Here is a 57,671-nt window from a genome sequence, read left to right on the forward strand (position 1 = left end):
TGAAATCGCTCAACACATTTTGGAACAGGCTCTCAGGCCGCTTTAGGTGACATTATTATAATGGACATGGCCTATAAGCTGACAACCGAGGTAACACCGGGCAGCAGGCTAACGATGTTGCTGCCGCGATCCCTTGTCCAGCGTAGCGGCCTGATCGGCAATATTCATGGCCTTGTTCTAAAATCAGAAGACCCCCTGACAGAGTTTTTGATCAACTGCACACAAAGTTTCATGAAGGTATCGCCGCACCTGAACCCCGTTCAGATTGAGGGTATACAGAATTCAATTGTCGATATGTTCGCATTGAGCCTAAATGGTAAGCAGTTCAATGCGGCTGAATCAGCAACAATGAACATTATAACCAAACAGCGAATATTGGATTATATTGACAGTAATATCGAAAATCTTTCGCTCTCCACTAGCAGTATCCAAAAACACTTCAGAATATCGCGCTCTCATCTTTATCGCATTTTTGCTGAGAACGAAGGCATTGCGACCGTTATCAGAAACAAACGGCTCGCACTTGCTTTCAGGCGTTTAAGAGCGGCGAACGGCAAGCGAATTCATCTCGCCGAACTGGCCTATCGGTCCGGGTTCAGCGACTATAGTTCGTTCTCGAAGCTATTTCAGGAAAAATATGGTGAAAAGCCAACAGACACGCGCAGTCGGATAAAGCAGAGCACATATGATGACATCGTCTATGATGGACAGCTCATAACCCATTTTAGGCGTTTGCGCGAAATCCATTATGGCAACGAGGATGATAGTCCTTTAAAAACAACGCTCTGATTGCAATCGCCGATTGGCACAATAGTCCCTTGATATATTAGCATGTATAGTGTGCAATCACCGCATTTGCTAGGATCAAGCAACGGGGAGATAGTGCGGGATGGCGGATAAATTGCATTCTATGCTTTCACGCATTCATCCGGCGATCCAACACAATATCCGGCCACTTGTTGGATCCACCCCAGCCTTCATTCTTTTCTTTTCATTTACCGATGCAAAATCCCGTGCACAAACCTTCACCACATCAGCTTCCAGTTTTGAAGACTGCTGGATTACCGGCACCACAAAACTTCTCCAAATCATCGAGCAATCGCAGATGCATGTTAAATGGTTACGGGTCGACTGGGTGGAAGCAGTTTCAGAAGTCCACAAGCCAGAACTGAATGCTCACCTCAGCCAAGTGAAACGCAACTATTTTCGCTATGGAATTTCACTTGATACAAATTTTCAGAGCGCGTTTCTGGAAACCGAGATCAATGGCAACGCAATGCTTTATGGCGGCCCGTCGATCGACCATGCGACCATCAACAAGGCGAACTTTGATCGTTATAAAAAGAGAAACAGAGACTTAGAAAGTGTTTCGATTTCAAGCATAGAAAACCTCTACATCTTTTCTACGCAGGCAATATTTACGTCCAATGATAAAGACACCGTTCATCTCATTCCGGGTGCAGGCCCAAACACAGGAAGACGCGCACTCCAATTGTTGGAACTGCCAGACATTGATGGACTGATCGAACGCGGTAGCCGCTTTCTTGCATCACAGATCGATGCAGAAGGACGTTTCATCTATGGTTGGCATCCCTGTTTTGATCGGAAAATCAATGCCTACAACACGTTGCGTCACGCCAGTACGCTCTATGCCATGATTGAATCCTGGGAAGTTACCCAAGAGGAAAATCTTAAAGCTGCAATCGACAGAGGGCTTTTTTATCTCACCGACACACTCATCAAATTTATCGTCAAAGATAATGTCGAACTTGCTGTACTTACGGAAAAAAACGGCGAGATTAAACTCGGCGGCAATGCCGTCTGTTTGCTGGCGCTCGTCAAATATAGCGAGTTAACGGGAACTGATCGCTATTTGCCGCTTCTGGAAAGCCTGGCTCTTGCCATTCTGCATATGCAAGACACTGAAACGGGCAAGTTCAACCATGTGCTGAACTATCCATCGCTCGACGTCAAAGAGCCGTTTCGCATTATCTATTATGACGGTGAAGCTGCGTTTGGATTGATGCGGCTTTATTCTCTGACAGGCGATTGTCGCTGGCTTAATGCAGTAGAAAATGCATTCCGATATTTCATCAAATCCGATCACTGGAAGGCACACGACCACTGGCTTTCCTATGCCGTAAACGAACTTACGCGCTATCGTCCCGAACGGAAATATTATGAGTTCGGCATCAAAAACTTCGCAGATTATCTGGATTTCGTCGCCAACCGCATCACCACCTTTCCGACGTTGCTGGAATTGATGATGGCAGCGCGGGAGATGATTGAGCGCATTCAATCAGACAAAACATTTGCCCCGCTGCTCAAATCTGTCGATCTCAAGAAATTCTATTTTGCGCTCGAACGACGTGCGCACCATTTACTCAACGGCCATTTCTGGCCAGAACTCGCGATGTTTTACGAAAACCCCGAAAGAATTAACGGAAGCTTCTTCATCCGACATCATGCATTTCGCATACGGATCGACGATGTCGAACATTACCTTTCAGGATTTGCAGCCTATCGCAAATATCGCATCGAATTAGAGCCTTCACCAGCAAAAGCATAACTGGCTAGAGCCATAAGTGTTGCTCATATCTCATATGCATAATACGCAACATATTTTCCTTATTAAATAGGATTTAGACCAGCTTTTGATCTGATTCAGTCAAATCCGCGCTTTATTAGTTAACTTTTATAAACGCATCTGAACCCGAAAAAAGCTCCACACTTTTCGGGATACGCTCCCATAATCAAGCTATCTTTCTTAGAAATTATGAATACAAAATATACTGGAACGGGCTAATTTATTTCTTATCGAATCCATCGGGGCGGAGGGGCAACGTGAAGACTAATCTTACAACTATGCTGACACTGGCAGCTGGCACATGTCTGTCGACGGTCGGCTTTATGACATCAGCACAAGCTATAGATTACTATGACATCAAAGATGCGGCTGGAAATCCGTTCATGCAGGTGCGGGTTTTTAACGTCGGCGATGGCCCTTATTCTGACGAGGACGAGTCCACTTGGAATTTGTCGCAACCAGAAACGCAACAGGTCCTGTCTGCGGTGCAATATTGGGCCGAAATGATTAGCGTGGTACCAGGGAATAATCCGGCCATCATCAATCTCGGAACTTACGATGATCCGGGGGCGTCTGCCCTCAGCCCGGTTTCCGTTCAGAAACCAGGTTCAGGTACGCTGGTTGAAGCCGCGATAACCAATACCGAAGTGGGGCCGTTACAATTTGGTGCGCATGGTTTCATCAATGTCGGCAAGATGAACTGGGCGCCTGCGCCATTCATCGCTTCGCAATTACCGCTGACGCCGCAAGTCGACATGACCAGTGTTCTTATTCATGAAGTGGCCCATGCTTTGGGTGTCAGTTCAGAAACAAGAGAATACCAGACTAACAACCAAATCTATCTTGCATTTCCATCGGTCCTCGATAACTGGTCGACCCATTTGCGCGACGATAATGGTAAAGCCGCTGCGCCTGACCAGATCGTTTATTGCGATGTTTGTTCTTTACCGGGCCAGGACGAAGATATTTTTGATGTGCGTCAGGATCGCGCTTATTTCACCGGAGATTACGTCTCTGAGGTGCTGGCAGGTGCAATGCCCGGCATTCCCGTACGCACAGGCAACGATATTGCTGGACTGGATACACCGGTATTCTCGCATATTGAGCTTAAAAACAGCCTGATGAGCCATCAGAACTATCGAAATTATACCAATCTGATGGAGGCCGAAGTCGCTTCCCTTCAGGATCTTGGTTATACGATAGACAGGCGGAATTTTTTCGGCTTCTCCATTTATGGAGATAATCAGACGCTGATCAATGATAATCCGTTCACTGCCCGCAATGCGAACGGAACTGGCTATATTGCCAATCGTTACAATATGTCCACGCTTGGGCTTGGCCTGCATGTTTATGGCAGCGACAACACTGTCATTCAGCGTGCCGATATTCTCACCGCAGGCGCTGGCGGAGGCGGCATTCGTGTCGATGGAGCCAGCAATGATTTGACCATCCTGCCCGGAACCCGTGTTTATGCCAATGGCGCTTATGCGCGTGGCGTTATGTTCAGCTATGGCAAGGATCATAGCTTCACACAGCGCGGCGATGTCGAAGCGCTAGGCGAACGTGGTATCGCTGCAAGTTTTGATTTCGGTCATAATTCGCTGGGCGATGATACAGAATATCGTGGATCGTATTTTGTCACATCCGACAGTCAGCTGGAAACTGATGCTCCTGAGTATTATCAGTCAGCCCTTGCCGAAGTGAGCGGACCGCTGGTTGCTTCCTTCGATCTCACAGGTCGCGTGGCAGGCAGTTACGCCGCCATTTATATGTCTGACAATGCCTATGTCGGCGCAGTCAATGTCATGGACGGCGCTGTGGTTTCCGGCGACATCATTTCCAATTACAATCAGGTCGATGCGGAAGGTAACCAGCGTCTGACAGCACTGAACTTCGGCCTGAAAGCGGATGCCGATGGCCTTTCAACCGGTGAAGCGGATGCGGGCTTTTCCATAGCCTATGATGGCGATATGACCGGCATCAACAATTTAGCTCTGACGCTTGCCGGTGGCACCACGCAATTAACGGGCAATCACGAACTCTACAATGTCGATATTGCGCAGGGTTCAACACTGACAGGCAAGGGCAGCTATCTGCTCAACGGTCAGGGCGCATTTACCAACAGTGGCACACTCGCTCCCTCAGCAGTTGGACAGGCGATTACGATTAATGGTTCCTACGTCCAGTCTGCTTCCGGAGAATTGCAGCTCGCATTCAGTGATAAAAGTGAAATCAGCAGCCTCATCGTTCAGGGCAATGCGGAGATTGACGGGACTCTGACATTCGCGCCTGATCGTGGCTGGTATCAGAATGGTTTCAGCATCACCTCTGACCGGTGGCTTGATACGGACACGACCACAGGTGCTTTTGCCAATGTTGCAACCACACTTGCTTCACCAACACTCACCGCAACGGCTTCTGACAATGGCGACAACAGCTATACGGTTTCACTAAACCGCGCGGCTGATGCCTACGCGCAATATGGCGATACCGCAAACAGCAAGGCAATTGGTGCAGCTTTTGACCAACTCTCTGGCGATGCCGGATCTGGCCTACAATCGCTTATTACTGCGTTGGACTTCTCAGAAGCGGATGGCTCGACAATTCGTTACGCCTTGCCGCAACTCACCGGCGAAGCCTATGCATCCACATCTGGCGCGCTGATCAATATGAGTGGCGCAACACGCTCGGCGGCCAATAACCGCTTGCAGCAGGCTTTTGGTGGTAAACCCAACGCACCGGTTGCTGTGATGGCATTTGGCCCGGATGAAAAGACAGGCACAAAGCAGCATTCCGGCATTGATCTGGTGGCACCAGCATCCACTGACGATCTGGCGCGATATGCGGCTTGGGCTTCGGCTTTTGGCAGTTGGACAAACCAGTCTGGCAATGGCAATGCGGCAGGCAGCAAATCATCGCTTGGCGGATTCGTCAGCGGCATTGATGCGGCCATCTATGACAACTGGCGTTTGGGCGTCATGGCTGGCTATAGCCGTTCAACATTCAAGTCGGCGGAGCGCGCTTCGTCAGGCTCCAGCGATAACTATACTCTGGGCGCTTATACCGGCACCGAGTGGACCGCCCCACAGGCCACTATCGCCTTACGTTCAGGCCTTGCCTACACATGGCATAATCTGGAGATGAACCGTTCCGTTGCCTTCCCCGGCTTTTCCGATAATCTGTTGGCAGATTACAATGCTGGTAGTTTCCAGATTTTTGGCGAACTTGGTTATAAGGTCAGCGTCGCGCCGCGCTCAATGATTGAGCCTTATGCGAACCTTGCTTATGTTCATCTGCACACCGATGGCTTTATCGAAAAAGGCGTCAATGGTGCAGCGCTGACTGTTCAGTCCGATAATATGGATACCACGCTTTCCACGCTTGGCATGCGGGCATCGACAGGATTTGAACTTGGCAGTGTGCCAACAACCGCGCGGGTCGATCTTGGCTGGCGTCACGCGTTTGGCGATGTCACTCCGACATCAACGGCAAGCTTTGCAGCAGGATCTTCGCTGTTCACAGCGACCGGCAATGCAATCGGAAAGGATACGGCACTTATCGAAGCCGGATTTGATTTCGAGTTGAGCAAGCAGGCCGCCATCGGGGTTTCCTATCAGGGCCAGTTCGGTTCCGGTCTTACCCAGAATGGCATCAACGCAGATCTGCGTGTGAAATTTTAAGCTGGTTAAATATGAAAGTAACAGGGCGGCTTTGCACAAGCCGCCCTGTCATTCATTTCAGATAATGGATATGCGGTCGAGCGCTGTGAGGCGATAATTCCACCCGCGCATCAACGCAAAACACGTCTTTCAAGACACGCTCATTGATAACATCTTCCGGTGTGCCGGAGGCCACAATCTTGCCTGCCTGCATGACAAGCAGCTCATCGCAGAACATGGCCGCATGGTTGAGATCATGAAGCGCGATAATGCTGGTGATAGGCAGGCCTGAAACAAGCCGCAGCAGGCTCATCTGATGCTGAATATCGAGATGATTGGTCGGTTCATCAAGGATCAGCTCTTTAGGCGTCTGTGCAAGTGCTCTTGCAATATGCGCTCGCTGCTTCTCACCACCCGACAGGCTTTGCCAGCTTTCATTGCGTTTGCCTGTCATGCTGGTGCGCTCGACAGCATCCTCGACGGCTGCATCATCCTCACTCGCCCAGCCGGAAAACATCGATCTGTGTGGAAATCGACCAAGTTTGATAACGTCTATGACCTTAAGATTGGCATTGGTCGTGGCATGTTGTTCGACAAAGGCCACGCGTTGAGCAACGGCACGCCGCGCTATCGCTGTAATATCCGTGTTATCCAGCAGAACGCGCCCGGAATTTGGCCGCTTCAACCCTGCAATCAGGCGCAGAAGCGACGTTTTGCCGGAGCCATTTGGTCCGAGAAGGCCCAGCATTTTCCCGGATTTCGCTTCAAACGAAACATCATCCAGAATGGTCTTCTTACCAATTTTCCAGGTTAGATTTTCTACCTTGATCGTCATGACGCGCGCTGAAACCGATAAAGAATGATGGAAAAGACCGGCACGCCAACCAGCGCGGTTACAACGCCAATGGGCAAGACCTGGTGCGGTATGAGTGCGCGCGAAGCAATGTCGGCCAAAACCATGAAAATCGCGCCAATAATTGCGCAGGCTGGCAGCAATCTAATATGCAGCGGGCCTACAATAAAGCGTGCCGCATGCGGGACAACCAATCCGACAAACCCGATAGAACCGACCATACTGACGATTGTAGCTGTCATCATTGCAGTCAGCGCAAAAAGCACAATACGCGCACGACCGACATTGACGCCCAGCGAAGAGGCCGCTTCATCACCAAAGGCAAAGGCGTCGAGAACATGCGCATAAAGCAGGCATGCCAGAAGGCCGAAGGTAATAATGATTGAAACCAGCATAAATTCAGGCCAGCGAACGCCACCAAAGCTGCCGAGCAGCCAGAACATCACATCGCGCGCCTGCTGCGCATTTCCCGATGTGGTGACAATGTAAGAGGTCGTGGCGTTGAAAAGCTGAGATGCTGCAACGCCCGCAAGAATTGTTCGGTCTGCACCGCCCCGTGTGCCGTTTGACAGAAGGGCAACAAAGAAGAAAGCTCCGAAAGCACCAACAAAAGCGCCCGCAGACAACGACACCGCGCCCGCGCCAATCCCCAAAATGACAACAACAACCGCACCGGTAGAGGCACCCGCCGAAATGCCAAGCACATAGGGCTCCGCCAAGGGATTGCGCAACAACGATTGCATAATTGCGCCCGAGAGGGCGAGGCCCGCACCGCAAAAAGCCGCCACGAGCGCACGGCTGAGGCGATAATCCCAGATCACCGTCTCATGAATGCGGTTCAGCTCTACGCTCGTCCATCCCAGACGATTGGTTATTGCAGCCAATGTGGTCGATAACGGGATGGGCAAATCGCCAATCCCGACACTAATACCAACGACTGTTCCAATCGCTGCAAGGGAGGCCAACAGCAAAAGACTGAAAGCCCCCCAATGCCTCAGAGCTGAGAGCTTCAGAGATTGGCTTGCGACATTCACTTTAGAATACCAAGTTCTTTCAACTGGGTTGCAACCTGCTCGGCACCATAGATCGTGCGAATGGTCGGGTTCATTGCCTGACCATCCATAACAACGATAGCTTTGTTCTTCACAGCAGGTATCTGGCTGACAGCCGGGTCGCTGTTGAGAAACGCAATCTTGGCTTCTGGCTTATCAAGTTCCCAGCGGTTGCGATCAAGATTGGCAACAACAATAACATCAGGATTGGATGCAATGATACTTTCCCAGCCAAGTGTCGGCCATTCGGCTTCCGCCTTGATCGCGTTTTCACCGCCAAGGACGTCGGCTATATATGTCGAGGCTCCATTTCCGCCGCCCAGATACGCATCAGCGGATGGTGACTGGCTGGAGAACCAGAAGACATAGGAGAGCGTTTTATCACCAGCGGATACGCTCGCGCGCAATGCCGCTTCACGCGCCTTGAAATCAGAAATCAGTGCCTGACCGCGATCCGCAACGTCAAAAATCTGCGAAAGCTCATCGATTTCCTTGTAAAGAAGATCCATGTTCCAAAGCTTGTCACGGCTGCCATATTCGTCCTTGACCTGCTCGGTGCTCAGGCATGTGCTTGGCGAGAGATAGGTTGGAATTTCAAGCTTATCGAAATCTTCGCGCTTGGCGACCTTACTGCTCGGTCCAATGAGGCTCGGCAATGCAGCAGCTACGAAATCAGGGTTTTCCGCGAGGATCGATTCAAAAGTCGGAAATTCGACGGTCAGAAGCTTGACCTTGGAATTGGCAGTTTCCAACTGCGGCAGAACTTTACTCGGCCAGAACGCCGTTCCGGCCATCTTATCTTCAAGGCCCAGAAGCAGCATGATTTCTGCGCTGTTCTGTCCAAGACCGACCGCACGTTCCGGCGCCTTCTTAATCGTGATCTTCGCGCCGCAATTATCAATAGTCAGCGGATATTGTGTAGCCGCAGCACCAGCCGGGCTCATTTGGAAAGCCAGAACAGCGGCAAGGCCGGAGGCGGACAGGAAAGACTTCAATGATCGCACGGAGAAACCTCTGGGTTAAGCGCTGGGGGCCATTAGAAATGGCCTGATATAATTTGCTACCCTATAATCCCTATGCCTGGTTAAAAACAAGATCGTGCAAGTCATATTTTAAATGCGGTTGTAACCATACTCATATTGTTTGAAGGGTGAGACCTTTTTTTGAGATTCCACCCATAGAGCGCATCCCGAAAAGTGTGAAACGGTTTTCGGGATGCGCGTTAAAACAAACATTGAGAGCGCCCGTCTGATTCAATCAGATCGAAACGCGCTCTGAGTGTTCTCAGCATGGCTGCGTTTGCGGCACTCGACGACTTAACTGGATGAGCGCCAGAGCGACCAGCGCTGTCATGCCACCGGCAACGGGTACCAATGCATAACTCATTCCAGCATTGATGACAGCGCCGCCTATCCCTGCACCAATGGCATTACCGAGATTGAATGCACCAATATTGATGGAGGACGCAAGACTGGGCGCTTCCGATGCGGCCTGCATGACACGCATCTGCAAGGGAGGCACGATGGCGAACGCAGCAATTCCCCAAATCAGAAGCGTCAAGGCCGCACCGACCGCGCTTGTCATCAGAAATGGCGAAAGCAACATAGTGCCTGAAAGCAATGCCAGAAATATTGTCGCCGCTCCGGTCAGCGACCAATCGGCTGCGCGACCACCAATCCAGTTACCAATTGTAAAGCCGACGCCAATCAACATGAGCGCAAAAGTAACAAAGGTATTGGAGGCACCAATCTGGTTTTGCAGGATCGGCGTCACATAGGTATAGAGCACAAACATGGCGCTTGCACCCAATACGGTCGTGAGCATCGGAAGAACCACTTCCGCACGTGTCATCACGCGCAGCTCGCGCCGCACATCTGGCTTCCGACCGGAACCACCTTTTGGGAGCGCTGCGGCCAGTCCGCCCATAGTAATCAGTCCAAGAACTGCGGTCGCGCCAAACGCCTCGCGCCATCCAATCTGCTGGCCGATCCATGTCGCGACAGGCACACCGCCAATATTGGCAATTGTAAGACCCATGAACATGGTCGCAACCGCTGCCGCTTGCTTCTCCGGCTTCACGAGACTTGCTGCAACTACAGCCCCCAGACCAAAATAAGCACCATGGTTGAGGCTCGTCACAATGCGCGCCATAAGCAATGTCCAGTAGCCCGGCGCAAATGCTGACATCACATTGCCGATGGTAAAGATAGCCATCAGAGCGATCAACGCCGTTCGCTTGCCAAACCGGGAAAACAAAAGCGTCATGACCGGTGCGCCAATCATCACCCCAACAGCATAGGCGCTTATCAGCAACCCGGCTGAGGGGATTGAAACATCCACACCCTGTGCGATGACAGGCAGCATGCCCATCGGAGCGAATTCCGTCACACCAATTCCGAATGCTCCAACCGCCAGCGCCAGCAACGGCCAGTTAAATCCGCTCTTTTCCATACCATTTCCTCGAAAAATTCTTAGCCGCTTATTGAGAACGCAAAACGTTTCGAAAGCGGGTAGTTGGAGCAGAAATAAGCCAGCGTCAAATCCTTGACAACGCCATCACGCGGCATATGATTTATGAATCATTTTCATAAATGGAAGCGAATATGGACAATCGTGTCGGTGAAATGGATGTATTTCTACGCGTCGTAGATACCGGAAATTTCTCGGAAGCTGCGCGGCAACTGCACATGACCCCATCCAATGTATCTAAATTGATCGCTCGCCTCGAAACGCGATTGCGCGTGCGACTGCTGGAACGCTCAACCCGTCGCCTTTCCCTGACTGCGGAGGGTCGGCGCTATTACGAACGCGGTCAAGCACTGCTTTCCGAGCTCGAAGATATTGAACGCGAAGCGTCACAGATTGCAGCGAGTGCTGGTGGAACCGTACGGGTAACGTCATCGGTTGGTTTCGCAACTATGGCAATTGAGCCATTGCTGCCGGAATTTTGGAAAGAACACCCCAATATCGTGATCGACTTGTCCCTTTCCGATGAACTTGTCGACCTCTATCTGGATCGTACGGATGTTGCCTTTCGCATCGGTGTACTGAGCGACTCGTCGTTGACAGCTACAAAACTTGGGACTGCGAGGCGAAGAATAGTCGCTTCACCCTCTTATCTGGAGAAGCACGGCATTCCCGAAACGATCAGAGATCTCAAGCGACATCAGTGTTTGGGATTCAATTTTCGGCGCTCAGCACAATCATCCAACGTGCTCAACTCTCGGCGCATTTTTGATCAGGCACCCGGCGCACTGTTGCTGGCCAATAATGGCGAAACCGTAAAACGACTGGCAATTCACGGAATGGGCATTGCTCAGCTTGGCGAATATCATATCCGCGACGAGCTTCGATCTGGTGCGCTCACTGAAATTCTTCTTGAAGAAAGCAAGGATGATACCGAAGATTTGCATGTGGTTTTCATCGGTGGCGAAAGACTTCCCCACCGCGTTCGTGCGTTTCTGGATTTTATGACACCACGACTAAGGGACTATATCGCGCAAAAATAGCAACCAGGCGGCCTTCGAGACCATGTCGAAAGACCTGGACGGTTGTTGGATGAGGCACGCATTTTAACAAATGATTAGGCTGCGTTGAGGATTATTTTTCGAGCGTCTTTATTTATGACAAACGACTTATTCGTTTGGAACTTAAATACTCACATGCCGTTAATGGCGATCAATCGCAAATTTTTGCACGCGGACGGCTGGTATGCATGTATCCTCCACCTCTCAGCTGAGCCGACGTTCGCTTCTGGCGCTCGCTGTCCTCAATTTTTTTCTTGCCGATGCACGCGATGGACTTGGTCCATTTCTTGACGGCTTTCTGGCGACAAACGGCTGGTCACCGCTCACACTGGGTATCGTCGCTACCACAGGTGGGGTTCTGGGTATGATCGCAACACCGCTTTTTGGTGCGTGGGTGGATGCATCCAAGCGCAAGCGGATGCTAATCATCATGCCTGTGATACTCGTTACGGCAGCAGCCCTATGGACCCTAGCAGATCCAGGAAATGCATCAGTATTCGGCGGTCAATCTGCAACCGCAATTGTGGGCGCTATTGTCGGCCCTGCTCTTATGGGACTGACACTCGGCCTTGTTGGTGAGCAAAACTTCTCGCGTCAGGTTTCACGTAATGAGTTTTGGAACCATTCGGGGAATGTCATTTCTCTCGTTGGCGTCTACTTTGCTGCATCGGCATTTGGTTTGGCCGGGATCATATCATTGATGGTTATCACGGCCATCGCCACAATTATCGCAGCGCTTGCCATCAATCCGAAAGAGATAAACAACGACGTTGCCCGTGGCCTTTCTCATAAAGACAATAGCGATGCTCCGGCACCATCTGGGTATTCCATCCTGTTCAACAGTAAGGGTCTGATACTGCTTGCCGTGACTTTAATGATCTTTCACTTCGGAAACGCGCCTATCAGCAGACTTATAGCCCAAGACTTTTCCATCCAGTTGGGAACGCCTTTTCGTACCACTGCCGTGACAACAGGTGTGTCACAACTTTCAATGATTGTTATGGCACTGGCTGCTCCGTTTCTCATTAAACGTTTTGGATTATCGACGATCTTTATAATCGCCTTGATGGCGCTTCCTATTCGCGGTGCCATTGCCGGATCTTTCAGAAATTTCGGGGTTATTTTCCCTGTTCAGGTCCTTGACGGTGTTGGCGCGGGCCTCATCGGCATAGCCACTCCGATTGCAGCCGAACAGATTCTTTCGGGCACCGGGCGTTTTAACGTCGGATTTGCCGCGGTGATGACAATGCAAGGCATAGGCGCATCCCTGAGCAATCTCGTTGCAGGTTGGCTCACAGATTTAGGCGGATACGGTCTGGCTTACTGGGTACATGGCGGAATTGCCGCGTTTGCCATGGTCTCGTTTATCGTCGGTCGCAAAGCTATCGTACCGGAACGAACAAAAGAAACCGAACCTGGTAGAGCCGAGGCACCAGCACTTCCCATGTGAATGAGAGCGCATCCCGAAAACAGCGTCGCGTTTTTTGCATGCGCTCCTGGTTTCGTAGGTAAGTCCTGAATAGTTATTCAGGCGACCTGACCGAGATAAGTGTCAAGCCGTTCGCCCTTCATGACGAGCTTTGAACACAGCTTCGCCGATTTTTCCTTCACAGCTTCAAGATTGCGCGGCTTACCGACCTGGATCACACCAATCATGGCCAACATCAGATGCGGCGGGCAATAATAGAGATACACACCTTCCTGATCGACAGTGACCGTAAACTTCTCATCAAGCTTGCTTTCCATGGCTTCACACCTTCCGGCACTGCAAAGGACTGGACATAATGACTGGTGTTTTCCGGAATGAAGGTAACCGTGTCACCAATCTCGGCTTTCACATAGGCTGGCTCCAAAACCAGGCTTTTTGAATAAAACCAACAATATTAGACTAATTAAGACATGGCGCACGATTCTGGGCAGTTGTTGTGCAAGCCACCCTCCCACAGTCCAAGATAAATGTATTAACCAGTAATTTATTAATTATCACGGAAATGAATTTGTCTTTTAATCGCTCTAGACCTAATGCAACGAATAGCCCAATATATGAGCACTAGTTTAATTAGCGCTACGCAGAAATTGAAGCTGAGTGCGTGAGTTATTCTGGAGAATCCCGCTCATCGCAGGAGAATAATTATTTATTCCTGCGTTCAAAGTGCATGTGTCGTGCACCCAATCGTTATTCAAAAGACCTCCTCAAAAATCAGAGATTAGAAGCCGTCATCAGAAGTCACTAAACTTGATTGTTACCTTAGAAAGAGACGTTATGGATATTTCTACCAAACAACTAAGTGATACACATTCCATCATTGGTAAGACACTCGCTACGCCCGCAATAAGAGCAGATCGTTGGCTTACTATTCTTTCTGAAGGACGCTTTTGGGTAAATGGAGACGATACACGACATGAAACAATCGGTCATGTGCTGGCAGGGCTGGAAACGATTGAACGCTTTTTTGCGTATCCGGGCAGTTCCGTGCTCGACAAATTGCATGCACGTCTCAATGATAATGATGCAAAAGGTTTCTTGAGAGCCGCACAGAATATTTCGACAAGTATCATCTCCCAAAAATATATGTCGAACAGTTCAGCATGGGATGATTGGGATAGCGATGACAGCGCTCCGGCGGATCGCTTGCCGCAGGCAATCAGCCACATCAATCGCAAGCCTTATTTTGAAGTCCTGGCAGTCGTTCCGCATGTGTCGTCTCGCTGGCAGCATATTGCGCTGGAAGCGCGCTCGGTTCGGCGACCTGAGGATGAATTCAACTATGAAACTGTTGTGGTTGGAAATGCAGAAGATGCATTGACCGCTATTCTCGTCAATCCAACGATTGCGTCTGTCGTGCTGTATGAAGGGTTTGCGGCAAAGGCTGCCGCAACCAATCCTTTGATCACTGCAATTTCAGAAGTCGTCGATCTCGACGAAATCAAAGACGACAGCCTTCTTGCTTTGCGCACCGCGCAGGCGATCAAAAAGATACGGCCCGAACTCGATATTTATCTGCTCAGTGATCGTGAAATCGAGCATCTGGCAGGAGAAGCCTCAAACCAGATATTCAGCCGGCTATTCTATCAGGTGGAAGAGCCGCTCGAACTGCATTTGTCGATTTTGGAAGGCGTTCACAAGCGCTACCACACACCGTTCTTCGATAATCTCAAGCATTATGCCGCCCGACCAATTGCAACTTTCCACGCACTCCCGATTGCGCGCGGTAAGGCCGTGTTTAAGTCCAACTGGATTCGCGATATGGGCGAATTCTATGGGCCGAACCTGTTTCTCGCAGAAAGTTCGGCAACGACAGGCGGTCTCGACAGCCTGCTGGAACCCACCGGTAATATCAAAGAAGCGCAGGAACTGGCTGCACGGGCCTTTGGTGCCGATCACGTTTTCTTCGTGACCAACGGCACGTCTACAAGCAACAAAATGGTGCTTCAGGCGCTGCTGGCACCGGGCGATATTGTCATTATCGACCGCAATTGTCACAAGTCGCACCATTATGGATGTGTGCTCGCGGGTGCCGAGCCTTATTATGTCGAAGCTTTCGCTTTGACCCAATATTCCATGTATGGCGCCGTGCCGATCAGCACGATCAAGAAGGCGCTTTTAACGCTGCGCGCAGCCGGTCAACTCGACCGGGTGAAGATGATAGATCTCACCAACTGTACCTTTGACGGACATGTTTATAATACGCGCCGCGTCATGGAAGAATGTCTGGCGATCAAACCCGACCTGATCTTCCTGTGGGACGAAGCATGGTTCGGTTTTGCACATTGGTCCCCGCTCCTGCGCCAGAGAACGGCAATGGGGGCAGCACTACTGGTCGAAGATTATCTGAAAACGCCAGAGGCAAAGCAGGCCTTCCTCAAGCAAAAAGAAGAACTTGGCGACAATCCATCCGATGATATTCTGCTTACAACGCGACTGATCCCTGATCCGGACGCCGTGACCTTGCGTGTTTATCAGACCAATTCCATCCATAAATCCATGTCAGCACTTCGTCAGGGGTCGGTTGTTCTTGTCCGGGATGCATTATTCAACGACGTAGAAGCGCAGTTCCACGAAGCCGTGTTCACGCATGCATCGACAAGCCCAAATCTGCAAATTATTGCAAGCCTTGACGTCGCAAGACGCCAGATGGAACTTGAAGGTTACGGACTTGTCGCCAATGCCTTGCAGATCGCGTTGGAAATCCGCAAGCAGGTCAACAGCCATCCGGTCATCTCGAAATATTTCCGCGTTCTCAACAATGCTGAAATGATCCCGGAAGATTATCGTAAATCGAGCCTGACGGACTTCAATGATGCATCGGTTTCATGGACGGATGCCGTGCAAGCAGTGCGTGACGACGAGTTTCTGCTCGACCCGACACGCATGACGCTGACCTGTGGTCAGGCTGGTTTTGACGGCACGACTTTCAAGAATATTCTCGCGGACCGGTTCAACATTCAGGTCAACAAGACGTCCCGCAACAGCATTTTGCTGCAATCGAATATCAACAATTCGCGCAGTGACGTTGCTCTTCTGGTGCGCGTTCTGCTCGAAATCGCGCAGGAAATTGAAGCGGACCTGAAAGAGGGCGGAGAGGATCGTTCCAAGAGCTTTGCAGCGAAAGTCCGCACACTCGTGGATGATGTGCCGGATCTTCCGAACTTCAGTCAATTTGATGCACGTTATCGCTCAGATCCTGAGGCTGCAACGCTGAACGGCAATATTCGCGGCGCATTCTATGATGCCTATAAAAAGGAGGAGTGCGAGTATATTGCGCTTCACAGTGCGGATGTCGAGGAAAGACTTGAGAAGGGCCCGGCACTTGTCTCGGCAAACTTCGTCATTCCTTATCCACCGGGTTTCCCGATCATGGTTCCGGGACAGGTCATCACGCATGAGATTATCGAATTCATGCGCAAGCTTGATGTCAAGGAAATCCACGGTTACGACAAATCCGTTGGACTGAAAGTTCTCAAGCGCTCAGCGTAAATTTCGTGGAAGCTATAGCGCCGATTAATGTGACATTGATCGGCGCTTTCTCTTGTTTTCGGCTTATCAGGAAAGTTAAGCGATGTTCCTCTTTGAATGGGTAGGCAATGTGCTGAGATCAGCTCCTGAGCTGGCGATCTTTCTCGCACTTGCTATTGGGTTTTGGATTGGGGCGCAGAAATTTGGCACAGTCAGCCTTGGATCAGTAACCGGGACTTTGCTTGCGGGTGTTCTGATTGGACAGCTCGGAATAGAAATCTCGCCGCAAATCAAATCGATCTTCTTCATTATGTTTTTGTTTGCGGTCGGCTTTGGTGTAGGTCCGCAATTTGTGCGTGGCATCGCAAGTGACGGCCTGCCACAGGCAATTTTTGCTGTGGTCGTGTCTCTCCTGTGTCTTGGTTCGGTCTATATAGCAGCTGTTATTGCGGGTTATGGTCCGGGGTCTTCAATCGGTCTTCTGGCCGGATCTCAGACAATTTCTGCAGCCATCGGTATGGCGACAGATGCACTTAATCGAAGTGATCTGTCGCCGTCCCAAATCGCTGATGAACTCAATGCTATACCCGTTGCCTATGCCGTGACATATCTGTTTGGTACGGTGGGTACAGGCCTCCTGATTGCTTTTCTGGGGCCAAAACTGCTGCGCATTAACCTTGAGCAGGAATGCCAGCGTTATGAACGCGAAATGTCAGTCGGCACGCCCGATGCGGGCATTGAGACTGCCTGGCACCAGTATATCGTTCGTTCGTTCCGGCTGACGGTGCCGGGTATTATTGCAGGCAAAACTGTCGCTGCTGCGGAGCAGATGGCGGGGAGCCGGATATTCCTCGAACGTTTGCGTCGTGATGGCAAAATCATTCCTTTCGACGATAATACGGTGTTGCAGGTCGGCGACATTGTTGCGGTTTCCGGTCCACACGATTCTATCGTCGACTGGTCAAACAGGGCACAGGAAGTGGCTGATCGCGAACTGATTGATGTTCCGATTGAAACTGTTGATGTGGTTATAACGAACAAGCGCGTGAATGGACGAACCCTGATCGACCTGTCGCACGAGCCGTTTACGCGTGGTGTTTACATCAATCGGATTCGTCGCGGGTCGATGAATGTCGATGTGCCGGTCAAGGCGCAAAGCAAAGTCTATCGCGGCGACATCGTCAGTCTTACAGGCAGTAAAAAGCATATAGCGGCGCTGGTTGCCGAAATTGGTTATGCCGACAGGCCGACAAGCGTTACCGATATGGTGCTGGTCGGTTCGGGCATCGTTATCGGCGGTGTGGTGGGATCGATCGTCGTTCCAATCGCCGGTATTCCGATCACGCTGTCAACCTCAGGCGGTGCACTTATTGCAGGCCTTATTTTCGGCTGGCTTCGCAGTTTTACGCCGAAAATGGGTAATGTTCCGACTGCAACGGTCTGGTTTATGAATACGGTCGGCTTGAATATTTTTATTGCCGTTGTCGGTATATCTGCGGGCCCAACCTTTATCAGCGGGCTTAAGGAAATAGGAATAGAAATGTTCCTGTGGGGCCTGTTTGCGACCTCTGTACCTATGTTGCTTGCACCGTTGATCGGAAAATATATCTTCCGGTTTGATCCCGCAATTAATCTCGGTTGCTGCGGTGGGGCGCGAACAAGTACGGCGGCGGCGGCGATGGTCTCTGAAGCTGCAAAAAGCAATGTTCCGATGCTGGGATATACGGTGCCTTATGCGATCAGCAATACATTGCTCACACTTTGGGGAATGGTCATCGTTATCTTGATGACATAAATTGCTATATCCCTGACTGAACCGGAAAACGTCCGCCCAACTATTCCGGGTGGACGTTTCTTCGACAGCCGCATGCCTTATAAATTCAACGGTTCTCATAAAATCCATTCGGTAAGCATTCCTGCTTACAGAGATGATAATTCGGGATACATACAGCAAAATCACGCCGCAATTGTAAGCATGATCTCGCTTATCCTATTCAAACGAAAATTTTGAGGACATTTATGGATTATCGAGACGAGGCCGTTTTGATCGATATAGGCGGTTACAAACTAAACAGCCTTCTTCTCCCTTCCAAATCCTCGCCTCCTTCCGCTACAGTCATATTTATCCATGGGGCAAGCACCAGCCTTCTCGACCCGCTTTACACTTTTCGCGATATGCGGCCAGATAACATCCAGATGCTTTTTGTGGATCGTCCGGGACATGGAAAGTCAGAGTTCGGACCGGTAGAAAACATTCGACCCGACGCACAAGCCGATGCAATAGCCAAACTCATGCAAATGCGCGGCATAGAAAGTGCGACGATTATCGGCCACTCTTACGGCGGAGCGGTGGCTGCGGCTCTGGCTGTTCGCCATCCTGAAAAAGTATCGGGTTTGATTTTTCTTTCACCAGCCGTCTATCCGTGGGTGGGCGGTATCGCCTGGTATAATGATGTAGCCAAGATGCCCGTAATCGGCGCATTGTTCGGCCTGCTCATCGCTCCAATATTTGGGTTGCTGAGCCTCAGAACCGCTATGAAATCCGTCTTTACGCCGAATAAGTATCCTAGAGATTACACTTGTCGAACAAAGGCATGGCAGGCATTGCGGCCCCGCGCCTTCCGGCATAATGCACGGGAACTCGGTGCACTTTGTGACTGGGCCGAAAGTGCATATAAAAACTATAAGAATATTGTTGTGTCGACGATTATTGTCACCGGCGACACCGATGACATTGTGTCACCAGAAGTCCATGCAAAGCGACTGGCGAAGGACATTCATCGCTCAGAACTAATCGTCTTAAAGGGAATGGGGCATAAGTCGGACTATGTTGCGCGCGACCTAGTGGTGGCAGCGATCAAGAAGCTTGCTGGACACGACTTAGACTTAACCGCGATTGCACAACGCGTTGAGCATCAGATTTTGGAAGAGCAAAGAGCTGAAAGAGGGCCGATCTGAAACCGGCCCACCAGAGCATTTCCAGCAAAAGTGCGAAGCGGCTTTGCGTAGGACAATGCGTAAAAATAGAGCGATAGAGCGGTTCCTAATATTCTGCTTAACAGGAACCGCTCAAATAAGATTACGAAGCTGGAAGAATAGCTATATCGCGCACGCTATTATCAAGCTTCTCGATAGTGCCGACCTTCGTGGCGGCACCCGTTTCAAGGTTCACGGTATAAATCGTGTTGTCACCAACCAGATAAGCCGTGTTCTTGCCTTCCCCCAATCCGTGAATATCAAAAGCATAGGTTTCAGGACTTTCGGTGATTTCGAGCTTGCCGATTGTCTTCAGCGTACCATCGTTTGGCTTGGTTTGCTGAACCAGCGTTTTGTTGCCAGCATCAATATTGAACATGGCGGTCTTTTCAGGCTTGCCGATTGAATTCGTATAAGCGGCAGCAGCAATTTTATCTTCCGAGCCTTCGCCCGCATCACCCTTTTCAAAAGCAAGCTTGCCATCAACCGTCACTTCACCCGTATCCGGATGAACACGGTGATTTGTCGTGCCGGTCATGAAGCGAAGCCGGTCGGCCATTGGGTTGAAATCGACAACAACCGCCTGCCCTTCTGCAAGTGGCAGCATCTCGTTCATTTTTGAGACATCTGTTACAGCGCCACTCTCAAGATTAATCGTGACGATCCGATGATCTTCGGTAACCCCGATAACGGTTTTGTCGGCAGGTCTAAAATCAATACCAAGCAGCTTTTCAACGCCCTCCACATCCAGCGTCTTTGTGACTTTGGCGTCATCTGTGTCAAACATCACCAGCGATTTATCGCCAACGAGGCCAATGGCGGGTGCAGCCATACCATGAATGATCGAAACCCCAAGAATTGTCGATGTAGCCAGTGCCAACTGAATAATACGCATGATTGTTCTCCTTTGTTTCGGGTTTGAAGCGGCCGTTCAGGTCGTGGATTTCAGCGCCTCTAATGTCTAGACACGCGAGACCGGCCGTTTGGATGCACATAAGAAAAATAAAATTCCAATGCATCTGTTTGCCTGTTTCCTGCGTATAGGAATTAGGGTTAGGTTAGCTTTCGGATGAGGAGATTTGTGGAATGGGCGGGCAGTCGGATGAACTGGCAAAGGCTATTGCTGCCTGCGTGCGGCGCGATCGGTCAGGGCTCCGTGCCATATTTGATCAGGAAGCGGGCCGGTTGCTCGCTGTTGCACAGCGCATTCTTCGTCGCCGCGAGCTTGCAGAAGAGGTTTTACAGGAAGCGTTGATCCGTATCTGGACGCATGCGCATCAATATGCGCCGGACCAAGGTTCTGCCAAAGGCTGGATATACGCGATTGTGCGCAATCGGGCCTTGAATGCCTTGCGCGACGGCAAACGCGAACAGACTGTTGATGACGTCGACACCTTGAAAGAAGCCGAACATTCAAACCAAATTCTAACCGCCTGGCATCAACTTGATCAGAAAAGCCAGCTGAGGGATTGTCTTCAATCCCTCGACAAAGACAAGCGGGATGGCATTCTTATGGCCTATGTCGGCGGTTATACGCATGGTGAGATCGCGGGTCGATTACAGATACCTCTGGGCACTGCAAAATCGTGGGTACGCCGCGGTTTGAGCGCATTGCGGGCGTGCATGACATGATAAAATCATTCGATAATATTCCAGAACTCGCCGATGAATATGTGCTCGGCCTGCTTGATGCCCACGAAATGGTGCAGGTGGAAGCCGAAATCATCCGCAATGAAGCGCTGAAAAAGGCAATTGCCAGCAGCCGCGAACGTTTCTTAGCACTGGATACCTCCATTACACCAATGGCCGTGGATGAAAGCCTCTGGCAGGCCGTTCAAAGTAAACTCACGGATAATCTCGCTCCATCGACCCCACGTATCGCAAGCGCCAATGATAACAGGCAGGGCATTAATCGCTGGCGGCTGGCGGCACTATCAGCATCAGCAGCATCAATTCTTCTTGCTATTGGTCTGGGATGGTCGCTCACCAGAACTGTTGAGCCGGTGGTGATTGCCGTTTTGCTGGATGACACCGGAGGTGTTCAGGCAGTCGTCGAAGATTTTGGCAATGAAAATGCGCGTGTGCGGCTCTTGAACAATGTCGAAATTCCGTCGGGTAAAACCATTCAGGTCTGGACGCTCCCTTCACAGGAGATGGGGCCTGTCTCAATGGGGTTGCTTGAGGGTGCACATTCCGCAGTGTTGAAGGGGCCAGACCTGCCTCTGCCACGCGGCGAACAGCTTTACGAGCTTACTTTAGAACCTGCTGGCGGCTCGCCCACAGGACGCCCAACAGGGCCAATTCTCTCGAAGGGCTATGCAAAAACGCCGCTTTAAGTAGACTTATCAGGATGTGAGTTCATTCGATGAAAACCTTCACGCTGGCAGCGCGTCCGCCTGCATCAACAACGGTCAGTGTGGAATAGCCGGTGCCATCCGGCAGCCATGCGGCCGTGCGGCGGCGGTTGGGTTCAGCAATCGGTTTGCCATTGGCAAGCCAGCGAAACGGTGCGCGTCCACCCTGCAATTTCAGCACCAGCGGCGAGGCATTGTCGGTCAGGGCTTTCAGTTCGACATGCGCGCCATCCGGCGGAAATACGATGCGCGGTGCTGGCTCAATCGTGGCTTTGAGAACCGGCAGAGGATCGCTGCTCGATGAAAAGCGTATCTGCGTTACAGGAAGATCGGCGCGTGCTGTCCGAAATGCGCCAGCAGGCGCACGCGGTAGCGGCACTGACGCAACGCCCGAACGCACAAAGGCTTCAAACAGGATGGGCGCTGCCGAAACATAACCGGCAAGGCCCGGCACCGAGCCGCCATCGGCACGCCCGACCCAGACACCCAGCACATAACGCCCGTCATAACCGACCGACCATGCATCGCGATAACCATAGGAGGTGCCGGTCTTGTAAGCGAGGCCGAGGCGTTTCGCGCCTTGCGGCGGCACGACACCGGCCAGAATATCGCCAATCTGCCACGATGCCTGCTCGCTCAGAATGGGAGCCGATGGCTGCACAGGCTCTGAACCCTCGGTGCCGTCACGAAGGGCTGCCCCTCGCCCACCATTGGCAAGGCCAGTATAGAGCTGCACCAGATCGCGCAGGCTGATGCCCGCGCCACCAAGGCCGATAGCCAGTCCCGGCGCTTCACCTTTCGGCAATTGCAGATTGACCGCCGCCTGACGAATGCGCGTGGTGAGCCGCGCAGGACCGATTGCATCAAGCAAGCTGATGGTCGGCACATTCAGCGACATTTGCAGCGCCTGACGGATGCTGACATCGCCCTGATAGCTCATATCGAAATTGCGCGGACGATAGCCTGCAAAATCCTGCGGGCGGTCCTCGATGATGGTTTCCTGCGCAATCAGTCCCTGCTCGAAGGCCAGCCCATAGATGAAAGGCTTGAGCGTCGAGCCGGGCGAACGCACGGCCCGGGTCATATCGATCCAGCCCTGCCGCTTGCCATCGAAATAATCAGCGGAGCCGACTTCGCCTAAGATATTGCCGTTGCGACTGTCGGCCAGCACCATGGCGACCGATACTTTTGGCCCAAGCTTCGCAGCAGCTTCGCGTGCCACAACTTCAAGCCCAGCCTGCACCGACTTCTTAAGCGTCAGCTGATGCCGGGCCTCGGTCGGTGCCTGTTTCAAAGCGAGATCGGCAAAGTGAGCGGCCAATGAAGGCAAGGGATGACGCGTAGCGGATATGCGCTCACGCGATGCACGCTCGGCTTCCTCGGTCGTGAACACATCGGACGTTACCATGCGTTTTAAAACACGATCCCGCGCGGCAACCGCATTCTCCATCTCGCGATCCGGGCGGCGGCGCTCCGGCAATTGCGGCAATGCCACAAGAAGCGCTGCTTCAGACGTAGTGAGGCGCAGCGGCTCCTTGCCAAAATAGGCTAACGATGCCGACCGTACGCCTTCCAGATTGCCCCCATAGGGCGCGAGTGTCAGATAACGTTCGAGAATTTCAGACTTGCTCAGCCGTCGTTCGATCTGGATCGCTCGCGCCAGCTGTCGGAATTTGGAACCGAAGCTACGGCTTTCACGCGGCTCGATCAGTCGGGCAAGCTGCATGGAAAGCGTTGAGCCGCCTGACACAATGCGCCCACTGCCTGCAAGCTGTGTTGCCGCACGCAACAGCGCCCAGAAATCGATGCCGCCGTGATCGTAAAAACGCTTGTCCTCATAGGCGATCAGCATCTTCACGAATTTCGGATCGACATCCTCAATCCGCGTATTCAAGCGCCAATAGCCGTCCGGCGTTGCATAGGCACGCAGCAAAGCGCCGTCGCGATCCATGACTTCGGTGGAAATGGTCAGCCGTTCCGGCAAAGGCGGAGGATAGGCGCGGTCGAGCCAGTCAATCCCGACTACGGTTCCGAGTGCAGCTATGCCGAGAAACGCGGCACCGCCAATCGCTATTTTCCAACGCCTCTTCATTTGTTTGGCCATGATCTTGTCCGAAAACCGGTTCCCACTTTTCGGGATCATGGCTTACGGTGCCGCCACCTCCATCATGCTTGTCGCCGTGCGCGCTGCAAATTGCGGACGATACATATCCTCAACCGTTGCTGCCGGATGCGTATAGAGACCCGGCGTCACCGCACGCACCACATAAGCCAGCGTAATCGGCTTCTTCTCGCCTGCGGAACGGTCGAAAGCAGCAACAAAGCGATCGTTGCGGAATTCGAGATGCGCTGCCTGTGTGCTTTCAAGCCACGGCAAATTGCCAAGATCGGCACTGGAAACAAGCCCCGGATTGTCAATTTCGAAACCGGCTGGCAGCAGATCGGTCACAAGCAGACGCGACTGCCATTCTTGCAGATCGTCGATTTTCAGAACAACAACATAGCGCTCATTCTGATTGACCCCGGTGACATTGGCAGCTCCCCCATCAAGCGTATAATAAGTGCGCTCGATGTTGAAACCTTCTCCACCCGCAGGCAGTGACTGAGCAGGTGCTGCAACAGCCGTGACGACCGCATCAACCGAACCCTGCCCCTTGTTGGTGACGACCAGCGGCTGCGTTTCAAGGGCTGCACCATTGAGACGCTCGGAGAACGCGCCCTGATGCGCTGTGCCATTGATGTCGAGGCTGATTGCGCCATTGTCATCCTGAAGCCCGCGTGCTGCAAGCAGCATCCATGCCTGATCCTGCGTGCTGAGATAACGTGCCTTTTCGCGCTGGAACTCGACCAGCGTAATCAACGATGGCAGCACTTTCGGCGCAGGCTTGGTTTCCGACGCAAGAGCCAGCATTGCCGCGCCATCACGCAGCGGCGAACCATAATCGGAGCGATTATAGTCGTAGCTGGACTGGCTGGTTGCGAGCTGGAGCGACGAATTGAACACGCGTTCCGAACGCGGCTGATCACCATAAAGCGCTAATGCTGCACCAAGCTGCGCAACGGCCATCGGGCTTGCAAAGTTTTCAAGCTGGGTATCGGCAAAGTAACGCAGATCGCCAACCGAAGCCTTCTTGTTGCGTGCCAAAACATAGAGCGCATAGGCAATGTCGTTGCCGCGTTCCTTGACGTCGGTGGTATAGCCGAGCGCATTTTGCAGATTAGAAAGTGCGGACAGCATCGCCTGCTGCGGCACGTCATAGCCCTTTTCGCGGGCACGTGTCAGGAAGTCCGTCACATAGGCGTCCATCCAAAGATCACCCGATCCCGGCGACCAGAGGCCAAACGAACCGCTCGAAGACTGGTTGTTGAGCACGCGGAAGATGGAATCCTGTACGCGCTTCTTAAGTTCTTCCTGACTTTCCAGACCTGAACTCGCAAGATTGGCTGCCGCTTCCGTACCTGCCGCCATTTCGCTCAAATAAAGCAGCGGCAGTGCGCGGCTGGTTGTCTGCTCCGTGCAGCCATAAGGATAGCGGTCGAGCGCCATCAACAAAGCTGGCACATCAAATGCGGCACTTCGCGTCACACCAACGCTGACAAAAGCACCATCAAGCAGGCTTTCAGACAGAAGTCCGCCATCTACCCGCACACTTCCGCCATTGGCCGTGAGATTGACAACATGGCGGCTCGTGACCGGCAGATCGACCGGACGCACCGGCAAGGCCAAGGCCTGTTCAACATTGAGGCCTGCATCGTTGGAAAGCCGGATCGTCACACCACCCGCACCCGTTGCTAACGCATTGAGTGGAACGGTGATAGACTGCCGTTTGCCACCTTTAAGCGCGATGCTTTCAGGGTAGGAGCCAACCTCAACACCGAGATTATCGGTGGTCTCAAGGCTAACACGATAATCGCCGTCCGGTGCATCCGTATTGGCAATATCGAAGCGGATATTGGCCTGATCGCCAGGGGCCATGAAGCGTGGCAGACCAGCGGTGATGACCACAGGATCGCGGATGATCACATCGGACACAGCTTGACCGACGGCCTTTTTGGTCCATGCAACAGCCATCACACGTGCTGTACCGTTGAACTGCGGTATGTCGAAAGTGATTGTTGCCTTGCCGTCACTGTCGATTTCAACCGGACCGGAGAACAGCGCAACCAGCTTTTCGGTGGGCGGGCTGCCTTCCGCTGCCATATTGCCACCATCGCCACCTGTGCGCAGCTTGCCGGTGACGCCGAGCGAACCATCGATCAGGCGACCATACATATCGCGCATTTCAAGGCCCAGCTGACGCTGGCCGAAGAACCAGTTTTCAGGGTTCGGCGGCTGATAGCGTGTCAGATTGAGAATGCCGACATCGACTGCCGCGACCATGACATAGGCCTGCTCGCCACCCGCATTTTCAACCGAAACCGGGATGGAAAGTGTGGAACGCGGTATGATCTTTTCAGGCGGGGTCAGCTTGACTGCAAGCTGCTTGTCGGCAGGATCGACCTTCAGCCATTTAAGACCAATCGCACGCGCTGGCATACGGCTTTCAATAGCCTCACCCGGACGGAACAGCGTTACTGTTACATAGGCACCCGCACCCCAATCCTCACCCACCGGAATATCGATGGTCGTGCCACCTTCCGGCACGCTTGCGGTGATTGTCTTAAGCAGCTTCTCCGCACCAATGGTGATGAGCAACTCACCGGCAAAACGCGGAGAGATTTTCAGTTCTGCCGTATCGCCCGCCGCATAATGTTCCTTGTCGAGCGCGATTTCGAGCCCGTCCGGTGTTTCGGTCGAGGTCGAGCTGACATACCAGCCCGCATCGAATTCATAACTTGTGGCCGGACCCGAAGCATCAGCTGTTTCGATTTCCAGACGGTAACGCCCCCAATCGACCGGCAGACTGATTTCAGCTTCGCCATCGGTTGTAAGGTCAATCTTGCCGTTGGCAATCGCCTTGGTGAAAGTCACTGGTTCGTAGTTCCAGCTGTTGCCACTGCGATACCACTGATAATTACGCTCGATCTTGACCAGCGACCATTGTGCGCCATCAAGCGCCTTGCGATCACCCTTGCTGTCAGAGGCGATCAGGCTGAATTTCGCCGTCCCGCCCTGCGGGACTTCATCGCCAGAGAAATCCGGGCGAATGCCGATGAGATCAGTTTCCGGCTGAATGGCAACATCGATCTTACGCTCAACCGCACGACCACCGGTTTCGCGCATACGAACGGTCACAGCTGCATTGACGAGACGTGTCGTTGACGGCATTTCGTCGACGGCAACCGGGAAAGTCGCCTTGCCGTTATCATCGACTTTTGACAGTCCATCGAGCGGAAGGCGTGTGGCTTCGCCCTGTTCTTCATCGGCGAGGCCGAAATAATAGCCCTTGAAGCGGTCCCACTGACGCTTGGTTGAAAGTGTTACTTCGCCTTCAAGTGCAAGACCGGCGGCAGGCGCACCATAGAGGAAACGACCGTCCACGGTGATATTGGCGGTTTCGCCAACAGCGATTTCCGGCTTGTCGGACGTCAGATCAAACTCGATCCGGTCCGGCACAAAATCTTCAACCAGAAACATCTGCGTGGCAATCGCTGGCTGCTTGGGATCGGTATAGATCGACACCGACCATGTGCCGCGCATCGCGTTGGTTGGCAAGGTCAGGTCGATGGCATGACCGCCCGACAGTTTGCTATCAGAAACAAGACGGCGATCTTCCACACCATCGGGACGCGAGAAAATGAAGGTCAGTGGCAGATCGTCGATTGCGTTGGTATTATCGTCACGCGCAAGCGCACCCACATGCACCACTTCGCCAGCACGATAGATACCGCGTTCAGTCCATGCATAAAGATCAAGTGCTTTGGGCACTGCACGGCCCGTCACACCACGATCGGAAAGATCGAAACCAGCGCGAGCCATATCGAGGAATGTGAAATCCTCATCATGCTGACTTGCCATCAGCACCGCTGGCACCATGCCGTCTGTGCCGCGTGTCAGTCCCGGCGTAAACGTCGCCCGGCCATCGCTGTCAGTGGTCGCTTCGCCCAGCACTTCATTGTTGCGGGCAAGCAAGCTCAGCTTCACACCCTTGAGCGGCTCCGCGCTTTCCAGCGAACGGGCAAATACATTGATGCCGTCCTGCCCGGTATAGGTCGAAAGGCCGATGTCGGAAACGACAAACCACTGCGTTGCCTTGGTGCCATATTCATCATCGGACTTCTGAACCAGCGGTTCAGCGGTTAGCACATAGACGCCGGGCTTGCGTTCCGGCAGGGCTTCATCAACCGGGAAACTGGTCGTTGCTTCCTTGTTCAGCTGATTGCCTGCAACCTCGATCTCACCTTCCCAGACAGGCGCACCCATCTGATCGGAAACCGTGCTGATGTCGTAGCTGTCCAACTGGCGCAGGAACTGATAGCCGGAAAGAAGCTGTGCGAGCGAACGGTCGCCAACGCGGTAAAGCTTCACTTTCGCAGCATCAAGATTAACGCTGACCAGCGGAATGCCGCGACGTGCCTTGGCAGGCAGCACAAAGCTGTCGCCGGTAAAGCGCACGGATGGCGCGCGGTCCTGCACATAGATCGAAAGATTGACCGGAGCTGGCAGCACTTCGCCAACAGCCGATGGCAGACCCTGACGAAAAGTCACCGTATAATTGCGGCCATGTTCCAGACCCTCGACGCAAATCTGGCGGTCCTTGGCGTCAACGGCTTTTGGCGCAGCATTGTCGAGCAGGACGAAGCTTGAATAATCGACACCGCTTTTGACCAGTTCTTCCGAGAACTGCGCGCAGATGCGCGGCGCGGCATTGTCATTATCAACCGTATTATTGACGATGCGGAAGCCTTTGCGGGCCTTTAGATCTTCATAGGCGGCACGAACCGATGCCGAATTGACGAGATCAAGGCTCGCTTCATAAGCCTGCAGAGCCGGGCGTGATGCATCGCGCTTTTCGAGTGCCTGCGCCATGACGGCAAGCGCTTGCGCGCGCTCATCCTTGGTGCGTGAGGTCTGGTAGGCAAACCACGAGGCCGATGTCGCATCGCGCTGGAATTTGGAGCGTTCCTGACCATTGGACGGCTCGGTCGCAAGCGCTGACAGTGCATATCCAGCCCAGATTTCGCTTTCGTCCGGCGACATGCTGGCAGCGAGGCGAAATTTTTCCATCGCTGTGCGCGGGTCGCCATTCATGCCTGCCGCTCCCGCTTCATTGCGCAGCGTCCTAAGGCTGTCAGAGCTGTCCAGAGCGGCCAGCTCACGCTTCAGACGCCGGGCTTCGTCAACCAGATTGGCAGCAAATAAGGAGATGGCAGGCGGCGCGCCAATGTCTTCAACAGCAACGGCAGCGGGAGATTCCGTGACAACACGGCCAGCAATAGAGCCGACAGACTGATTGAGCTTGTTGAAATCGGCTTTCAGAAAGCACCATTTAACCTTCGGATTATAGGTGAAGGCCAGACAGGCATTATCGCCAAGGCAGATACTTTTACATTGCGCAAGCGAGACATTCTTTTCGGTGCGCAGATCGAAGCCGAAATAATCGGCATCCTGCGTGGTCTCGATTTGCCGTGTTTCTGCGGCGTGAGCGCTCAATGATGTCGCAAAGCAGAACGCAGTCGTAAAGGCCAGTAAAAGGCGTTTAAACCGAACAGACATGAATGTCACTCTTCTGTAGTTGTCCCTCATCCCGCGCGGTTGTCGTCCACCCGCACGCTCGTAGATCAGACATTACCAATTTATCCGTAACTGGATAGCTGGATTCGTGTGAGAACACATTGATAAGCTCTCAAAAAGAGTGAACCAGAATTTCATGCCAAGTTTCAAGTTTATTAGAACGATATTCTAACTCTGATTTCAGTAATGGAATTCCGTTCGTCGTAAAGAGGGTTCGACTTCCTTAAATTCGCACCAGCTTAAACGAAGGAAATCCCCCATGCTCCTCAGCGTCAAAAACATGACAAAAACTCTCATTGCGGGCTCGCTTATGGCGCTTGCGGCGTCCGGTGCGGCACACGCCGATGCAACGCTGGATCGCATCAAGGCCAAGGGCAAGCTGACCGTCGGCGTCATCCTTTCGGGCGCACCATTTGGCTACATCGATCCAAAAACCCAGGAGCAGAAGGGCCTCAACATCGATATTGCCAAGGAATTGGCAAAGGGACTTGGGGTTGAGCTTGCAACGCAGACCGTCACACCGCCAAACCGCGTACAGTTTCTTCAGCAGGGCAAGGTCGATGTTCTGATCGCCAATATGCAGTATACCGAAGAGCGTGCAAAATCGCTTGGTTATGTGAAAACGCCTTATGACCGCATGGGCGGTGCCGCCATTGGCCGTAAAGACAGTGGTATCAAGGATTGGAACGACCTTAAGGGCAAGATCGCCTGCGTTTCGCAAGGTTCCAACTATGCCCAGCCGCTGGCAGAAGAATATGGTGCCAATGTCAAGGCACTGCCAAGCCAGCCGGAATCGCTTCTGGCGCTCAAAGGCGGCAATTGCGACGTCTCGGTTCACGTCAGCGGCACGCTCGGCCTGTTGCTTCAGGATCGCGCCGATGAGTGGAAGGACTATGCTATTCTGATCCCGACCGATCTCATCCCTTCGGATTCTGTCATCTGGTTCAAGAAGGACGAAAACGATACCGAAGCAGCGCTCGACAAGATTGTTCGCGATTTGCATGCATCGGGCAAGATGATCGAGATTGCTAAGGCAAACCGCCTTCCAAACCTCAGCTATCTGGAAGAAGAGCACAACAAGCTCAAGTCGCAGTAATTCGGGACCCTGTAAATTTCGACTTATAAACCAGACTATTTGCGGGCGGTTTATCCGTCCGCACCTCCAGAGCGTCTGCGGAAAGTTACCGGATAGTTTCAATGGAACAAGCTCTGATTTCGCGCTTTATCGAACTGACCAGCGCAATCGGCCTCAATTATGAATTTCTCAACAGCAGCTATGAACGAGGCATCTGGTTTCATGGCATGGTCACCACGCTAGAGCTGGTTGTTATCACCATTCCGCTAAGCCTGGTTTTCGGCTTTTTGTTTGCTGGGGCGCTGACATCCAACAAGCGCTGGCTTTCAGTGCCAGTGCGCGGCTATGTCGAACTCACCCGCAATACGCCAACGCTAGTTCAGCTTATGTGCGGATTCCTTGTGCTCAATATGCTGATTTCAAATGCAATCGGCGGTGCACAGAACAATCCGCTGACACCGTTCTTCTGGCTCATCACAATCACTGCTCTGCATATCGCAGCCCTTCACGCCGAAGCGCTGCGCGGTGGCATCGAGGCCGTGCCCGGCACGACGATTGAAGCAGCCAGAGCCATCGGCTTCAATTCATTGCAAGTGCTGATTTATGTCGAACTGCCGCTTGCGATCCGCACAGCGCTGCCTGCCATAGTCAATAATCTCGTCAATCTGGTGAAACTCTCCACCGTGGGTTCAGCGATTGCAGTGGGCGAGATCACCTACGCCTCCATTCTGATCTGGACGCAGCGCGACAATGTTGTCGAACTGATGCTGGTCATTCTGCTGTTCTTCAGCATCATCAATCTCATCGTCGCACGCCTTGGCTACTGGTTTGAAAAGCGCCTTGCAATTCCGGGATATGGCCAATGAATATCGCAATTGAACAGAAGCCCGGTATCCGGCTGTCACCTGCAATGCTCACATTCACGACCATCATTCTTGCAGTCGCGTTCTGGTTCTATATTGATCCATCGCTCGGCCAGATATGGGTCGATTGGCTGCCTTATCTTGGCAAGGGCTTTGCCATGAATGTGCTGATCAGCATTTTTGCGATCACGCTCGGCACGCTTGCGGGTGTCATTCTCGGCGTTATGGAGCTTGCGCCCTATAAGATCATCCGCGCACCGGCGATCACCTATGTGCAGATTTTCCGCAATGCGCCGCATCTCGTGCTGATCTTCGCCGCCACCTATATTTTCCCGTTTGAACTGGTGGTGTTTGGCAATTACGTCCCCTTCCCTGACTGGATCAAGGCGGTCGTTGGCCTCGCAATTCCGGCAAGCGCGCATATTGCAGAAATCACCCGTGGCTCCATTCAGTCGATCCCGACGGCACAATGGGAAGCATCACAGGGCTTGGGCTTTTCGCGTCTGCAATCGCTGCGCTATATCATTCTGCCGCAATGCATCAAGCGTTCGCTGCCGCCATGGATGAACCTTTATACCTCCATCACCATGGGAACGGCTCTGGCCTCACTCGTGGGCGTGCATGAATTGTTGCACTCGGCAACCGATGCAAGCACCGCTGTGCAGCGCAATGACTTCACCGTCATCATCTATCTAACCGTGCTGATGGCGTTCTTCCTCTTCTGCTATCCCGTGTCGCGCTTTACGCAGCGGCTCGAAAAGCGGCTCTCCTCCCGCTGACAAGGATCTGGAATTCACATGAACGACACCACCAAAACCACACTTGTCGAACTGGAAAATGTTCATCTGTCGTTCGGGCAGAATGAAGTGCTCAAGGGTATCGACCTTAAAATCAACAAAGGCGATGCAGTTTCGATTATTGGCCCATCGGGTTCGGGAAAATCGACCATTCTGCGCTGCATCAATGGTTTGCTGATCCCGCAATCTGGCAAAATCACCGTGGGTTCGACCCGCGTGGACGAGCTTAAAACCGAAGCCGAGCGTATTAAACTGCGCAAGCGGATCGGCATCGTGTTTCAGCAGTTCAATCTTTTCCCACATCTTACAGTTCTGGAAAACATCACAATTGCGCCGCTCAAAATTCTGCGCACGCCAAAAGCCGAAGCCGAACGCCACGCAAAAGAACTGCTCAAAAAAGTACGTCTTGAACATAAAACGGATGCCTATCCGGGTGAACTTTCCGGCGGTCAGCAGCAGCGCGTGGCTATCGCGCGTGCGCTTGCCATGCGCCCCGAACTGGTACTGTTTGACGAAGTCACCTCTGCGCTCGATCCTGAAACCGTCGGCGAAGTACTTGCCGTTATTCGCGATCTCGTCAATGAGGGCATGACCAGCATTCTCGTAACCCACGAAATGCGCTTTGCTGAAGAAATCAGCGATACGATCGTGTTTACCGAAAACGGCCGCATCATCGAACACGGCTCGCCGGACCAGCTTTTCTATCAATCGAAGAACCCGCGTATCAGCGCTTTCGTCAATGGTCTTGGTGGGACTGGGAACCGGATCAACGAAGGCGGCGAAGGCATCTGACATGACGGATCAGATCACCCACAGACTGAGTGAAGCTATTGTCAGCTCAAAACCATCGTCAGAAGCAATCGCCCTTGCCCGCACGGCAATTGTCGATTTTCTGGCCTGCGCGCTTGGCGGTGCCAATGATCGCAGCACGCTTCTTGTACAAAAGGTTTTGGGCGCGGGCGGCAACATTGCGCTGATTGGAAGTAACGGAAAGGCCGATGCTTTTTCGGCAGCGCTGATCAACGGTCATGCAGCCCATGTGCTCGATTATGATGATGTGCATGGCAGTGTGCGCGGACATCCGACCATCGCCATCGTACCGGCCATTCTTTCGGTTGCCGCAGAAAGCAATGTCAGCGCAGAGGCTTTCATTTCCGCCTATATCGTCGGGCTTGAAACCATGGCGCGGCTTGGCCTTGCCATGGGCACGAAACATTATGAAACAGGCTTTCACGCAACCGCAACGCTTGGCACAATCGGCGCTGCGGCGGCCATTGCCCATCTTCTCAAATTCGATGGTGCGACCACCGCCGTCGCGCTCGGTCTTGCTGCCACACAGTCGGCTGGGCTTCGCCTGCAATTTGGCTACGATGCTAAACCACTTCATGCCGGACTTACCGCGCGCGCTGGCCTGACGGCTGCGCGACTGGCAGAAGCCGGATTTCAGGGTGCACCGGATTTCATCGATAGTTCTATCGGATTTTTCAAAGCCTTTGCCTTTGGAGCGGAAGACGTTACGCGTGTTACGCAAGGCTGGGGTGCACCATGGCAGATTGTCGTGCCGGGTCTGACGCTCAAGGCTTTCCCCTGCTGCACGGCAGCACATCCCGTTGCGGTCGGCGCATTGGCGCTGCGCCATGAAAAAGCGCTGCAACCTGATCAGATTGCAGCAGTGTCCATCACCTTTCCGCCCGGCGGTGATGCCGCATTGGTGACGACCAGGCCCGTGACCGGGATCGATGCGCGTTTCAGCCCGGAATATGTTTTTGCTGCTGCATTGCGCGACGGAAAACTCACCATTGCGCATTTTGATGAGCAACCAGTGGATGCCGATCTGGCACAACTTGCAGCGAAAGTTACACGTCGCCATGATGAAAGCGCGCCGCGTCTTTCTCCCGATCCGAAAACCCGCTTTGTCATCATTGATGTGACGCTCAAAGACGGCTCGACGCTTTCGCAACGGGTTGATGGCCTGCCGAGCATCAGCGACCCAACCGACAAATTCAAAGACGCAACGAAGGACGATCCGCGCTTTGCAGGCATACCGGACCTCGTCCAATCCATGACCAGCGCAGACGACTTGCAAAAGCTCATCTCATTGCTCAACCAGTCCCCGGAGTAAAAATATGACCAAGAAACAAATGCATCTGGGCCTCTTTCTGCAAGGTGCAGGCCACCATGTTTCTGGCTGGCGGCACCCTAATGCCGAATCTGGCAGCGAGAATTTCGATCTGCTTCGCCGTGTAGCGAAAGAAGCTGAAGATGCGAAGTTCGACATGCTCTTTCTGGCAGACGGCCTGACCAGCGGCACCGATGCGCATCCATCGATGGTTGCACGTTTTGAGCCGCTGACGCTTCTATCCGCGCTTGCCATGGTGACAGATAAGATCGGTCTGGCGGCAACAGCCTCGACCACCTATGGCGAGCCTTATCATACCGCACGCGCTTTTGCGTCCATCGATCATCTGAGCCATGGACGTGCGGCGTGGAACATCGTCACCACGTCTTATGCCCGCACGGCAAACAACTTCTCAAAAAGCCATCCTGAACATGACGAGCGCTATGCGGTTGCCGAAGAGTTCGTCGATGTTGTTCGCGGCCTTTGGGATAGCTGGGACGACGACGCGTTTCCAAAAGACAAGGAAAAGGGCGTCTATGCCGATCCCAATAAGGTGCATGTGCTCAACCATACCGGCAAATATTATTCGGTGCAGGGGCCGCTTAATATTCCGCGCTCGCCGCAAGGCCATCCGGTTCTCATTCAGGCCGGATCTTCCGGCCCCGGTCAGGATCTCGCAGCACGCATTGCGGATATTGTTTTCACGGCCCAGCAGAGCCTGCCGGAAGCGCAAAGCTTTTATGCAAGCCTGAAGGAACGCGTGGTGAAGGCCGGTCGCGATGCCGACAGCGTCGCCGTGATGCCGGGCTTCATGCCAATCATCGGCGATAGCTTCGAGGATGCTGCGGAAAAGCTAAAAGAACTCAATCGCTGGACCGACATCAAAAGTGCCATGCCATTGCTCGAAGAGCGCATCGGCCACAGCCTTGCCGAATACGATCTCGATGGCCCCCTGCCGGATCTTCCAATTTCCGACCAGCTTCGCAGCCGTGCAGAACTCCTGCGCGATCTCGCACACCGCGAAAACCTTACCATTCGCGATCTGGCGCTGCGCGTCGCTGCCGGCCGTGGTCATCATATTGTGCTCGGCACGGCAGAGCAGATTGCCAACCGGATGCAGGAATGGTTTGAAGGCAAAGCTGCCGATGGCTTTAACGTGATGCCACCTTATTTTCCAGGCGGTCTTGAAGACTTCAACCAAAAGGTCGTACCGATCCTTCAGGATCGCGGACTGTTCCGCACCGAATATACGGGCTCGACATTACGGGATCACCTCAATATTGCTCGGCCAGACATAAGCTAGAACTTATAAGCATCCCCCAAACAAAGGCCGGAAAGCCTGCCCCACAGGTTTTCCGGTTGGCATGATTGATGGCACATCCAAACAGACTGAATTCCACTGCACTTGATTTAGTGCCCGAAACAGCCACGGCAGATGAACTCAAAGCGGCAATGCGCCAGCTTGCTGCTGGCATCAGCGTTGTAACCGTAGGCACGGGCGAGGCCAAAACAGGCGCAACGGTGACATCTGCAACGGCACTCTCCGTTGAGCCACCTACAATTATCGTCAATATCAATCTGGCTGCGTCTATCTGGCCTGTCATCAATACTGAGCGCCGCTTCTGCCTCAATGTTCTATCCGCTAAGCAACAAGCCGTTGCCGATCGTTTTGCGGGACGAAACGGCGAAAAGGGTGCGGCGCGCTATGAGGGGGCCGAATGGTATGCGCTTGAAACTGGTGCATTGGCACTCAAAGGCGCACTCGCTTCGATTGATTGCGAAGTGGAAGACGTGATTGAGCGGCATACCCATGCCATCATCATCGGTCGCGCGCTTAAAATCGTGACCGGGAACGGTGAGCCTCTTATCTATCATCACGGACGTTATCACGCCTTACCGCTCTGACATTTTTTGAACGCGCACCTTATCCAAACACCGCTGCGAACTTTTCAGGATGCGCTCCAGACACGCATTTTATCTAAAACAACGGTTGCCCTCCCCACACAAATTGCCTAGCTGTTAGACAAGTTGTATGAATGTGGGAGAGTTGGGACGTGATTGACTGGTTATCCAATAGCACGCCGGTTAACAGAAAAAGCGCTGCTGAAATTGTCTTTGAAGACATTCGCTCCGCAATAACAACCGGCCGTCTTGAGATTGGCACCCGCCTCCCCTCCGAAGCACGGTTAGCCGAAAAATATAGCGTCAGTCGCCCGATCGTTCGCGAAGCACTGCGTTCGCTGCAAACGCTGGGCCTCACTCAGACCCGCACCGGCAGTGGCACCTATGTGCTCAAATCTTCCCCCGGTCTTGAGCTTAGCTATGGTGGCTATTCTGCCAACGATCTTATTGAAGCGCGTCCTTTCATCGAAGTGCCAGCAGCAGGCTGGGCGGCCATCCGCCATACGCAGGAACAGATCGCCAAGCTCATGGATCTTTGCGAGCGCATGGACAAGCAAACCGATCTGCATAAATGGGTCCTGCTTGACACTGAGTTTCACAGCGTCATTGCTTTGGCGTCAGGCAACGCTGTTTTCGCAAATATTGTTACGGATGCCCGTGATGCACTCTCGCTCCAATCGGAGCTCGTCAACCTGATGGCTGGTCGCCGTACCGCATCCAATATCGAGCATCGCCAGATCGCAGAGGCCATCCAGTCCGGCTCCGAAGAACGGGCGCGTCTTGCCATGCAGAACCACCTCGGCCAAGTGAAACTCGCGGTAACGACGATTATATCGAAAGAAAAAGCGACGCCGGACATTTAATCCGGAGTGCTAATCAGGCTTGTTTTGGCATCCTGTAAGGGTGTCCAAAACCCAATATAAAATTTTGAATTTGTTGCACAATCATTCTTAAAATTAGCCATCGGCATTAAGCTTCTTTCGGCCCAGCCCCCCTGTATCACCTCAAAAAACGCCAATCGAGTCACCTTGACTGGGGAATTTCGATGTGCGTTAAGACTTTCATTGAATTTGTCTTACAGCTTTACAGAAAATCAAAAGCTATATGGTTTACCGCCAAGCATTTCATAAAAGCTATTTCTTTATTCAAAACCAGGCTCTCAGGGAGGAGCGATGACAACCGAATTTATCAAGGCCACGAAAGCCGAGCGAGAAGTCTTCAAAGAAGAGGACAGTGGCTATCACAAAGCACTGAAGCCGCGTCAAATCCAGATGATTGCTATTGGGGGAGCAATTGGTACGGGTCTGTTTCTGGGGGCAGGTGGACGGTTAGTGCAAGCTGGTCCATCGCTGGTAATCGTCTACGCCGTCTGTGGTTTTTTTGCGTTTCTGGTTCTGCGCGCCCTTGGCGAATTAATCATGCATCGCCCAAGCTCCGGCTCTTTTGTCTCCTATGCACGCGAGTTCTATGGAGAGAAGATGGCTTTTGCAGCCGGCTGGATGTATTGGCTCAACTGGGCGATGACATCAATCGCGGACGTGACCGCTGTCGCGCTCTATATGAACTTCTTCAAACATTATGTGCCGTGGCTTGAGGGTATCGACCAGTGGATGTTTGCCATGTCGGCGCTGATCCTTGTGCTGTCGATGAACCTGCTCTCGGTTAAGGTTTTCGGCGAACTGGAATTCTGGTTCAGCCTTGTCAAAGTGCTTTCACTGGTGATTTTCCTGATCGTCGGTATTTATTTCGTCGTCACCGGCACGCCGATTGATGGTCATCAGCCGGGCTTCCATCTTATCCGCGAGAGCGGAGGATTTTTTCCGAACGGCATATTACCCGCCCTTGTGATCATACAAGGCGTTGTTTTCGCCTATGCCTCGATTGAGCTGATCGGCACAACAGCTGGTGAAACCGAGGATCCGCGCAAGATCATGCCCGGTGCGATTAAAACTGTCGTTTTCCGCCTGCTGGTTTTCTATGTCGGTTCTGTCCTGCTTCTGACGATGCTTCTTCCTCATACCCTTTATTCGGGTGGAGAGAGCCCGTTCGTGACATTTTTCAGCAAAATCGGCGTTGAGGGTGCTGATGTTATTATGAATCTTGTCGTGCTGACCGCTGTTCTGTCATCACTGAATGCCGGTCTCTATTCGACCGGGCGTATTCTTCATTCCATGGCCGTTTCCGGTTCTGCGCCTGCATCGCTTGCCAAGATGAACAAGAATGGCGTGCCCTATGTAGGCATAGCTGTAACGGCCGTTGTGACTGCAATCGGCGTGGCACTGAACGCCTTTGTTCCTGCAGCAGCATTTGAAATTGCGCTCAATTTGGCCTCACTGGGTATCATCACTGCATGGGCTGTCATTATTCTCTGCCAGCTCAAGCTATGGTATCTCGCACGCAAGGGCGAAATTGCCCGTCCGCAATTTCGTATGTTCGGCGCGCCATATACCGGAATTCTCACCCTTTTCTTCCTGTTTGGCGTTCTGGTTCTTATGGCTTTCGATTACCCGATCGGCTCATATACTATAGGTTCGCTGATTATCATTGTACCCGCACTGGTTATTGGCTGGTATTGTCTGCGTGAACGAATCTATCGTCTGGCAGCGCAACGCGCAGCCGAGACAGGACATGCTGACAAGTGAGGGGCAGGAGTGAATAATACGCAATTCAAACCATTGGTGGCGATCATCGCCACTGGTGGAACTATTGCAAGTAAGCGCGGGGAAGACGGCGCAAGCACACCGACGCTGAGTGGCGACGATCTGCTGGCAACTCTGGGTGACGTGAATGCAGAGCTTCGTGCTATCGATCTGATGGCCAAGGATTCATCCAGCCTGACATTGTTCGATATGCAGACCATCAGCGATGCCGTTGAGGTACAACTCAATGATCCGGCAATTCATGGTATCGTTGTGCTTCACGGCACAGATTCCATGGAAGAAACGGCCCTCCTTGTTCATCTGCAAAGGCATCCTTCCAAGCCGGTTATTTTCACCGGCGCACAATTCACCGCAGATCATCCTGATGCTGACGGCCCAACGAATCTGACCGCAGCAATCGGTCTGGCTACCGATCCCGCCAATTCGGAGAAGGGCGTGCTGATTGCGTTTGGCGGTCGGATTGTTCCCGCTTGGGGCGCTTTTAAATATAGCAGCGATGATGCCGACGCTTTCAGATCTGTGCGCGAACTTAAAACACCAGACTCTATTCCCCTGCTTGCCCCTGTCAGTGGAATGCGCATCGACATTGTCGCTATTCATCCCGGTTGTGACGACGTTCATATTCAAGCCAGCATCAATGCTGGAGCGAATGGTATCGTGCTTGCAGCGCTTGGTTCAGGCAATGCAAATGTCCGTATCATCAATGCCATAGTACAATGCGCCCAGCTTAATATCCCGGTTGTGATTTCAAGCCGCGTTCCAACCGGTATTCTGGTGCCAGGATATGGCGGCGGCGGCGGCGGTTTTGATCTGGTTCAGGCCGGTGCGGTCTGTTCTCAGACATTGCGCCCCGGTCAGGCACGAATTCTACTGGCCAGCATGGTGGCGAATAGATGCCCGCAAGATGCAATTGTCAGAGCTTTCGACGATCTGAATTTCTAAAGCACCGCTAAATCATAAAATATTAGCCATAGTCTTGAATCGGACCATTCGATTTCTATCTAAACAATGTGGACCGGGCCCCTCTGGCGGTTTCCTGAAACCGTGATGTCGGACCACTTCGAGTAAGCTCGAGGTCAGCCCGGTCAAATCCTCGCCGACCTTGTTAATTAAATCAGAGGTCGGAAATGGAAATTTTCATTACACTCTTTATGGGAACACCGGTCTGGATGTGGCTGGTGTTCATTGGCATTGTTCTTGCACTTTTAGTGCTGGACCTGGGTGTCTTTAACAAAGAAGACCATGAGATCGAGATCGGCGAAAGCCTCAAGATGTCAGCGTTTTATATAACGCTTGGCCTAGCTTTCTCCGGCTTTGTCTGGTGGCAGATGACCAGCGAGGCGACAGCGCAATATCTCACGGCCTTTGTGGTCGAAAAGACCCTGGCACTCGATAATATCTTCGTCATTGCGCTCATTTTCAGCTTCTTTGCGATTCCGAGAAAGTATCAGCACCGCGTGCTGTTCTGGGGTATTCTCGGCGTTATTATTCTGCGCGGCATTATGATCGGCCTGGGTGCCACAATCGTCGCAAATTATCACTGGGTTCTTTATCTCTTTGCGGTCTTCCTGATCGTAACGGGTATCAAGATGCTTTTCTCAGGTGATGACGAAGAGCCTGATTTGAGTAAAAATCCAATCTTGCGCTTTGCTCGCAAACGTATGCGTGTGACAGATGAACTGCACGGCAATGCGTTTTTCGTACGCATTAAGGACAGCAAAACAGGCAAGATGGTGAGTTTTGCTACGCCGCTTTTCCTTGCGCTGGTCATGATCGAATTTGCCGATCTGATTTTCGCAGTGGATTCAGTGCCTGCAGTCTTCACGATAACGACTGATCCGTTCATCGTTTACACCTCCAATATCTTTGCAATCCTCGGCCTCAGAGCTCTGTTCTTTGCCTTGTCTGCAATTTTGCATCGTTTTGCCTATCTCAAATATGCACTGTCCATCCTGCTGATTTTCATCGGCTCCAAGATGTTCATTGCGGACTTAATGGGCTGGGAGAAATTCCCTCCCGCATGGTCGCTGGGTATTACCTTTGCAATTCTTGGTGCAGGTATTGTGGTTTCACTGGTCAAAACCAAGGACGAAGACAAAGCTGTTACGGATAATCACGCCTAAGCAGCGAAATATTCCAAGATTGAGGCGTCAGAGGAAGCTCTGGCGCCTTTCTCATTGCAGCTTTGCCGTTATCTCACGATGTTTGCCATGCAGAGCGCTGCTCATCAAAGCTTTTATAGAAAAGCCACCCTCGGCAGCTTTTTCCACGAGAATGCGTAGATAGCCGCTTATGGACCGAATATCGCCATATCGTTGCAACAGATAAGCAACAACAATGGCTGTGTTCTCTCTTCCTAAGATATTCAGAGCGAATTGATGAAGTCGGGTATCGATCCCGATAAATCCTCTGACCTTATCAGTCGTATCAATCAAATGATGCCATTGCGTGATTGGTTGGGCAGCATAAGACGCGATTTCGGGACATGCTCGCAAGACAAAATCAAGGGAAACAGCGGTTTTCTGTAATGGTTTTCCAATCAAAGAACACGTTTTGGTTTCCGGTTCTGCAAGGCTTCTATCAATATGATATTCTGGTTTTGATTCATAATAGTGCCGCTCATTTTGAGACTCTATGCCGCTCAATTCCTGAGAATTTTGATTGTTTTTCAATGCTTTGTCGATTGCAGCATAAATCTGTTCAAGTTTTTGGATTAAAATACGCAGTTCTTCTGCACTAGCACGGCGCGGAATTGTGTCTATGACAGTTCGGAAAACTGTACTGATGTCAGTCCATGTACCGTTGAGTTTCTGTTCAACGGCAAATTCAACTATTTTCGTTATATCGCGGCGCATCAGGGTTAGTTGCTCGCGCAATTCACGAAGCATGGTTTTATCGGCTTTGACCTGTTCTGCCGCTGCTTCAATTTCATCTTTGCGTGCAAGCAGTGGTGTAAGGCAAAACCCAAAGGCAAGTTTTACATCGCCGGCTTTGTTACGGCGCGCATATCGTTTGCCGTTTGGGCTATCCTGGCGCGTGACGAGACCCGCATCGACCAGCGCTGCGAGATGTCTGCGCAAAGTCGCATCGGCCATACCATGGGCACGTAGCGAGAGCTGTTTGTTGGAAGGAAACACAATGAGACTATTGGTTTCGCTCAACGTGTTCTCAGGATAAAAAGACAGCAGCGCTGCAAGAACCGCAAGCGTGCGATCGCTAATACCCAGAATGCTCTTGCCTTCGCAGAGCCAGCGATGAAGCTGCCATTTATCGACAGCTGATCCTTCAGGAATTTCTCGTGCTTTTTGCTGCATTGACAACAAGGCATGAGTCATCCTTTGACGGCCAAAAGGCGTCAAGCCGAATTGAGACTCCATTTTCCTTCACCTTCTACAAGGCAAAAGAAATCCAACCGCCAAAATGACGCTAATAACACTTGACAGTGATTCGTGAATTTGCGATTCTCTAGTTGCTAAACCAATGAGAAGGGCTTCCACGCGGCGACGTTTGGGGGCCTTTTTCTTTTGCTTCGATTTCCTTTTCCACTGCTCTTGCAAGTGACCATCACTCGCACTCACTCGGATTTTACGCGTTACGCTTACGTGAGGGATAAGTTTTCCTCATTATCTAAGCGCGCCATACTCAACAATATGCATTTGACGCACTCGGGGTCTCCTATTCAACATGCTGTGGACTTGAGTTGCCGCAGCAAGAAATGACTTCCTCACTTCTCCTCATCGCGAAATGACGCATAAAGCGTATCGAGATTGCGAGAAATCCAGTCAGCAAAACGTTGGCCATTGGCAGCACCAAGCGCCAGAGTAGCTGTTTTACCGGTTTGTTTGACCACGACATTGACGCTCTTATCTTCGGGCGTCCATGTAGTCCCTGTTCTCGCAGATGCTTTGGTAACAGGCTTCTTCTGACCAGTTCCCTTGAGATCGCCATAGAGCTGTTCAAAGCGTGCTGAAGACTGGGCATTTTTGAAAGCAGCAGTTGAGATTAGTTCACGCGCAGCGTCGGCTTTGCCCGGCATTTCTATAAGCTTGCGCAATTCCAGCCAGCGATCACGCCCGATACCCTTTGCAGCACCAATTGCCACCAGCATATCTTCAGGAATGGCGCGAGGAATTGTCAGCATTTTTGACAAGGTTTGATAATCAACTGACAAAGCTGCCTGGATTGCTTCGCGGCTAAAGCTCATATCCTCGAGGCGAGCCGCGAACAGCACACGTTCAATGAAGCTGAGATTGGCGCGTGCAGAATTTTCCTGACCCTGGCTCAGGATATGCTCAAGGTCTTGCAGAGGCTTTATGACAGCCTTGACTTTAATGCCTAGCTCACGTGCTACACTTGCACGGCGATGACCGAAAACGATCATGTAACGGCCACTAGTCTGCGGATGAGGGCGAACGAGGATCGGGCTGTCTTGCCCTCTTTCCCGAATAGCTTCGAGAAGCTCGGCATATTCTTGATCATTCGCTTCTGGCAGACGATCAGCTATGAAGGAAACGTCGAGAACCGCCGGATCGAGTTCAACGATGGCTTCACCATCAAACTTTTGTGCAGCCTGCTTCGCTAACTCATCAATTGATGCGGAAAGAGACTTTGCGGCACCAAAACGACGCGTCGAACTTTCCATCGGTGCAGCGGTTTGTTCTTCCGTTGTTTCCGGGCGCATGACGCTTTCAAAAATGTTTTTCCGTGCCATTCTCATATCCTTAAACCAGGCATAAGACTGATTTCATTTCATTATTTCAAACTTAGACGGCAGTCTAACGACCCCAGGCCTCGTGTATGAGGCCTCGGATTTCCGAATTCACAAGTTCCATCGCTTCCATAGCGCGATCATAGGTCCCGCGATTCATGGATGAACGCTCGACCTCATAAAGTGTCTGTTTGGTAAGACCCGCATCCGAGATCGCGGTTGACTTGAGCATTTGATGTTTGAGCATATGCGATGCCAACATGCTCTGCATGAAACCAACCATTTGTGCTTGTGGCACGTCAGTCGGCTCATAGCGCGTGATCAGATAACGGAACCAATCAAGATGCACGGCCCCCCCCGCTTGACGAACGGTCTTGAGAATGTCACCAAGCATAAGCAGAAACTGCGACATCGACATAAGGTCGAGCATCTGCGGATGAACAGTGATTAGCACCGATGTTGCGGCCGAAAGTGCGGTGAGCGTAAGATAACCAAGCTGCGGCGGGCAATCGATCACCACCACATCGTAATCCTGATCAACCTCGGACAAAGCCACCGCAATACGGCTGAAGAAGGTTTTGCCCTCGCCACCATTCTGCATGGCAAGCGGCGTATCATATTCATATTCCTGCAGTTCCAGCATCGCAGGAATGATGTCGAGGCCTGGGAAATTCGTCTGACGAATAATATCGCGGATCGGCTTGCGTTCTGAATCGTAACGAATAGCTTCGTAAAGCGATGGGAAATTGTCGAGTTCTGGTTGAATACCATGCAAAGCCGACATTGATGCCTGTGGATCAAGATCGATAGCAAGAACCCGATGACCGGTCAGTGCAAGATGCTGAGCAAGATGCGCAGCGGTTGTTGTCTTGCCCGAACCGCCCTTGAAATTCACAACACCAATAACCTGGAGCTTTTCATCACCGCGGCGGTGTGGCACATAACGCTTAACTTCTGCGCGGCCATTCCGATCAAGCCACTGACGCAGTTCCTGTATCTGTTCTATAGAGTATGCTCTGCGACCCCCGGAAAGAATTGTTGGCTCAACACCCTTGCCTTCCAGATGCAGCTTCTTCAAATTGCTGGGAGATACGCCTAGAAAATATGCGGCTTCAGCCATTGAAAACTGACGCAACAATTTGCGCGCATCTGGAGGAAAGTTTTCATGGCGCAGCAAATTGAGCTTGCGCGATATCTCGCGACCTTGCGTCAATATCATGTCGTCGAACGACATAGGCGCTGCAGAATTTGCGATATTCATAGGTTCAGGATCCCTAGTGACGGCACTGGAACTAATACCGTCTAAATACCGTCATTATGTCCGATTCTTATTTTGTAGCAAGGGGTTCTGCTAACAAAGAGTTACTATACAGCGTTCAATTGCCCCAAATTGGCAATCACAAGAATGAAATATTTTCTATCTTATTGAAATTCATGTTCTTTATTGAAAATAGACGGCAGTCTATTAGGGCCTTAGCATCAAAATAGGCTCTATTGCCGTTTAAGTGCCTAAGTGTTTAGTTTTCGACTCTGAGTCAGATACCAAAGGTTCGGACATGGGGTCATTATCATCAAGACTAGAGCTTGTGAATGTTAAGCGTTGAAAGCAATGTGTCCATTACGGCATTTGCTGTGCCAGCAGAATAGCTGCGTTTGATCTTTCAGTCCGTATTGTCCGAATTATGGAGCGCAACGGGTATGGGCTGTTGTCGGTCGATAACGATAGAGCATGCAAATCACGCCAATACACATCTTTTATATGATGGAAGCGCGAGGTGGAAAAAGCTATAAGCTAAGCACGGTGTGCATATCGAAGGGTTTGACGCTATAGTGACGGAAACTCATTTTGACGATTGTTAAACCAATGACACTTAGGATAAAAGTTGCTTTCCTTTGCGGAATCGTCGTTTCAGCCAAACGCTTATCATCAGTCATAAGACTGCATTTGTCACCTCGTACGTGACCGAAGCTCTTTCCATGTGTAGTCGGCTATCACTGTGTAGATGATAGGTGCAATTAGAGGAATGGCTGATCTCAACTCAAGGTAAAGGTCGTAATCTCTTACGGTCAGTTGCTCAGGATAGATTTGTGTAAGATGTTTCTGTCTGCGAGTACTGCGATACTAGCGTTGCAAAGCGAAATTAATGTCTGAGCGGTTGTGATCAATGCCGAGCAATAAGAGCTCTTAAAATCGCGCAAAATCTCAGATAAATCCAATTGAACGTCAGGAGTGAGCGAAGAAGCAATTTAGATTGGTGTCTCACATCCTAAGGGTCGATTTGAGTAGGCGCTCCACTTCATAATTGTACCGCCTCCTGCCCAAACCACTCACTCCGTCTATCATCGTGAATTAGGAGTGGTCGCTATCTACATGTAGCCCAACTGTTTGTCTGGGAAATACGCCTTTATGGCGACATAGAATAATACAGGATTGGTACCCACGTTAGCGGAATGGCACGCCCGATTTTGCTATCGATAATATAGATTCCATCAGAATTACAGTTTGACTAGGTGTTTGATCCGAGCGTTTGATGGTGCGATATTTTCCACAGCATGGGAGGAAGCACTATGGGCCAAATTCGTCACGGAAGCGCCACGACCACGCACGCAGTCCGAGCTGCAATACAGCGATCACAGGCTTCGGCCGCGCGGCTGAGCCGGATCTACGGGATCAATCCGAAAACAGTTCTGAATTGGCGCAAGCGGGCGACGGTCGAGGTTCTTAAAACCGGGCCGAGAGAACCGCGTTCAACTGTTCTGAATGAAGAAGAGGAGGCGATCATCATCGCGTTCCGGCGACACACCCTGCTGGCGCTGGATGATTGCCTCTATGCTCTTCAACCGACAATTCCGCACCTGACGCGATCGTCATTACATCGTTGCCTGCAACGCCATGGGGTTTCGAGACTGCCGGATGTTGAGGGTGACAAGCCGTCGAAGAAGAAATTCAAAGCCTATGCTATCGGCTATTTTCACATCGACCTGGCCGAGGTCCAGACCGCAGAAGGCAAGCTCTACCTGTATGTGGCAAACGACAGGACGTCCAAGTTCGCCTTCATTCAACTGGTTGAGCGTGCCACCACAAAAACAGCATCAGACTTCCTGGAAGCATTGGTCGCCGCTGTTCCTTACGCAATACACACCGTTCTGACCGACAACGGCATCCAGTTCGCTGATATCCCCAAGAACCGAAACGGACCAACTGCCCGGTTCCGCGGCCATCCGTTTGACCGGACATGCTGGCGGCACGGCATCGAGCATAGGATGGCCAAACCTGAGCTTCCCTGGACAGATGGCCAGGTTGAACGAATGAATCGGACGATCAAGGAGGCAACCGTCAAACGCTATCATTAAGACAGCCACGACTAGCTCCGCGCTCACATCGGCGGCTTCGTATCAGCATATAATTTCGCCCGACGTCTCAAAACACTTCGAGGCCTCACCCCGTATGAATTTATCTGCAACGTCTGGACAAACGAGCCTGAAAGGTTCAGGCTCGATCCAATCCATCAAATGCCGGGACTAAACACCTAGACAATTTTAATCAAATCGACGTATGATTAAAGATAGAAGTTAAAACATAACTTGCTTCTTTTAAACGGTGGTATACGCACCGTTCGGCTAGTCAGAGCTACGAAACAGATATTTCACTTGAGTTTCAAAAAAACAAAAAACCATTTATTTTCATAATGGTAACTTTGTAGCGTTTGCTACTCACAGAGGCGCCGGACGGGTAAGCGGGCAGATCCGGGGGCAATGCCATTTTGGTGTGCAGTTGCGCGGTGAGTTGCAATCTACCATAATTCCTTTTGCCAAAGAAGGTCGTATAGATTGAACGATGAAGAAGACGCTGATTACCGAGCTCGATATTGATAGTCTGGATGAAGCCACGCTGATGGAATTGAACCGGCACATCGTTGAGCGATTGCAGTTTCTGCAACAGCAAAGAAATGAAGCAGCCCTTCAGGACATCAGGATCGGCAGCGGCGTGATGTTTGAGGGCCCGGATGGTGCCGAGGTTCGGGGTTTTGTAATCCGCCGCAATCGCAAGACAGTGACGGTGCATACCGATGACGATAAGCAGTGGAATGTTTCGCCGTCATTGCTGCGTTTAACTGGTCGGCATATTATGGATGAAGCACCAACAAGAGCAGGTCGGGTGGTGCCATTCTCAAAGCCTAACAGTCGTAAGTAAGTGGGATCAGGCTTTGGCGATAATGAGGCCTGCAAGCTCCGGAATAGCTGTTTGTTGATTGGATATACCAAGCCGGTCGCCGAGATAATGCCAGAAGGAAAGCCGAAGCTTTTTGCAGGTCTTCATAAGGCCCAGCATGGTATCGCGGGCAATGCGTCCATCGTTGCTCATGGTGCCACCCGAGATTTTCCGTTTGGTGACGCAGCTGCGCAGATCGTTCTCGGAGGCGTTGGTGTGCAACGGAATTTCCGGGCGTTCGAGAACCTTGAGCAGTTCTTCCTTGCGGCGTAGCAGACGTGCCAACAAACTTGTCCAGCTCCACACAACCCGTCCGGATAGAGAAGATGCGGTCAAACCGTTGCCGGAAAGCGCTGATTGATTCCGGTGAGGGGCTCTTCTGCCTGAATGCCTTGAGCGCCTTGTAGAAGCTCCAAATGAGATCGCGTATATTTCCACCCACCGGACGTGCTGTGGCGTCGCCGGCATCAGCTTTTGCAGCAGCCGCTCCGCATGCACCCAGCACAGCGCATGATTGCCAACCCGGAACTGGCCGGCGTCGTCGGAGATAATGACGGCATTGCCCAGCAGGCCGTGGTGGCGAACAGAACCCCAGATGCCCGCTTCCGCGACGACCCGAACCATGTCCTTATCGAAGATGTCGACACCTTTTCGCGCCAGGTGTTCCAGAAAGGGAACCTGGTTGCAAAAGCGTTGAGGCGTGCGTGTTTTGCAGCCTGGCGATGACTGTCGGATCCACGCCATGTCGCGTCTTCAGTTAATCAGAAGCAGCGTCGTTAAGCACATAATCCTGATAATTGCCGCGCAAGAGCGACAGGAAGTTCAGGCGGGATTTTGTTTTCGTGGTGCGAAAGACGGTAAAATGCTCGCCGCCAATATGGGTGGTATAGAAGTTATCACGCGCATGACGGGCCCCGGTGTCATCGACCGTTACATAGGCTTCCGACACCAGGCCAGCATGTAGAACGGCAGCATCCTCAGCAACAAAGCCATCTAGCCCCTTGGTGAGCAAACGCACAACCTGGCGTTCGGAGATGTCCATGCCGATGTCATTAAGCAGGGTCGACAACAGTTGCACTGTGACCTGACCTTGCACATGCAGCATCAGGCAGAGCCGCCTGAGGTTTGGGCCATAACCACCGACGATTCCGGCAGGTAGCGGCGCAAGAATTGTCTTACCGTTCGGAGCGGTTGTGTCGCAAAATCTTCAGTAAGTTAAAAGCGGCGTTAACTCTGGACGCAATTATGCTGCGAGTTCCACAAAGACCTGAAATGGCGATTGATTGTCGTTGGTGAATTGGTTCTTACGGATCATGTGAGCCACTTCGATCCCTGCGATGGTGGCTGAAGCAGATTGGAATGCTTTAAAGCCCATCATTGGCTTGGTGATCCGTTTGATAAAGCGGTGGTCTTGCTCAAGGATGTTGTTCAAGTATTTGACCTGCCGGATTTCAATCATGTCGCCTGCGCCTGTGAATTTCAGGATGGTGTTGACGGCGTGCAGTCCGGCCAGATTGGCTCCACTTTTGTCAATGACAACCTTCTCAGGAGTACCGTTGGTTGAGATCGCCTTCTTGAAAAAACGCCGCGCCGCAGCCAGATCCCGACGTTCTGACAGCATGAAATCAAGTGTTTGGCCATCGCGATCGACAGCTCGATACAAATAGGTCCATTTACCCCGAACCTTGAGATAGGTCTCGTCAACTCGCCAGGAACTGGCCGTGCGGCATTTTCGTATCTGAGCTTGCTCGGCGATCTGCGGTGAGTAGCGAATCACCCATCGGTTTAGGGTTGCATGGTCAACCGAGATACCTCGTTCATCAAGGATCTCCTGCAGTTCACGATAGGAAACGGGATAGCGCACATAAAAGAACACCGCGTGCACAATGAAGCTTTTGGGAAAATGTGCGCCTTTGAAATCGACCGCCATCCGCTTCCGCCTCACTCAAGTCCTACATAGTTTTATGTGATAACTCATCAGATGTAAAAAATTTGCGACACAACCGGTGATAATTCCACACGCAAAAGAAGTGATCTCGAGGTAAAGGGGAGGAGATCATGAACCTCAAATACGCGATCGGAGTATTGGGAGTAATGATTGGTCTGAATTCATTTCTGTCTGGTAGACCAGTTCCCGTTGAGCATTATACCGCCAATCATGAACATAGACATATCATGCTTAGCAAATGCGCTGAGAAACAGGAAAGGGGTAAAAATTGTGATAATGCGCGTATGGCTGAGTTTATTATAAATAATAATAAAGATGCTGATTAAATTGATTATCAATTTCGCAATAATGTTAAATTATTTTGTTTATATTTTGTCACAAGTATTTTGGTTTAAAATTATGAACTATATTAAATTAGAAAATATAATTTTTATAGATAATTATAAATTCGTACTAATAATATTGACAAAATTGTGACCAGTCCTAGGTTGCAATTTACCCTATCTATGTCCCAGTTTTGCGAGAGACAATGCCAGCCAAGTTTATTATCAATCCGCCGGTATTCTTTGGTTCGATAATTATCATAGGATTGTTTCTGGCAGTCGGTGTAATCGTTCCAGATCAGGCCTCTGAAATTTTTGCTGCTTTGCAAAACAATATTCTTTCGAACTTTGGCTGGTTTTACCTTCTGGTCGTGGGAATTTTTCTGGCCAGTGTTTTGATGCTCAGTCTGGGTCGGTACGGCCGCCTCAAATTAGGGCCTGACGACTCCACTCCAGACTTTAGTTTTATGTCGTGGATCGCGATGCTTTTTGCAGCCGGTATGGGCATTGGCTTAATGTATTATGCCGTAGGCGAGCCAATGTCCCATTTCATGGCCCCGCCGACAGCGGAGCCACGCTCGATTGAAGCAACACGCCAGGCAATGGCTGTGACATTTTTTCATTGGGGTATTCACGCATGGGCGATTTACGCGGTTGTGGGCCTGTCACTTGCGTATTTTGGCTATCGCTACAATCTCCCTTTAACGATCCGATCAGGTCTTTATCCCCTTCTGAAAGAGCGGATTAACGGGCCGATTGGCCATGCCGTTGATATTTTTGCCATTGTTGGAACAATGTTCGGCATCGCGACCTCACTTGGACTTGGTGTCTCACAAATTAATGCGGGGCTGAACTATCTGACAGGCGTTCCCATCGGTTTAGAGGTGCAGCTTCCCCTGATATTGGTCATTACCGGCCTCGCAACCATATCCGTTGTTACAGGACTTGATAAGGGCGTCCGCATTTTGTCAGAAGTGAACCTTCTGATTGCAATTTTGCTTATGTTGTTTGTCCTCGTTGTGGGACCAACTGCACAACTATTTCGCGATTTTGTTCAGAATATCGGGCTTTATCTGGATTCAATTGTCCTTAGAACCTTCAATATATATGCCTACCAGCCCACACCGTGGATTGATGACTGGACACTTTTCTATTGGGCATGGTGGATTTCCTGGTCACCCTTTGTCGGCATGTTCATCGCTCGTATTTCCAGAGGGAGAACAGTACGAGAATTTGTTACAGCTGTTTTGTTTATTCCAGCCGGTTTCACATTCTTCTGGATGACTGTTTTCGGAAACTCCGCGATCTTGATTGACACAACCGTTGCCAACGGAAAGCTGGGGGCCGAGATAGCTGCCGACGTGTCGGTTGGTTTGTTCCATTTCTTTGAGTATCTTCCCTGGACAACATTGACTTCAACGCTTGCCGTCCTTTTGGTCGCGATCTTCTTTATTACGTCTTCCGACTCCGGTTCTTTGGTTGTGGATTCTATCGCTGCGGGTGGTGAGACAGAAACGACGACAGCTCAACGGGTCTTCTGGTGCGCACTTGAAGGTATCGTGGCTGCCAGCCTGCTTGTTGCAGGGGGATTAGGTGCCCTTCAATCGGTGACCATCGCAAGTGCACTTCCATTTTCTATGGTCATTCTTGTTCTTGTCTGGTCGCTTTTCAAAGGTATGAGAGCCGATCTTGCCCAGCACGTCGCCCATGCTGGAATACCCCATGCGCCCACGGCACAGCCAGCATCAGGTCTGACTTGGCAGCGCAGATTGGGGTTGATGTTGCATGCGCCTTCCGAGCGTGAAGTGGCGACGTTTATCGAAGGACCGGCAAAGAAAGCGCTGTCCGAAGTCGCGTCAGAACTCAATAGTCGTGGTCGCGACACGGTTGTGTCCTCGGAAGACAACGGTTCGATCGCGCTGCGTTCCTCCGCCGAGGGAGTTCGTGACTTCATTTACGGAATAATGCCAGCCTCACACCAGATTCCGGCTTTCTCCACTATGGCGGTGGGAAAACCTGAATTTCGTTTTGAAGCCAGAACGTATTTTTCGAGTGGAGGTCGTGGCTATGACGTCATGGGCATGACGAACGAACAGTTAATCTCGGATGTACTCGTTCAGTTTGAGCGCTATCTCGCATTGGTTAACACACCAGAAACGCAATTGGTCCACAGCGCACCGGAGCATTCAGCTGACATGTGATCATCGGCACCTCAATATTTAAAATGCTAACAATTGAGATAGGAATAATGGAACAAAAAGCGACTGAAATCTTCGAAAACACCAATCAATTTTTGTTCCAGATATCAGATCTGCTTTTGCGCTATTCTCTATCGACACTTGGTGCAATTTTGATCCTTTGCGCAGGATGGATACTAGCTGGAACACTTCAACGCTGGGCCGTCAATTCTCTATCAAACATCCGTGGGCTTGATAAAACAATCTCAAAGTTTTTTGGCGGCGTGATCCGCTACGGAATACTTGCTATTGTACTTGTGATGGTGCTGGGCCAATTTGGCGTCCAGACCGCCTCAATACTTGCGGCACTGGGAGCTATCGGTCTCGCCATCGGTCTCGCTTTGCAAGGCACACTTCAGAATATTGCAGCTGGCATCATGCTTCTTGTTCTTCGGCCATTTCGAGTGGGAGAGTTTATAAGCGCAGGCAGCGTGATGGGTACTGTCGAAGAGATAGGCCTGTTTACAACCGAGCTTAAATCTTACGACGGCATATACATTATGGCTCCAAATTCCACTCTATGGAACACCTCTGTTACCAATTATAGCCGCCTCAAAGCAAGGATGCACGACTTCAAGGTCCGCATAGGATATGATGACAGCATTGATGACGCTTTTAAAATAATTCAGAACATTGTCTCGTCGCAAGAGGGCGTTCTGGCGGATCCCAAACCGGCGTTTTTTGTCGATGAACTCGCCGATAGTGCAATAATATTGTGCTATCGCTATTGGGTTGACAGCAGTCATTATTGGGATGTAGTTCGCAACACCACTAAGTCCGTGAAAACTTCCTTTGACGCGGCCGGTATAAAAATACCCTATCAGCAGGTTACCTACCATATGAAAGCCCAAAAATAGATTTTCATGCATTATCCTATCAAAGGCCACGCGCCGGTTGGATTATGCTCTAGTCCCCCCTCTGCGCCTCCCGCTTGATGAAATCTGCCATGCCTCCGGATTGGATTTCTTTGACTATTCCCCGGAGCATGGTTCCGAAAATGCCGTCCGTTAATTTATCAGGAAGTACATCAGGGCAAACAGCTGCAACGGTTTTAATTATATCATCCGAAGTTACCGTATTCATCAAGGCTCGCTGAAGCTCCATTGCGCGCGGGTCATTCAAAGTTTGCGGATTACCATTACTGTCTTTTTGAACAAGATAGGCAAGCCAGGCTGCCAGCGAAAATGCAAAAGGACGTATTGATCCGCCAGCTGCAATTGTATCCAAAGTCGGAGCAGTTATGCGTTGAGGTAGCTTTTGCGTACCGTCCATTGCAATTTGCACTGTCGAGTGCGCGATCGCCGGGTTGGAAAACCGCTCAGCCAAAGCAGATGCATAGCTGTCGAGGTCAATTGTCAGGCCTTTGACGGTTGCTGCGGCGGCAGTAAGATGGCGACGAACAAGGGCGGCATGGCTAGGGTCCGCCATAACATCGCGTACAAATGCTTTACCGTACAAGAGCCCACTATAGGCAAGCATCGAATGTGCACCATTCAGCATCCGAAGCTTCATATTTTCATACGCAGTTACATCTTCTACAAACAGGACTCCTGCACATTCCCATTCAGGCCTGCCGGCGCAAAACTGATCTTCAATAACCCATTGGGAGAATGGTTCTGTCTCTACCGCACCATAATCTTCCCGTCCCGTAAGTTCAGCTGCAAGTCTCGCGGTTTCTACGCTTGATGCAGGCGTGATCCGGTCCACCATAGAAGATGGAAAGCTGACATCGCTTGCTATCCAGTTGAAGAGCTTTTCACCATGGGTTTCCTTCGCAAAAGCAAGGACTGCATTACTCAGTTTCTGGCCATTATGAGATAGATTGTCACAACTGAGCACCGTGAAAGGTTGTAAGCCATTTACCATTCTCCTGTTAAGTGCCTCGACAATCAATCCGATCACTCCCTTAGGTGTCTGAGGGTTTTCTAGATCCAAAGCGATCACAGGATGGCTACGATCGAGCTGTCCATCGCTGGATATGCCATAGCCTTTTTCTGTGACCGTCAGACTGACGATCCGGCAGCCAGGCGCTGTCATTGCTTGCAGTGTATCACCACTTACTTCATGCCCGGCCAATACCCGTTTAAGCGCCCCAATCACCCGCGCCTCTGTAGACGCGCTGCGTGTGATCAGCGTGTAATGCCCATTCTGCGGGTTCAAGCTCTCAGCGACGGCAGTTCCACGCAGTGAAACGCCGATAACGCGCCAGTCGCCACCTTTTTGTGCCAAAACCGTATCAGTATAATCGATCAGATGGGCGCGCGCAAAATTGCCAAGTCCCAAATGGACAATCCCAGCCCCATGGTTCTCCGGCGTATATGCTGGCCAGCGGGCTGACGCGCCTTCATTTGCCTGTGTCGAAAGTCTCGTCATTCAACAACCCTGACATCTGGATGCGACAGTGCGGTCATAATACCGCGTAACTCAGCCAACCCCTTCAAGCGCCCGATAGATGGGTAACCCGGCTGCGCTCTTCTGTTGAGATCATCCAGAATATCCTGACCGTGATCTGGCCGCAGTGGAATTTGCCAGTCTGCGCGGCCCGCAAGCTTGCGGCGATTTTCTTCGGCAAGAATGGCCGCAATCATGGCAACCATATCGGTATGGCCTTCCAGATGAGCCGCCTCATGGAACGATCCGCCAAGATGCGTTTCTTCAAGGGTGACATTGCGCAGATGCAGAAAATGGACCCGATCACCCAGACGTTTCATCATACCCGGCAAATCATTGTCGGCGCGTGTACCCAGAGACCCCGTACAAAGTGTAATGCCATTTGCCGGAATATTTACGGCATCCATCACAGCCTTATAATCGGCTTCGGTGGACATGATACGCGGCAGGCCAAGCAGAGGGAACGGTGGATCATCCGGATGACAGCATAGGCGCACACCCAGCTCTTCTGCCAGCGGACTGACTTCAGCCAGAAAATCTATCAGATGCCCTCGCAGACGTTCAGGCGAAATGCTTTCATAATGTGCAATATGAAGTTTAACATCTTCCATCGACATACGTTCGGCAGCGCCGGGCAAGCCGAACACGACATTGCCTGAGAGTTCGAGACGTCGCGCATCGTCCATTTCTGCAAAACGCTTGCTTGCGGCTTCGCGAACTTCGGGACTATAGTCGTCTGCTGCGCTGTCGCGTTGCAGAAGAAACATATCAAAGGCCGCGAAATCTATAGCGTCATAGCGCATGCAGGTTGCGCCATTTGTTAATCGATAAGCCAGATCCGTACGGGTCCAGTCAAGAATTGGCATGAAATTATAGCAAATGACCTCGATACCCGCATCACGCAAGTTGCGCATGGAAGTCTTCCAGTTTGCTATATGTGTTTTCCACTCTCCCGTTTGGCGTTTGATATCCTCGGAGACCGGAAGACTTTCAACGACTTCCCATCGCAGACCAGAGGGATCCCCGTTTTTCATTTGAGAAAGGTCAGCTTTTCTCTTTTCAATTTCTGCAGGTGACCAAACGGCGCCGGTCGTGACATGGTGGAGGGCTGTTACCACACCTTCCACGCCTGCCTGCAACATATCATCTATGGATACTAAGTCTTTGGGACCGAACCAACGCCAGGTCTGTCTCATATTGTCGTCTCTCTGTTTTTAGTGCCGTGCAGATGCATCGGCAAAAGCAATTTGAACCTTGACCGATTGGGAACGGTCGGTCGCTACGCGAAATGCGGGAAGCGCTTCAGTCACGGGAAATGTGGCCGTAATGATCGGGCGCGGGTCAATTGCACGCGATCCGATCAACTGAACGGCTTCAGCAAATTCAGTATCGAAACGTTGCGAACCGATGAACTGGATTTCTTTACCAACCATCACATTCAATGGCATGGTTGTTGGCCCTGCAACACCCACTTGCACCATAGTACCGAGGGGGCGCAAACATGAGATTGCATCATTTATTGCGGGGGCCGCAGCAGAACACTCGAAGACCAGATCAACCTTGCCCTTGCCCTCTTTCCAGCGGTCAAGTCCAGTTGGATCGGCTGAAATATTGACTGTGTGGTTGGCGCCCATTTTTGCAGCAATCGCAAGTGTTGCGTCTTGAATATCCGTTACGATAATTTCGGAAGCGCCACGTCTTTTTGCCACCGCTACACAAAGTGCGCCTATCGGGCCAGCTCCTGTTACCAGCACGACTTTGCCCGATAAGCTACCGGCAATTGCCTCGCCCCGATTGGCTGCATGTAAACACACAGCCAGCGGCTCTGCACACGCCGCAGCACCCGGATCGATGTCACTGGGTACTGTAAAACACTGATCGGCAGCGATCACCATTTTATCTCGAAACATGCCTTGCTGGTGCGGAAGGTACATCGCTGAACCTTTAAAACGCATCGCATTGCAGTGGCGAGACAAACCTTGCTGGCAAAAACTGCAATCGCCGCAGGGCTGGGACGGGTTCATGGCAACAAGCTGGCCGACGGCGAGGTTTGTTACACCTTCGCCAAGTGCCTCGATACGTCCGGATGCCTCATGTCCGAGAATGATTGGTTCACGAACAACAATTGTACCAATGCCACCTTCCAGCCAATAATGCAGATCTGACCCGCAAATGCCACCAGCCTGAACACTCACCAATACCTCGCCAGAGCCTGGTGCTTCGAAAGCTCTGTTTTCTACGCGCAAGTCATTCTGAGCATGAAGGCAAATGATCCGTGTTACCAATTGTTCTGTCATCGGAGCCTCAAGGCATTAATGTGTTCGGCAACCAAGTCGCCAAAGGTGGGAAATAGCTAACCATCAGAAGGACGATAATATTGGTGATGATGTAGGGAATAATTGCCCTAATCACCGGAGATAGAGGAAGTCGTGCGATATTTGACGCCACGAAAAGGCAAACGCCGACAGGAGGTGTCGTTAGGCCGATCATCAGATTCAGGACAGCAAAACAGGCGAAGTGTATGGGATCTATGCCGACGGCAATAGCCAGAGCCTGCAAAGGCACGAACAGAATGATCAACGCGGCAATCGTTTCCATGAACATGCCAACAAACAAAAGCAGAAGATTGATCAGCAAGATGACGAGAAACTTGTTGTCCGTAACTGAGAGAACTGCATCGGCCAGTGCCTGTGGAATACGCTCCGCGACGAGGATCCAACCGAAAACATTCGCAGTGCCAACCAACACCAGAATTCCGGCAGAACTAATGGCACTGTCGATGATTATCTTGGGAA

Annotated in this window: 44 protein-coding genes and 1 pseudogene (1 of these 45 running past the window's edge); 27 read left to right on the top strand and 18 right to left on the bottom strand. The window is 51.5% G+C overall.

Annotated features, from left to right (window positions below; genetic code table 11):
- The first annotated feature begins 60 nt into the window (after positions 1 to 60).
- The 3 genes from CEV31_RS18160 (at position 61) to CEV31_RS18170 (ending at position 6,267) form a co-directional block, all read left to right on the top strand.
- A complete protein-coding gene (locus CEV31_RS18160) occupies positions 61 to 789 on the top strand; it encodes a helix-turn-helix domain-containing protein (protein ID WP_094509216.1) in 729 nt (242 codons plus the stop codon).
- A gap of 100 nt (positions 790 to 889) precedes the next feature.
- Complete coding sequence (locus CEV31_RS18165; protein ID WP_094509218.1) at positions 890 to 2,569, top strand: glycoside hydrolase family protein; 1,680 nt, start codon at positions 890 to 892, stop codon at positions 2,567 to 2,569.
- 275 nt (positions 2,570 to 2,844) lie between these two features.
- Complete coding sequence (locus tag CEV31_RS18170) at positions 2,845 to 6,267, top strand: autotransporter family protein (protein ID WP_235818156.1); 3,423 nt, start codon at positions 2,845 to 2,847, stop codon at positions 6,265 to 6,267.
- Between the two features lie 52 nt (positions 6,268 to 6,319).
- Here the strand turns inward: CEV31_RS18170 and CEV31_RS18175 are convergent, their stop codons facing one another.
- From CEV31_RS18175 to CEV31_RS18190, 4 genes are all read right to left on the bottom strand, one after another.
- The gene (locus CEV31_RS18175; RefSeq protein ID WP_094509220.1) at positions 6,320 to 7,081 is read right to left on the bottom strand and encodes an ABC transporter ATP-binding protein; all 762 of its coding nucleotides are present in this window, start codon (positions 7,079 to 7,081) and stop codon (positions 6,320 to 6,322) included.
- A complete protein-coding gene (locus CEV31_RS18180; protein WP_094509223.1) occupies positions 7,078 to 8,133 on the bottom strand; it encodes an iron chelate uptake ABC transporter family permease subunit in 1,056 nt (351 codons plus the stop codon). The genes CEV31_RS18175 and CEV31_RS18180 overlap by 4 nt, the downstream gene beginning before the upstream one ends.
- Complete coding sequence (locus CEV31_RS18185) at positions 8,130 to 9,155, bottom strand: ABC transporter substrate-binding protein (RefSeq protein ID WP_094509225.1); 1,026 nt, start codon at positions 9,153 to 9,155, stop codon at positions 8,130 to 8,132. The genes CEV31_RS18180 and CEV31_RS18185 overlap by 4 nt, the downstream gene beginning before the upstream one ends.
- 280 nt (positions 9,156 to 9,435) lie before the next feature.
- Positions 9,436 to 10,602: an MFS transporter gene (locus tag CEV31_RS18190; protein WP_094509227.1), complete on the bottom strand. Its 1,167-nt coding sequence runs from the start codon at positions 10,600 to 10,602 to the stop codon at positions 9,436 to 9,438.
- A gap of 152 nt (positions 10,603 to 10,754) precedes the next feature.
- Between CEV31_RS18190 and CEV31_RS18195 the strand changes: the two genes are divergently transcribed.
- A complete protein-coding gene (locus CEV31_RS18195; RefSeq protein ID WP_094509307.1) occupies positions 10,755 to 11,660 on the top strand; it encodes a LysR family transcriptional regulator in 906 nt (301 codons plus the stop codon).
- Between the two features lie 202 nt (positions 11,661 to 11,862).
- Positions 11,863 to 13,128, top strand: a complete 1,266-nt coding sequence (locus CEV31_RS18200; protein WP_094509229.1) for an MFS transporter — start codon at positions 11,863 to 11,865, stop codon at positions 13,126 to 13,128.
- Between the two features lie 77 nt (positions 13,129 to 13,205).
- Here the strand turns inward: CEV31_RS18200 and CEV31_RS18205 are convergent, their stop codons facing one another.
- Positions 13,206 to 13,424 (bottom strand): plastocyanin/azurin family copper-binding protein, encoded by a 219-nt coding sequence (locus CEV31_RS18205; RefSeq protein ID WP_235818158.1) that lies wholly within the window; start codon positions 13,422 to 13,424, stop codon positions 13,206 to 13,208.
- Between the two features lie 517 nt (positions 13,425 to 13,941).
- Here CEV31_RS18205 and CEV31_RS18210 point away from each other — a divergent pair.
- The 3 genes from CEV31_RS18210 (at position 13,942) to CEV31_RS18220 (ending at position 19,593) form a co-directional block, all read left to right on the top strand.
- Positions 13,942 to 16,656: an aminotransferase class I/II-fold pyridoxal phosphate-dependent enzyme gene (locus CEV31_RS18210; protein ID WP_094509231.1), complete on the top strand. Its 2,715-nt coding sequence runs from the start codon at positions 13,942 to 13,944 to the stop codon at positions 16,654 to 16,656.
- Positions 16,657 to 16,738: 82 nt separating this feature from the next.
- Positions 16,739 to 18,430, top strand: coding sequence for an aspartate-alanine antiporter (gene aspT, locus CEV31_RS18215; RefSeq protein WP_094509233.1), 1,692 nt, complete (start codon positions 16,739 to 16,741; stop codon positions 18,428 to 18,430).
- Positions 18,431 to 18,678: 248 nt separating this feature from the next.
- Positions 18,679 to 19,593, top strand: coding sequence for an alpha/beta fold hydrolase (locus tag CEV31_RS18220; protein ID WP_235818159.1), 915 nt, complete (start codon positions 18,679 to 18,681; stop codon positions 19,591 to 19,593).
- A 121-nt stretch (positions 19,594 to 19,714) separates the two neighbouring features.
- Here the strand turns inward: CEV31_RS18220 and CEV31_RS18225 are convergent, their stop codons facing one another.
- Positions 19,715 to 20,506 carry a DUF4394 domain-containing protein gene (locus tag CEV31_RS18225; protein ID WP_094509237.1) on the bottom strand — a complete coding sequence of 264 codons (792 nt, stop codon included), beginning with the start codon at positions 20,504 to 20,506 and terminating at the stop codon, positions 19,715 to 19,717.
- 191 nt (positions 20,507 to 20,697) lie between these two features.
- Here CEV31_RS18225 and CEV31_RS18230 point away from each other — a divergent pair, with 191 nt between their 5' ends.
- Both CEV31_RS18230 and CEV31_RS18235 read left to right on the top strand, forming a co-directional pair.
- The gene (locus tag CEV31_RS18230; RefSeq protein ID WP_094509239.1) at positions 20,698 to 21,243 is read left to right on the top strand and encodes a sigma-70 family RNA polymerase sigma factor; all 546 of its coding nucleotides are present in this window, start codon (positions 20,698 to 20,700) and stop codon (positions 21,241 to 21,243) included.
- Complete coding sequence (locus tag CEV31_RS18235) at positions 21,240 to 21,947, top strand: anti-sigma factor (protein WP_169717397.1); 708 nt, start codon at positions 21,240 to 21,242, stop codon at positions 21,945 to 21,947. The genes CEV31_RS18230 and CEV31_RS18235 overlap by 4 nt, the downstream gene beginning before the upstream one ends.
- A gap of 22 nt (positions 21,948 to 21,969) precedes the next feature.
- Here CEV31_RS18235 and pbpC read toward each other — a convergent pair whose 3' ends face one another.
- Entirely contained in the window at positions 21,970 to 24,069 is a 2,100-nt protein-coding gene (gene pbpC / locus CEV31_RS18240) for a penicillin-binding protein 1C (protein ID WP_094509244.1), read from the bottom strand.
- Positions 24,070 to 24,111: 42 nt separating this feature from the next.
- Positions 24,112 to 29,622, bottom strand: a complete 5,511-nt coding sequence (locus tag CEV31_RS18245) for an alpha-2-macroglobulin family protein (RefSeq protein ID WP_094509246.1) — start codon at positions 29,620 to 29,622, stop codon at positions 24,112 to 24,114.
- 277 nt (positions 29,623 to 29,899) lie between these two features.
- Between CEV31_RS18245 and CEV31_RS18250 the strand changes: the two genes are divergently transcribed.
- The 11 genes from CEV31_RS18250 to CEV31_RS18300 all read left to right on the top strand — a co-directional run bounded on the left by CEV31_RS18250 (position 29,900) and on the right by CEV31_RS18300 (position 41,179).
- Positions 29,900 to 30,736, top strand: coding sequence for a transporter substrate-binding domain-containing protein (locus CEV31_RS18250; protein WP_094509249.1), 837 nt, complete (start codon positions 29,900 to 29,902; stop codon positions 30,734 to 30,736).
- Between the two features lie 101 nt (positions 30,737 to 30,837).
- Positions 30,838 to 31,581: an amino acid ABC transporter permease gene (locus CEV31_RS18255; protein ID WP_094509251.1), complete on the top strand. Its 744-nt coding sequence runs from the start codon at positions 30,838 to 30,840 to the stop codon at positions 31,579 to 31,581.
- A gap of 44 nt (positions 31,582 to 31,625) precedes the next feature.
- Positions 31,626 to 32,357, top strand: a complete 732-nt coding sequence (locus CEV31_RS18260) for an amino acid ABC transporter permease (protein ID WP_235818163.1) — start codon at positions 31,626 to 31,628, stop codon at positions 32,355 to 32,357.
- Positions 32,358 to 32,375: 18 nt separating this feature from the next.
- The gene (locus CEV31_RS18265; protein WP_094509255.1) at positions 32,376 to 33,167 is read left to right on the top strand and encodes an amino acid ABC transporter ATP-binding protein; all 792 of its coding nucleotides are present in this window, start codon (positions 32,376 to 32,378) and stop codon (positions 33,165 to 33,167) included.
- 1 nt (position 33,168) lies between these two features.
- Positions 33,169 to 34,497: an MmgE/PrpD family protein gene (locus CEV31_RS18270; protein ID WP_094509257.1), complete on the top strand. Its 1,329-nt coding sequence runs from the start codon at positions 33,169 to 33,171 to the stop codon at positions 34,495 to 34,497.
- A gap of 4 nt (positions 34,498 to 34,501) precedes the next feature.
- Positions 34,502 to 35,797, top strand: a complete 1,296-nt coding sequence (locus CEV31_RS18275) for an LLM class flavin-dependent oxidoreductase (RefSeq protein ID WP_094509259.1) — start codon at positions 34,502 to 34,504, stop codon at positions 35,795 to 35,797.
- A 68-nt stretch (positions 35,798 to 35,865) separates the two neighbouring features.
- Positions 35,866 to 36,399, top strand: a complete 534-nt coding sequence (locus CEV31_RS18280) for a flavin reductase family protein (RefSeq protein ID WP_094509262.1) — start codon at positions 35,866 to 35,868, stop codon at positions 36,397 to 36,399.
- Between the two features lie 131 nt (positions 36,400 to 36,530).
- Positions 36,531 to 37,259 (top strand): FadR/GntR family transcriptional regulator, encoded by a 729-nt coding sequence (locus CEV31_RS18285; protein ID WP_094509264.1) that lies wholly within the window; start codon positions 36,531 to 36,533, stop codon positions 37,257 to 37,259.
- A 309-nt stretch (positions 37,260 to 37,568) separates the two neighbouring features.
- Positions 37,569 to 39,038 (top strand): amino acid permease, encoded by a 1,470-nt coding sequence (locus tag CEV31_RS18290; RefSeq protein ID WP_094509266.1) that lies wholly within the window; start codon positions 37,569 to 37,571, stop codon positions 39,036 to 39,038.
- A gap of 9 nt (positions 39,039 to 39,047) precedes the next feature.
- Positions 39,048 to 39,998 carry an asparaginase gene (locus CEV31_RS18295; RefSeq protein WP_094509268.1) on the top strand — a complete coding sequence of 317 codons (951 nt, stop codon included), beginning with the start codon at positions 39,048 to 39,050 and terminating at the stop codon, positions 39,996 to 39,998.
- Between the two features lie 185 nt (positions 39,999 to 40,183).
- A complete protein-coding gene (locus CEV31_RS18300; RefSeq protein WP_094509270.1) occupies positions 40,184 to 41,179 on the top strand; it encodes a TerC family protein in 996 nt (331 codons plus the stop codon).
- 51 nt (positions 41,180 to 41,230) lie between these two features.
- Here the strand turns inward: CEV31_RS18300 and repC are convergent, their stop codons facing one another.
- The 3 genes from repC to repA form a co-directional block, all read right to left on the bottom strand.
- The gene (gene repC / locus CEV31_RS18305; RefSeq protein ID WP_094509272.1) at positions 41,231 to 42,433 is read right to left on the bottom strand and encodes a plasmid replication protein RepC; all 1,203 of its coding nucleotides are present in this window, start codon (positions 42,431 to 42,433) and stop codon (positions 41,231 to 41,233) included.
- A 347-nt stretch (positions 42,434 to 42,780) separates the two neighbouring features.
- The gene (repB, locus tag CEV31_RS18310) at positions 42,781 to 43,767 is read right to left on the bottom strand and encodes a plasmid partitioning protein RepB (protein WP_094509274.1); all 987 of its coding nucleotides are present in this window, start codon (positions 43,765 to 43,767) and stop codon (positions 42,781 to 42,783) included.
- A 64-nt stretch (positions 43,768 to 43,831) separates the two neighbouring features.
- Positions 43,832 to 45,025, bottom strand: coding sequence for a plasmid partitioning protein RepA (gene repA / locus CEV31_RS18315; protein WP_094509276.1), 1,194 nt, complete (start codon positions 45,023 to 45,025; stop codon positions 43,832 to 43,834).
- Positions 45,026 to 46,332: 1,307 nt separating this feature from the next.
- Between repA and CEV31_RS18320 the strand changes: the two are divergent.
- Positions 46,333 to 47,298, top strand: a pseudogene (locus CEV31_RS18320) (IS481 family transposase).
- 304 nt (positions 47,299 to 47,602) lie between these two features.
- Entirely contained in the window at positions 47,603 to 47,959 is a 357-nt protein-coding gene (locus CEV31_RS18325) for a hypothetical protein (protein ID WP_094509278.1), read from the top strand.
- Positions 47,960 to 47,965: 6 nt separating this feature from the next.
- On the opposite strand, the gene CEV31_RS21355 is transcribed toward CEV31_RS18325, so the two are convergent.
- Positions 47,966 to 48,445: an IS66 family transposase gene (locus tag CEV31_RS21355; RefSeq protein WP_235818164.1), complete on the bottom strand. Its 480-nt coding sequence runs from the start codon at positions 48,443 to 48,445 to the stop codon at positions 47,966 to 47,968.
- Between the two features lie 6 nt (positions 48,446 to 48,451).
- Between CEV31_RS21355 and CEV31_RS21360 the strand changes: the two genes are divergently transcribed.
- A complete protein-coding gene (locus CEV31_RS21360; protein ID WP_235818165.1) occupies positions 48,452 to 48,703 on the top strand; it encodes a hypothetical protein in 252 nt (83 codons plus the stop codon).
- Positions 48,704 to 48,734: 31 nt separating this feature from the next.
- On the opposite strand, the gene CEV31_RS18335 is transcribed toward CEV31_RS21360, so the two are convergent.
- A complete protein-coding gene (locus CEV31_RS18335; RefSeq protein WP_094509281.1) occupies positions 48,735 to 49,082 on the bottom strand; it encodes a hypothetical protein in 348 nt (115 codons plus the stop codon).
- 138 nt (positions 49,083 to 49,220) lie between these two features.
- The gene (locus tag CEV31_RS18340; RefSeq protein ID WP_094509283.1) at positions 49,221 to 49,907 is read right to left on the bottom strand and encodes an IS6 family transposase; all 687 of its coding nucleotides are present in this window, start codon (positions 49,905 to 49,907) and stop codon (positions 49,221 to 49,223) included.
- A 128-nt stretch (positions 49,908 to 50,035) separates the two neighbouring features.
- On the opposite strand from CEV31_RS18340, the gene CEV31_RS21000 reads away from it, so the two are divergent.
- The 3 genes from CEV31_RS21000 to CEV31_RS18350 all read left to right on the top strand — a co-directional run bounded on the left by CEV31_RS21000 (position 50,036) and on the right by CEV31_RS18350 (position 53,342).
- Positions 50,036 to 50,251: a hypothetical protein gene (locus CEV31_RS21000; RefSeq protein ID WP_143850985.1), complete on the top strand. Its 216-nt coding sequence runs from the start codon at positions 50,036 to 50,038 to the stop codon at positions 50,249 to 50,251.
- A gap of 203 nt (positions 50,252 to 50,454) precedes the next feature.
- A complete protein-coding gene (locus tag CEV31_RS18345) occupies positions 50,455 to 52,449 on the top strand; it encodes a BCCT family transporter (RefSeq protein ID WP_094509285.1) in 1,995 nt (664 codons plus the stop codon).
- Positions 52,446 to 53,342, top strand: a complete 897-nt coding sequence (locus tag CEV31_RS18350) for a mechanosensitive ion channel family protein (RefSeq protein WP_235818160.1) — start codon at positions 52,446 to 52,448, stop codon at positions 53,340 to 53,342. Before CEV31_RS18345 ends, CEV31_RS18350 begins: the two co-directional genes overlap by 4 nt.
- A gap of 49 nt (positions 53,343 to 53,391) precedes the next feature.
- Here the strand turns inward: CEV31_RS18350 and CEV31_RS18355 are convergent, their stop codons facing one another.
- The 4 genes from CEV31_RS18355 to CEV31_RS18370 all read right to left on the bottom strand — a co-directional run.
- Positions 53,392 to 54,768 carry a mannitol dehydrogenase family protein gene (locus CEV31_RS18355; protein ID WP_235818161.1) on the bottom strand — a complete coding sequence of 459 codons (1,377 nt, stop codon included), beginning with the start codon at positions 54,766 to 54,768 and terminating at the stop codon, positions 53,392 to 53,394.
- An 86-nt stretch (positions 54,769 to 54,854) separates the two neighbouring features.
- Positions 54,855 to 56,072, bottom strand: coding sequence for a mannonate dehydratase (gene uxuA, locus CEV31_RS18360; RefSeq protein ID WP_094509289.1), 1,218 nt, complete (start codon positions 56,070 to 56,072; stop codon positions 54,855 to 54,857).
- An 18-nt stretch (positions 56,073 to 56,090) separates the two neighbouring features.
- Entirely contained in the window at positions 56,091 to 57,173 is a 1,083-nt protein-coding gene (locus CEV31_RS18365) for an L-idonate 5-dehydrogenase (RefSeq protein WP_094509291.1), read from the bottom strand.
- A 7-nt stretch (positions 57,174 to 57,180) separates the two neighbouring features.
- A protein-coding gene (locus tag CEV31_RS18370; RefSeq protein ID WP_094509293.1) for a TRAP transporter large permease crosses the window boundary here: on the bottom strand, positions 57,181 to 57,671 show its 3' end. 787 nt of this gene lie beyond the right edge of the window; only the last 491 of its 1,278 coding nucleotides appear in the window; the start codon falls outside the window, past its right edge — the gene reads right to left on this strand; its stop codon occupies positions 57,181 to 57,183.

This window comes from Brucella thiophenivorans (assembly GCF_002252445.1).
Classification (GTDB): domain Bacteria; phylum Pseudomonadota; class Alphaproteobacteria; order Rhizobiales; family Rhizobiaceae; genus Brucella; species Brucella thiophenivorans.

Coding starts and splice junctions, on each gene's coding strand:
- CEV31_RS18300 (WP_094509270.1), top strand. CDS start 40,184: ATGGAAATTTTCATTACACTCTTTATGGGAACACCGGTCTGGATGTGG.
- CEV31_RS18255 (WP_094509251.1), top strand. CDS start 30,838: ATGGAACAAGCTCTGATTTCGCGCTTTATCGAACTGACCAGCGCAATC.
- CEV31_RS18345 (WP_094509285.1), top strand. CDS start 50,455: ATGCCAGCCAAGTTTATTATCAATCCGCCGGTATTCTTTGGTTCGATA.
- repA (WP_094509276.1), bottom strand. CDS start 45,025: ATGAATATCGCAAATTCTGCAGCGCCTATGTCGTTCGACGACATGATA.
- uxuA (WP_094509289.1), bottom strand. CDS start 56,072: ATGAGACAGACCTGGCGTTGGTTCGGTCCCAAAGACTTAGTATCCATA.
- CEV31_RS18190 (WP_094509227.1), bottom strand. CDS start 10,602: ATGGAAAAGAGCGGATTTAACTGGCCGTTGCTGGCGCTGGCGGTTGGA.
- CEV31_RS18325 (WP_094509278.1), top strand. CDS start 47,603: ATGAAGAAGACGCTGATTACCGAGCTCGATATTGATAGTCTGGATGAA.
- CEV31_RS18365 (WP_094509291.1), bottom strand. CDS start 57,173: ATGACAGAACAATTGGTAACACGGATCATTTGCCTTCATGCTCAGAAT.
- CEV31_RS18260 (WP_235818163.1), top strand. CDS start 31,626: ATGCTCACATTCACGACCATCATTCTTGCAGTCGCGTTCTGGTTCTAT.
- CEV31_RS18210 (WP_094509231.1), top strand. CDS start 13,942: ATGGATATTTCTACCAAACAACTAAGTGATACACATTCCATCATTGGT.
- CEV31_RS18205 (WP_235818158.1), bottom strand. CDS start 13,424: ATGGAAAGCAAGCTTGATGAGAAGTTTACGGTCACTGTCGATCAGGAA.
- repB (WP_094509274.1), bottom strand. CDS start 43,767: ATGGCACGGAAAAACATTTTTGAAAGCGTCATGCGCCCGGAAACAACG.
- CEV31_RS18175 (WP_094509220.1), bottom strand. CDS start 7,081: ATGACGATCAAGGTAGAAAATCTAACCTGGAAAATTGGTAAGAAGACC.
- CEV31_RS18335 (WP_094509281.1), bottom strand. CDS start 49,082: ATGCTGCATGTGCAAGGTCAGGTCACAGTGCAACTGTTGTCGACCCTG.
- CEV31_RS18265 (WP_094509255.1), top strand. CDS start 32,376: ATGAACGACACCACCAAAACCACACTTGTCGAACTGGAAAATGTTCAT.
- CEV31_RS18160 (WP_094509216.1), top strand. CDS start 61: ATGGACATGGCCTATAAGCTGACAACCGAGGTAACACCGGGCAGCAGG.
- CEV31_RS18270 (WP_094509257.1), top strand. CDS start 33,169: ATGACGGATCAGATCACCCACAGACTGAGTGAAGCTATTGTCAGCTCA.
- CEV31_RS18340 (WP_094509283.1), bottom strand. CDS start 49,907: ATGGCGGTCGATTTCAAAGGCGCACATTTTCCCAAAAGCTTCATTGTG.
- CEV31_RS18230 (WP_094509239.1), top strand. CDS start 20,698: ATGGGCGGGCAGTCGGATGAACTGGCAAAGGCTATTGCTGCCTGCGTG.
- CEV31_RS18245 (WP_094509246.1), bottom strand. CDS start 29,622: ATGTCTGTTCGGTTTAAACGCCTTTTACTGGCCTTTACGACTGCGTTC.
- CEV31_RS18200 (WP_094509229.1), top strand. CDS start 11,863: ATGCATGTATCCTCCACCTCTCAGCTGAGCCGACGTTCGCTTCTGGCG.
- CEV31_RS18250 (WP_094509249.1), top strand. CDS start 29,900: ATGCTCCTCAGCGTCAAAAACATGACAAAAACTCTCATTGCGGGCTCG.
- CEV31_RS18280 (WP_094509262.1), top strand. CDS start 35,866: ATGGCACATCCAAACAGACTGAATTCCACTGCACTTGATTTAGTGCCC.
- CEV31_RS18275 (WP_094509259.1), top strand. CDS start 34,502: ATGACCAAGAAACAAATGCATCTGGGCCTCTTTCTGCAAGGTGCAGGC.
- CEV31_RS18195 (WP_094509307.1), top strand. CDS start 10,755: ATGGACAATCGTGTCGGTGAAATGGATGTATTTCTACGCGTCGTAGAT.
- CEV31_RS18235 (WP_169717397.1), top strand. CDS start 21,240: ATGATAAAATCATTCGATAATATTCCAGAACTCGCCGATGAATATGTG.
- CEV31_RS21000 (WP_143850985.1), top strand. CDS start 50,036: ATGAACCTCAAATACGCGATCGGAGTATTGGGAGTAATGATTGGTCTG.
- pbpC (WP_094509244.1), bottom strand. CDS start 24,069: ATGGCCAAACAAATGAAGAGGCGTTGGAAAATAGCGATTGGCGGTGCC.
- aspT (WP_094509233.1), top strand. CDS start 16,739: ATGTTCCTCTTTGAATGGGTAGGCAATGTGCTGAGATCAGCTCCTGAG.
- repC (WP_094509272.1), bottom strand. CDS start 42,433: ATGGAGTCTCAATTCGGCTTGACGCCTTTTGGCCGTCAAAGGATGACT.
- CEV31_RS21355 (WP_235818164.1), bottom strand. CDS start 48,445: ATGCCGGCGACGCCACAGCACGTCCGGTGGGTGGAAATATACGCGATC.
- CEV31_RS18285 (WP_094509264.1), top strand. CDS start 36,531: ATGTGGGAGAGTTGGGACGTGATTGACTGGTTATCCAATAGCACGCCG.
- CEV31_RS18165 (WP_094509218.1), top strand. CDS start 890: ATGGCGGATAAATTGCATTCTATGCTTTCACGCATTCATCCGGCGATC.
- CEV31_RS18225 (WP_094509237.1), bottom strand. CDS start 20,506: ATGCGTATTATTCAGTTGGCACTGGCTACATCGACAATTCTTGGGGTT.
- CEV31_RS18290 (WP_094509266.1), top strand. CDS start 37,569: ATGACAACCGAATTTATCAAGGCCACGAAAGCCGAGCGAGAAGTCTTC.